Consider the following 55,806-nt stretch of genomic DNA (forward strand, 5'->3'; position numbering starts at 1 on the left):
TCCAGCTGGGCCTGGATGGCCTGCAGGGGTTGGTTGCGCCGGCTCAGGACCAGCACGGCGGTGCGTTCGCGGCTTGGGCGTGCGGCAGCATGCCGGCACTGCGCCTCGATTTCCTTGATCAGCTCCGGCAGGCGCGCCTTGAGGTCGAAGCCCGTTACCAGCCTGACGCCGTGATCGCCCGGCTGCGCGGCCTTGAACGCCTGGCTGCGCTTGGCCTGATTGAATTCCACCCCTGCCAGCACCGCCTCGCCGTCGCGGATCACCGGCTCGATGGAGCGGTAGTTGGTTTCCAGCATGAGCACGGTGCTGTGCTTCGAGCGGCCGCGGCCAGGGAAATGCCTGTCGAAGTCCATGAACAGTTCGGGCGAGCTGCCGCGCCAGCCGTAGATCGACTGCCAGTCGTCGCCGATCGCCATCAGGCTGACCGCCTGTTTCTGGCGCTGCAGGGCGCGGTGCAGGGCCTGCAGCCACTGCACGATCTGCGGCGAGATGTCCTGGAACTCATCGATCAGCAGGTGCTGGAAGGGCGCCAGGGCCTGGGCCGGGACGTCGGCCGCGCCAGCGGCGAGGCTGTCGGTGAGGCGCTGGAAGGCGCCGTTGAAGGTCATCAGGCCCTGGGCCTGCAGGCTGGCCTGGAAGCAGCGCCAGAACGGGATCAGGGCCTCGACGAAGGTGCGCTCGCCGGCCGCGCCGGACAGCTCCGCCGGCTGCAGCCGCTCGATGCGCAGGCCGATGCTTTCGATGAACCCGGCCTGGGCATGGAAGGCCTCGTACAAGGGCGCCGGGGTGAGCTCGCCAGCCAGCTTGAAGCCGTCCAGGGGCGCCTTGGCGGCCGCCTGGCGCTGGCCTGCGTCGGCGGGCGGCGGCAACCCCAGCAGGCTGTGCACCCGCTGGCGAAACTGCGGGTCCTGGTCGTAGCAATCCTGATACGCCTGCTTGAGCAGGCGCGCCTGGGCCGGGCGCAGCCGCGCACCGGTCAACGGGTTGTCCGGCTCGCCGCCCGCCTTGTCGTCCAGCTGTTCGAACCAGGCCGGCTGGTCGAGCACTTCCCGGGCCAGGGCGGCCATCGCCGAGTGGAAGGTGCGCACCGTTTGCCGGGCCATGGCGGCGTCGAAGGGGAGCTGCCAGAACGCCAGGATCCGCAGCAACTGCTCGCGCAGCTCGGCGCAGGAGGCGTTGGTGAAGGAGATCACCGTCAGCCGGCCGGGCTCGATTCCCAGGTGACAGAGCATGAACACCACGCGCAGCACCAGGGTGGTGGACTTGCCCGAGCCGGCGCCGGCGAAGATGCGCGTGGCCGGCGCGCGGCAGAGGATCATCGCCCACTGCTCCTCGGAAGGCGGGCTGATCACCCTCGCGGCCACGGCGGCGGCGACCCGCTCGCGCATCGCTTGAGCCTGCGCATCCGCGACCGGCAGCGGGGCGGGGCCGTAGATGCCGGGGCTGGCCTGCTGGGTGGCCTTGTTCGGGCCGGGCGCCTTTTTCCGGGGAGTGCTCGGCTTCCTGGCACTGGCGGCGCCGGGCCTGCTCGAGCGCCGGGCGGGAGGCGGTTCGACCAGGCCGGCCTCACGCTCGGCGCGCAGGTAGGCGGTGGTGCGTGGGAAATAGCGTGCCAGCGCCCCGGAGAGCAACAGCTTGTAGCGGGCGACGGCAGCCAGCATTCGATGAGGTTCCCTTGGTTAATAGGTATCTCATTGAATGATATGTGTTTTCTGCATGCGCCTGGCAGCTGTCGGGTTGTTTGCGCCGCGCCGGGGTAGGCGCGGCCGGTTCCGGGTGCTTAGCGGCGCCAGTTGGCGGCGAGCTAGAAGTAGCCTTCGATCTTCTTCTTCTCCATCGAGCCTTCCTGATCGTGGTCGATGATCCGCCCCTGGCGCTCCGAGGTGGTGCAGGTGAGCATTTCCTGAATGATCTGCGGCAGTTCGCGGGCGGTGGAGGCCACCGCGCCGGTCAGCGGGTAGCAGCCGAGGGTGCGGAAGCGCACCCAGCGCGGCTGGACGCTGGCGCGCTGCTGCGCCGTCAGGTGCGGCAGGATGCGCTCGTCGTCGATGCAGATCAGGGTGCCCTGGTGGTCGACCACCGGCCGCTCGGCCGCGCGGTACAGGTCGACGATCTCGATCTGCTCCAGGTGGATGTACTGCCAGATGTCCAGCTCGGTCCAGTTCGACAGGGGGAACACGCGCAGGCTCTCGCCGGGGCCGACCCTGCCGTTGTACAGGTTCCACAGCTCCGGGCGCTGCTGCTTGGGGTCCCAGCGATGCTTGGCGTCGCGGAACGAGAACACCCGCTCCTTGGCCCGCGACTTCTCCTCGTCGCGGCGGGCGCCGCCGAAGCAGGCGTCGAAGCGATAGCGATCCAGGGCCTGCTTGAGCGCCTCGGTCTTCATGATGTCGGTGTACTTGGCCGAGCCGGCGGAGAAGGGCGTGATACCCGCGCTCACTCCGTCGGGGTTGATGTGCACCAGCATCTCCAGGCCCAGCTTGGCGGCCAGGCGGTCGCGAAACGCGCCCATCTCCTGGAACTCCCAGCCGGTGTCCACATGCAGCAGCGGGAAGGGCACCGGGGCGGGGTAGAAGGCCTTGCGCGCCAGGTGCAGGAGCACCGTGGAGTCCTTGCCGATCGAGTAGAACAGGCAGGGATTCTGCCGCTCCGCCACCACCTCGCGGAGAATGTGCATGGCCTCGGCCTCGAGGGCGCGCAGGTGGGTCAGCTGTGGTGCGCCGGCGGGCACCGTTGGCGAATGAATGATGGCGTTCATGGCAGCCTCATGGGTTGCACAGCTGGCAATCGGCTGGGTCGGCCCAGCCCTGGATTTCGCGGCTTTCGCCATGGCTGCAGGCCGGGCACAGCCAGTGCTCGCGCGTCGCCCTCCGGGTCGGATAGTCGCAGGCGCGGCAGCGTTGGCCGGAGTCGATGCGGGCCAGGGCGAAGCCCGGCGCCGTGCATTGCGGGCAACGGCAGCTGAGGCGCTCGGCCAGTCGCCCCGCGGCGCTGCGGATCACCCGCTGGCGGCTCGGGTTGAGGTGCGCGCGCATGTCGCTTTCCAGCCAGAGCTCGCCTTGTGCGGCGAGTATCGCAGCGGCCTGCTGCAGGGCGCTGGCCACGCGCAGGCCCTTGCTGAACCAGGGCTCGCCGCTGCGCCCGAGGATCAGCCCGTGCTCGGGGAAGCCGATCTGGCTGGCGAACTGCTCCACCTCGTCCAGGCGGGTGACCAGGCGCTGCGCATAATTGGTGTCGCTCGAACCCTGGCTGGCGTAGACCGGGTAGCCGCGCTCGCGGTCCCACCAGCACAGCAGCTCGCTGTCCCAGGGCAGGCAGCCGAGATACGGGTCGCGGCCGAAGCTGCCCTCGCTGCCCAGGCCGAAGCGTGTGCCGGCGCGCTCGGCGGCCATGCGGGCCTTGGCCAGGGCGGTTTCCTGGGCACTGCCGGGGCGCTCGACTTCGCGGCTGAAGGTGCCGAAGCGGTCGGTGTCGTAGTCGCCGACCGTCAGCACCTGGTAGCCGCAGGCGGCCAGGGGCTCGGCCACCAGCGGCGCCTTGCCGTGGCAGGTCAGGAAGGCCAGTGTCTGCATGTTGTTCCCCTCAGCCGTGGACCGCGGCGTAACCGGGTGCGCCGTCGAAGTTGTAGAGGTTCTCGGTCTTGATCGGCTCGAAGCCGGCCATGTACAGGCGGGTTTGCAGTGACAGCAGCTCGCCGAAGTCGAGGGTATCGCCTGAGTCCGCGAGGAAGCGGCAGCGCCAGTGGTCGACGCAGGAGGTCTCGGGGAAGCCCTTGGGCCACACCTTGACCCCGCGGTTGGTGATCACCGACAGCGGCAGGCCGGGGATGCCAAGGGACTTGAGGCGCTGGCCGAGGGCATCGGGGTCCCGGCCCTTGTGGTGCAGGAAGATGTCCACGCCCACCAGCTGTTTGCGCGCGGCCGGGCGCTCGGCCAGCGGTTTCAGGGCGATGCGGCTGTCGTCGGGGTAATCCACGGCCTTGAGGCGTTCGGGGCGCTGGCCGAGGCGGGCGATGATGGCCTCGGCGAACTCGCGGGTGCCGAGTTTCTGCCGGCTGTGCTCGGCATCGAAGATGTCGTAGGTGTGCAGGCCCTCTTCCAGGGTGCGCAGCCAGGCGTTGTGGATGCGCGTGGCCACCTCGCCCTGGCCGATGTGCAGGAGCATGAGGATGGCGCCTTGCAAGAGGCCCGAGGGGTTGGCCAGGTTCTGCCCGGCGCGCCGCGGCGCCGAACCGTGGATGGCCTCGAACATCGCGCACTGCTGGCCGATATTGGCCGAGCCGGCCATGCCGACGCTGCCGGCGATCTGCGCGGCGACATCGGAGAGGATGTCGCCGTAGAGGTTGGGCATGACGATGACGTCGAACAGCTCCGGCGTGTCGGCCAGCTTGGCCGCGCCGATGTCGACGATCCAGCAGTCCTGCTCCAGCTCCGGGTAGTCGCGGCCGATCTCATCGAAGACCTGGTGGAACAGGCCGTCGGTGAGCTTCATGATGTTGTCCTTGACGAAGCAGCTGACCTTGCGCCGGCCATGCTGGCGGGCGTATTCGAAGGCGTAGCGGACGATGCGTTCACAGCCCGGGCGCGAGATCAGCTTGAGGCACTGGTAGACCTCGTCGCTCTGGCGGTGCTCGATGCCGGCGTAGAGGTCTTCCTCGTTCTCGCGGACGATCACCAGGTCCATGCTCGGGTGGCGGGTCGCGACGAAGGGCGCGTAGGCCACGCAGGGGCGCACGTTGGCGAACAGGCCGAGGGCCTTGCGGGTGGTGACGTTGAGGCTCTTGTAGCCACCGCCCTGGGGGGTGGTGATCGGCGCCTTGAGAAACACCCGGGTGCGTCGCAGCGAGTCCCAGGCCTCGGGGGCGATGCCCGCGCTCTCGCCGCGCAGGTAGACGGCCTCGCCGACCTCGATCACCTCGGGCGCTATCGCCGCGCCGGCGGCCTCGAGGATCTGCAGGGTGGCCTGCATGATTTCCGGGCCGATGCCGTCGCCGTAGGCCACGGTAATGGGCGTCTTGTACATGGGAACCTCGTCGTTTCGGGTGGGCGAGGCTATTCTCGGAAGAATTCTTCATTGTTGATAATCGATTTAACTGCAAACAAGCATCGCGGATAAGCAATGGAAAGACTGCGTTTTCACACTCGCCAGACCACCTTCCGCCAGCTGGAGATATTCCGCGAGGTGGCCGAGCGCCTGAGCGTTACCGAGGCCGCCCATGCGTTGCACCTGGCCCAGTCGTCGGTGTCCAGCCAGTTGGGCAAGCTGCAGCAGGCCCTGGGCCTGAGCCTGTTCGAGCAGATCGGCAAGCGCCTGTACCTGACCGATGCCGGACGCGAGGTGCTGCACAGTACCCGCGAGCTGTTCGATGCCCTCGACCGCCTGGAGATGCGCCTCGGTCAGTTGCATGGCCTGACCGCCGGCCAGTTGCGCCTGGGCGTGGTGACCACCGCCAAGTACCTGGTGCCGCGCCTGCTCGGCCCGTTCTGCCAGGCGCACCCGGATGTCGAGGTGCAGTTCAACGTCGCCAACCGCTCCGAGGTGATCCGGCGCCTGCAGGACAACCTTGATGACCTCTACGTGTTCAGCCAGCCGCCCGAGCACCTGGATATCCAGGCCACGCCCCTGGCGGACAACCCGTTGGTGGTGATCGCCCCGGCCCGCCACCCGCTGGCCGAGCGTCGCAACCTGCGCTGGGAGTACCTGGCCGACCAGCGTTTCATCAGCCGCGAGGCCGGCTCCGGAACCCGGCGCGCCATCGAGGAGCATTTCGCCCGCTGCGGCTGGACCCTCAAGCCGCACATGACCATCGAAAGCAACGAGGCGATCAAGGAGTCGGTGGCCGCCGGCCTGGGCATTGCGATCCTGTCACGCCATACCCTGGTGCATACGGCGCCGGGCAATCTGGTGGAGTTGGATGTGGAGCAGTTCCCGATCCCCAACCGCTGGTACCTGGTGCGCTGGCGCAGCAAGCCGCCATCGCCGGTGGCGCAGGCGTTCTCCCGCTTCGTGAGTTCGGGCGCTTCATTGCTGTAGGGCGGCGCCGGGTTCCGCCGCCGGATCGATGGATTGGCCGTCCGCGGGCGCTGACTGCGGTTAAAATCGCCGGCAACGCCCTAGTGAATGCGAGTCATGAATCCTGCCGCCCTCGACACCCTGCAGCAACACCTGCTCGACGCCTTGAATCCGCCGCCGGCCGAGGCACGCCGGTTCTTGCACGGACGCGGGCGACGCTGGCCGGGCCTGGAGCAGCTCACCGTCGACTGGTTGCAGGGGGTGCTGCTGGTGGCGCTGTTTCGCCAGCCGCAGGCGGACGAGCTGGCCGGACTGCGGCGGACGTTGCTGGCGCTGGCCGAGTCGACGGCCTGGCGTGCCAGCCAGGCCCAGGCGATTGTGCTGCAGCACCGCTACCTGCCGGACAGCCCCGGCGAGTGGTTGCTGGGCGAGCCCCGCGAGCAATGGCAGATCAGCGAAGGTGGCCTGCGTTTCCAGCTGGACCTGGGGCGAAAGCAGAACACCGGCCTGTTCCTCGACATGCGTTATGGCCGCCGCTGGGTGCGTGAGCATGCCCGGGGCAAGCGGGTGCTCAACCTGTTCGCCTACACCTGCGGCTTCTCGGTGGCGGCGCTCGCCGGTGGCGCCGAGCATGTGCTGAACCTGGACATGGCCAAGGCGGCGCTGAGCCGGGGGCGGGACAACCACCGGCTCAACCGGCACGACCTCGCCCGGGTCAGCTTCCTCGGCCATGACCTGTTCAAGTCCTGGGGCAAGGTGAGGAAGTCCGGGCCCTACGACCTGCTGATCATCGATCCGCCTTCCTTCCAGAAGGGCAGCTTCGTGCTGACCCAGGACTACCAGAAGGTGCTGCGGCGCCTGCCCGACCTGCTGGCGCCGCAGGCCATGGTGCTGGCCTGCCTCAACGATCCGGCCATCGGCGCGCAGTACCTGATCGAGGCGATGGCCAGCCAGGCGCCGGCGCTGCACTTCGTCGAGCGCCTGGACAATCCCCCCGAATTCGCCGATGTCGATCCGCAGGGCGGGCTCAAGGCGCTGGTGTTCAGCCTGGCTGCGCCGGCCAGCTGAGCGCCCCGCGGGTCTTTGCCGCTCAGTCGCTCAGCACCTGGTCCAGCGCCTGTTCCAGGGTGTCGACGGTGCGTTGGATATTGTTCAGCTTGTCCAGGCCGAACAGGCCGATGCGGAAGGTCTGGAAGTCGGCCGGCTCGTCGCATTGCAGGGGCACCCCGGCGGCGGTCTGCAGGCCATGGGCGGCGAACTTCCTGCCGCTCTTGATGCCCTCGTCGTCGGTGTAGCAGACCACCACGCCGGGCGCCTGGAAGCCCTCGGCGGCCACGCTCCTGAAGCCGCGGGCGCTCAGCAGGGTGCGCACCCGCTCGCCGAGTTGCAGCTGTTCGTCGCGCACCTTGGCGAAGCCGTAGGCCTGGGTTTCCAGCATCACCTCGCGAAAGCGCGCCAGGGCGTCGCAGGGCATGGTCGCGTGGTAGGCGTGGCCGCCCTGTTCGTAGGCCTGCATGATCTGCAGCCACTTCTTCAGGTCGCAGGCGAAGCTGCTGCTCTGGGTGGCCTCGACCCGCGCCAGGGCCCGTTCGCTGAGCATCACCAGGGCGCAGCAGGGCGAGCCGCTCCAGCCTTTCTGCGGGGCGCTGATCAGCACGTCGATGCCGCAGGCCTGCATGTCGACCCACAGGGTCCCGGAGGCGATGCAGTCGAGCACGAACAGGCCGCCGACCGCGTGCACGGCGTCGGCCACGGCGCGCAGGTAGTCATCCGGCAGGAGCATGCCGGAGGCGGTTTCCACATGGGGGGCGAACACCAGCTGCGGGCGCTCGGCGGCGATGCTCGCCAGCACTTCGTCGAGGGGCGCGGGGGCGAACGCGGCCTGGCGGCCAGGCTCGACAGGGCGGGCCTTGAGCACCGTGCAGGCGGCCGGGATGTTGCCCATCTCGAAGATCTGGCTCCAGCGGTAGCTGAACCAGCCGTTGCGGATGACCAGGCACTGCTGCCCGGTCGCCAGCTGGCGCGCCACCGCCTCCATGCCGAAGGTGCCGCTGCCCGGCACCACCGCCACGCCCTGGGCGTTGTAGACCTGCTTGAGGGTGCGCGAGATGTCGTTCATCACCTGCTGGAACGACTGCGACATGTGGTTGAGCGAGCGGTCGGTATAGACCACCGAATATTCGATCAGGCCGTCGGGATCGATACTGGGGAAGAGCTTCGACATGGGGGCTTCCTGCGGCAGAGACGTTGGTCTGGTGACCCTGCCGCAGTCCCGGGTAAATGACAAGCTTGTGCCAGTACCAGCCGCTGCGCGTTACTCGGCGCTGTCGTCCTGGCCCAGCTCGCTCAGGGCGTCGGGCTGGTTCTTGAAGGCCTTGGCGAAGATGTCACGGTTCTTCGCCATGTAGATGCCCAGTTCCTCGCCCTGTTGCTCGTTCAGCGAGGGCACGGCCTTCTGCAGCACCTCGGTGAGCAGCTCGGCCAGTTCGAGCATCTTGTCGTGACGGTCGGCTTCGGCCTTATCCATAAACAAACGCTCCAGATCTCGACTGCTGCGGTACACCACTTCGACGGCCATTCATCACCTCTACGCCTTCACGCTGATAGGGTTGCTGGAAACTGTTTATTTATACAGTGGTGGCGCAGTGTAATGCACTCGCGTCGGCCTGCAAAGCCCATGGCGCTCAAGGCGCCGACGCCGCGCCGGTGGGCGCACGGCGATTCAGTCGGTGTAGCGCTGGACGATCCGCTCGATCTCGTGCGACTTCTGCAGCTGCTGCAAGGCCGCGTTCAGCTGGCGGACGAAGTCCTGCTTGTAGGGGAAACGCCCGCCGCCGCGGGCGCTGAAGCCGACGTAGCTGTTTTCCATCGAGATGGTAGGGCCCTCGACTATCACCGTGGCGTCGCTGTCGGTCAACAGGCCTTCGCGGCGCATCTGCGTGAGTTCGGCGAGGATCGACAGGCGTTCGTTGAAGTAGCAGTCGATGCGCCGGTGCAGCAGCTTCTGCAGGTTGGCCCGGTTGCCCGGGGCGTCCTCGACCTCGATCTGCTCGAGGTCCACTGCCCGCCAGAAGGCCGGGTCCGCCGACAGGTAGCCCGGGTTGTTGCCGAAGCGCAGGCCCTGGTAGTCATCCGGCCAGCGCGGCCGCGGCGCCTCGGCGAACACCGCGTGGTGGCAGAACACCACCACCCGCTCCTGGAGGATCGGCTCCGAGTAGGGGTTGATCCACGGCCGCTCCTGGGGCCGGTAGTAGGGCGGCACCACCGCCAGCGCCCGACCGGACTCGATCTCGGTCATCGCCCGGCGCCAGGGCATGGGCTGGAACTCGAGGCGGTAGCCGCGCAGAAGCGGCGCGGCGGCGCGCAGCACATCGACATAGATGCCGGCGGCCCCACCTTCGGCTGTGCGGTAGGTGAAGGGCGGGTAGGCCTCGTCGACCAGCAGGGTCACCAGCGTATCGGCGCGCGGCGCCAGCGGCGTCAGCAGCATCAGCAGGCTCAGCAGCAGCGAGCCGGCTCGCCAGGGCTTGATGTCGTGCATCGGCGGATTCCCTCGGTGGTGGCCATGCGGCGGCGATAGGGGCGATCGGCTCGGCCGGGCATCGCCCCCGCGCGCCTCAGGCGCTCGGCCCCACCCCCTGTGGACTATGGTGATAGCTAAGGCTTGACCCCGTCCTTCTCGCGCTGCCGATTCCGGTGCCCGTTGACTACGCCTGGGATCGGCGGGGGTAGGTGATGAGAAACAGCATAGCTTTCCGCCTCAATGCCCTGTTCGTGGTGCTGGTCACTCTGCTGCTCGGCTGTTCCGGCGCGCTGGCCTACTGGAGCATGCGCAGCCAGTTGCTCGAGCAGTACCAGCGCACCCGCGACAGCGTGCAGCAGCGCCTGCAGACCAATCTGGTCAACCCATTGTGGAATTTCGACACCACCACCCTGCAGGAAAACCTGGCCGCCGAGCTGAAGCCCCCGGTGCTGGGCATCCTGGTGCAAAGCGAACACGGCGAGCAGGTGGCCGCCGTCGGTGTGCTGGAGCCGGCGCGCAGTCGTGCCGGCGACTACGAGCAGCTGAACTTTCCGGTGTACAACCGGGGGCGCAACGAGCAGCAGGTGCTCGGTCGGACGCAGGTGCTGCTGTCGCGCCAGGCCATGCACGACACCCTGAACGAACAGGTGTGGCGGCGCTTCCTGGAGATCCTCGCCCTGGACGTGCTGCTGGTCGCGGCGCTGTCGCTCAGCCTGCGCCTGCAGGTGCTCAAGCCCCTGGCCGGGCTGCGCGACGCACTCAACCAGGCGGCCGAGCACCGTGGCCCGCCCGAGTCGCTGGAGCTGCCGAGCACCCCTCTCGACGAGTTCGGCGAGGTGCTCGGCGGTTTCAAGCGCATCACCCGGCGCCTGGCCGAAGACCTGGACGCCAGGCGCCAGGCCGAGGGCGATATCCGCCGGGCCTACGAGGAATTGCAGCGCGCCCAGGCCACGCTGATCCAGGCGGAGAAGCTGGCGGCCCTGGGCGGCCTGGTCGCCGGGGTCGCCCACGAGATCAACACGCCCCTGGGCATCACCCTGACCGGCGCCAGCGTGCTGGCCGAGCAGACCCGCCGCTTCGACAGCCAGTTGCAGGCCGGACAGCTCAGGAAGTCCGATGTCGAGGGCTACCTGCGCACCGCCGCCGAGAGCGTCGAGCTGATCCTGGCCAATGCCAACCGCGCCGCCCATCTGGTGCACAGCTTCAAGCAGGTGGCGGTGGACCAGACCAGCGAGGCGCGGCGCGAGTTCAACCTCGCCCGCTACCTCGACGAGGTGGTCGAGAGCCTGCGGCCGACCTACAAGCGCCTGCCGATCGAGGTGAGCAACAGCTGCCCGGCGGACATCCAGCTGGACGGCTACCCCGGCGCCCTGGCCCAGGTGGTGACCAACCTGCTGGTCAATGCGGTGACCCATGCCTACCCCTCAGGCGCGGCCGGACGGGTCGAGCTCAGCGCCCGAACCGAGGGCGAGTGGGTGGTCCTGCGCTTCGAGGATGACGGCCAGGGCATCGCCGCCGAGCACCTGCCGCACATCTTCGAGCCCTTCTTCACCACCAAGCGGGGCGCCGGCGGCAGCGGTTTGGGCCTGCATGTGGTCTATAACATTGTGACCCAGCGCCTGGGCGGGCAGATCCAAGTGGCGAGCACGGTCGGCAGCGGCACCTGCTTCACCCTGCACATGCCACGCACAGCCCCGCACCCGGCGGAGGAGGCGACGTGAGCAACGAATATCCTGACGAGGCGGACGACTGGCTGCTCGACGACAGCGTCGAACCCGCCGCCGACAAACCGCTGGCGCCGTGGCGGCTGCTGATAGTCGACGATGAGCCGGACGTACACCGGGTCACCCAACTGGCGCTGCGCGGCATCGAATACAAGGGCCGCGGCCTGGAGTTGCTCAGTGCCCATTCCGGCGAAGAGGGCTTTGCCCTGCTGCGCGACCAGCCGGATATCGCCCTGACCCTGCTCGACGTGGTGATGGAGACCGATGACGCCGGCCTGCGCCTGGTCCGACGGGTGCGCGAGGAGCTGGACAACCAGCTGGTGCGCATCGTCCTGCGCACCGGCCAGCCGGGGCAGGCGCCGGAGCAGGAGGTGATAGTCGCCTACGACATCAACGACTACAAAGCCAAGACCGAGCTGACCCTGCAGAAGCTCTACACCACGGTGATTTCCTCCCTGCGCGCCTACGAGAGCCTGCTGGCCATCGAGCGCAGCCGCCAGGGCCTGAGCAAGATCCTCGAGGGCTCGGCCAACCTCTACCAGATGCACTCGCTGCGCGAGTTCGCCTCCGGCGTGCTGGCGCAGATCGGCGCCATCCTCGATGTCGGTACCCATGGCATCCTCTGCGTGCGCCGCGGCGCCGGCTCGGGATCGGTGGCCCTGCAGGTGCTCGGCGCCACCGGCAGCTTCTCGGACATGGCCCAGCACGACGAACTGGACGAGCAGCACCCGGCCTATCCGCTGATGCTGAAGGCGATCGAGACTCGCCAGAGCCTGTATGACTACCCCAACGAGGTGCTCTACATCCCGACCCAGACCCGCCACGAGTTCCTCCTCTACTTCACCCCGCCCTGGCCGCTGACCGCGGTCGACAAGGACCTGCTGGAGGTGTTCTGCAGCCGCATCGCCTCGGCCTTCGACAACCTGCACCATCACCTGCAGATGACCCGCGCCCAGGAGGCCACAGTGGTGGCCCTGGCCGATCTGGCCGAGTACCGCGACAGCGACACCGGCGACCACGTGCTGCGCGTCGAGCGCTGGACCGCGCGCACCGCCCAGCGCATGGCCGAGCGCGGCGACTACCTCGAGCTGCTGACGCCACGCTTCCTCGAGCTGGTCGGCATGGCCAGCATCCTGCACGACGTCGGCAAGGTCGCGACCCCTGACCTGGTGCTGTTCAAGCCCGGGGTTCATGACGATGAGCAACGCGAGGTGATGCGCCGCCACGCCAGCATCGGCGCGGCCATCCTGCAGCGTTCGGCGCGCATGGTGGAGGGCCAGAGCTACCTGTCGATCGGCGCCGAGATCGCCGGCGGCCACCACGAGCATTTCGATGGCAACGGTTATCCACAGGGGCTCCGGGGCGAGGAAATACCGCTGGCGGCGCGTATCGTCGCGGTGATCGACGTGTTCGATGCGCTGATGCATCGGCGGCCGTACAAGGAGCCCTGGTCGCTGTCCGCTTCCCTGGACTACATCCAGGAGCGCGCCGGCAAGCAGTTCGACCCCAAGGTGGTCGCGGCCTTCCTCGAGGTGGCCGCCGAAGAGTACTCCTAGGGCCGGGCCGCGCCTGCCCGGTGCATGGTGGACGCCATGGTCCAGGCGACCCGAGGCGCGGCGTAGGCGGCTCGCTGCACTAGACTTAGAGAGTGGGCGGTGACGATGGCCGCCAGGCTCGCCAGGGAGGTTGGCAGCCTCCCGCGGCGCGCCACCGGCGCGCGGCGACCACGACCGGCGGCGCAAGCACCGGTTCTCGCAGGTTTCATCGGGACGATGGGGCCGGCGTCAATCCTCAGGCCAGCGGCAGGAGGTGCATCATGACCATGGCCAATCGTTTGCAAAACTATCTGTCGGAGCATCATTCGCGCTACGACATGCTCCAGCACGACCCCTCGATGACCAGCCGCGAAGCGGCCCGGCGTGCCGGCGTGCCGCCGCACCTGATGGCCAAGTCGGTGATCCTCGACGACTTCCAGGGCCACTGGCTGATGGCGGTGGTACCGGCCACGCGTCAGGTCAACCTCAACAAGGTACGCAAGCTGACCAAGCGGCACTGGCGCCTGGCGCGGGAGAACGAATTCACCCCGCGTTTCAGCGACTGCGCCAACGGCGCAATTCCGCCGGTGGGCAGTGCCTTCGAGATGGACACAGTGATCGACGAGTCGCTCAAGGAGGTCAAGGACCTGTACTTCGAGTCCGGCGACCATGAGGGGCTGGTGCACATGAGCTCCAAGCAGTTCCTCAAGCTCATGCCGACCGCCCAGTGTGGCGCCATCAGCGAGTGACCCGGGCGGCGTCCGGCTGAGGGCGCCCCTTTCTTGAACTCTGCGGCGATGCGCCGCAGAGCCTTCCTGCTGCTTCCACGTAGTATCGACCGCGCGAGCCGGCCCGTTCGGCGGCGGGCTGGCCCCGTTGCTGCATAAGACATTGTCACCTGGGGTGTGGGCCTCGACACGGCACGGTGCAACCTGCCGACGTGCATATCCGCGCGGCACACGCCCTGTTGGGGGGCGGTTTCTTGGCCGATGCCCCAATCGGCGTTTTCGTGCAGCCTGCTGGCCGGCGAGCCCAGCTGTCACTGTTTCTGGACTGATTTGAGGTAACCGAGGATGAAGTGGGTCGTAAGCAGCCGCAAGCGTATGCATGATGGGGCAAATTCCATCGGGAATCTGCTGGTCGAGGGGTTTCACTACCTGGGCTTGTTCGCCATCGGGGCGGCCACCGCGTGGGCCTCCGTGATGGCGTTCATGGACATGCTCGACAAAGGCCACGCGAGCATCGACGACATCCTCCTGCTGTTCATCTACCTCGAGCTGGGGGCGATGGTCGGCATCTATTTCAAGACCAACCATCTGCCCATCCGCTTCTTGCTGTACATCGCGATCACCGCACTGACGCGCTACCTGATCGGTGACGTGTCTCACCACAAGGCTCCGGATATCGGCCTGCTCTACCTGTGCGGCGGGATATTCCTGCTGTCGCTCTCGGTCGTGGCGGTCCGGTTCGCGTCATACAAGTTTCCTTCCAGCAAGGCGATCGACGCGACCGGGGAAGTGGTCGGGGACAATGTTCTGGACAGATGATTCACGGGCCGCGCAGACGCTGCCACCTGGCTGGTGCTCCGACGGAAATAGGGCGACAAGAGAGGTCGCGCGCTGCGCAACTCTCGAGCTGACCGTAGCCCGGATGTAATCCGGGAAAGATTTCGACGGCACACCGCACCCGGATTGCATCCGGGCTACGGGGCTGAGGGTAGTCAGTCCAGGGGGGCGAACAGCGCCTGCAGGTCGTCCTCGCTCAGTTGCCACTGCGCCTGGCTGCCGCCCTCCAGCACGCCCTTGGCCAGGCCGGCCTTGGCCTGCTGCAGTTGCTGGATCTTCTCCTCGACGCTGCCGCGGGCGATCAGCTTGTAGACGAACACCGGCTTGTCCTGGCCGATGCGGTAGGCGCGGTCGCTGGCCTGGGCCTCGGCCGCCGGGTTCCACCAGGGGTCGAAGTGGATCACCGTGTCGGCGGCGGTGAGGTTGAGGCCGGCGCCGCCGGCCTTGAGGCTGATCAGGAACACCGGGAACTGCCCGGCCTGGAACTGCTGCACCGGGGTGCGGCGGTCCTGGGTGCTGCCGGTGAGCTTGGCGTAGGCGATGTGCCGGGCCTGCAGTTCCGCCTCGATCAGCTCGAGCATCGAGGTGAACTGGGAGAACAGCAGCACCCGCCGGCCTTCCTCGACCAGTTCCTCGAGCATCTCCAGCAGGGCGCTGAGCTTGCCCGAGTCGCCGCTGTGCAGCTGCCCCGGCTCGTCGCCGAGCAGGCGCAGGTCGCAGCAGGCCTGGCGCAGGCGCAGCAGCGCTTCGAGGATGACGATCTGGCTGCGCGCCAGGCCCTGGCGGGCGATCTCGGCGCGGACCTTCTGGTCCATGGCCAGGCGCAGGGTCTCGTAGCGATCGCGCTGGGCCTCGGTCAGTTCGACCCAGTGGGTGATCTCGGTCTTGGGCGGCAACTCGCGGGCCACCTGTTCCTTGGTGCGGCGCAGCAGGAACGGCTTGATGCGCCCGTGCAGGTGCGCCAGGCGCTGGGCGTTGGCCTGCTTCTCGATCGGTGTGCGGTAGTCGCGGGTGAAGCTCTTGCTGTCACCGAGCCAGCCGGGCATCAGGCAGTTGAACAGCGACCACAGCTCGCCCAGGTGATTCTCCAGCGGCGTGCCGGTCAGGCACAGGCGTTGCCGCGCCTGCAGCTGCCCGGCGGCGAGGGCCGCCTTGCTGCGCGGGTTCTTGATGTTCTGCGCCTCGTCGAGAATCAGCAGCTGGTAGTGCTGCGCCCCCAGCACCTTGAGGTCGCGCGGCAGCAGGGCGTAGGTGGTGAGGATCAGGTCGTGCTCGCCGATCAGCGGAAACTGCGCCCGGCGCTTGGCCCCGTGCAGCGCCAGCACCCTGAGCTGGGGGGTGAAGCGCGCGGCTTCGTCCTGCCAGTTGGGGATCAGGCTGGTGGGCATGACGATCAGCGCCGGCCGCTGCAGGCGCCCGGCCTGCTTCTCGCAGAGGATGTGTGCCAGGGTCTGCAGGGTCTTGCCCAGGCCCATGTCGTCGGCCAGCACGCCGCCGACTTCCAGCTCGGCGAGGGCCTGCATCCAGGCCAGGCCGTGCAGCTGATAGGGGCGCAGCTTGGCCTGCAAGCCGGCCGGGGCCTTGACCCGCTTGCTCGGCAGCGCCTGCAGGCGCTGGGCGAAGCCGCGCAGCTGTTCGCCGCCCTGCCAGTTGAGTGCCGGGCCCTGTTCCAGGCCGCTCAGGCGCGCGGCATCGGCGCGGCCCAGACGCAGGCGCTGGCCGAGCTCGCCGGGCTCGCGGAAGAACAGCTCGCCGAGGGTGCCGAGCAGCGGCTTGAGGCGGGCGAAGGGCAGGGCGATGCGCCGGGCGCTGTGCGGCAGGTTGACCAGCAGCACCTCCTCATCGGCGCGCTGGGCCAGGGCGTCGCCGGTCAGCAGCCAGGGCTTCTGGCGGATCGCCTGCAGCAGGATCGGCAGCAGGCTGATGCGCTGGCCCTCGACCTCGATGCCCAGCTCCAGGTCGAACCAGTCGTGCTCCGGCGCATCCTCGACCTCGGCGTACCAATCATCCACCTGCGCCAGGTTGTACTGGAAGTCCGGCTGCATGCGCACCAGCCAGCCCTCAGCGCGCAACTGCGGCAGCTGCTGCTGGACGAACGCCAGCCAGGCCGCCTCGTCGAGCAGCTCGAAGTGCTCGCCGGGGTGCTCGGCCAGCGCCTCGCTCTGGCGCAGCGCCACCTGCACGCCGCTGCCGAGCAGGCGCTGGCGCAGCGCGGCCTCGGCGCCGGCGTCGCGGATGATGCGCAGGTTGAGCCTGGCGCTCTGGCGCACCACCAGGTCCTTGGTGGCCTTGCCGTGCGCCAGGTGGCCCTGGTAGTCGAAGGCCAGGGCGGCGCGGTGCTGGGTCTGCTCGTGCATGCGCCCCTTGCGCGCATCGAAATGCACCCGCACGTGGCTGCCGAGGGTCAGCACCGGCTGCGGCGCGAGGCCCTCGAGGCGCTGCTCCTCGGCGTCCTTGCTCGGCACGATCAGCGGGCTCAGGTCGATGCCGGCGAGTTGCTGCTGCTCCAGGGTCAGCAGGGCGGCGACCACATGCTTGCAGTTGAACCCCACCGGGCAGTCGCAGTGGCCGGTCACGTCCCAGTGCTGGCCGCGCGGATGCAGGCTGATGCGTTGCCGGTAGGTATTCGCGCCGGAGCCGCGGCAGCTGGCCAACAGGGTATGGTCCTTGAGGCTGAGCAGGCGGCTGCGGCCCTGCTGGGCGTAGACGAGGCCGCGGGTGAAGTCGCCGTCGCCGACGGCCGCCCGCCAGTCATCCTGGTGCAGGTGCAGAATATCCAGGCTCATTGGCTGAGCCCCGTGGGCATGTGGTCGAGTCTTGGCATGCGGGTGCCGAACGCTGAACAGCCGATGATTTTGACACAGCCGCGCCGCCTTGCGGGCGTCAGCCGGCGAATGCGCTGCGGTACTGGCCCGGGGTGGCGGCGAACGCCTGGCGGAAGCGGTTGCTGAAATGGCTGGCGCTGGCGAAGCCGCAGGCCAGGGCGATTTCGCCGAGGGGCAGGGCGCTCTGGCGCAACAGCACCTGGGCGCGGGCCAGGCGCTGGTTGAGCAGGTAGCGGTGCGGCGGCAGGCCGAAGCTCAGCTGGAACATCCGCGCGAAGTGGTATTCGGACAGCGCGCAAAGCGCGGCCAGCTGGCCCAGGCTCAGGGGCTCGGCCAGGTGGCTGTCGATGTACTCGCGCAGCCGCCGCCGCTGCGCCGGCGCCAGGCCGCCGGTCAGGCGCAGGCCGTCGCGGCGGCGGACCTGGGACAGCAGCGCGCGATCGAGCAGTTGGTGGGCCAGGCTGCTGGTCAGCAGGCGCTCGCCGGGCTCGTCCCAGTCCAGCCGGGTCAGGCGGCGGAACAGGCTGGCCTGCAACGGATCATCGAGGAAGGTGCGCTCGCGCAACTGCAACTCGCGCGGTTCGCGGTCGAGCAGGCGCACGGCGCCGAGGGCGAACTGCTCCTGGCTGACATACAGGTGCGCCAGCTGGATCTCGCCATTGATCACCCAGGCCGACTCGTGGCCGGCCGGCAGGATGCACAGCTTGTCCGGCCCGCCCTTGCTGTGCGGCTGATCGCGGCGGAAGGTGCCGGTGCCGCCGGCCAGGTAGCAGGACAGGGTGTGGTGGCTCGGCGCCTGGTAGTCCCGGCAGTCGTGGTGGTTGCTCCACTGCGCCGCCCCCAGCCCGTCGCCCAGCGCGGCGCTGCGCAGCAGACGCGCGTGCGGCGAGCTGTTCATGCTCTGGAAGACCTGTAGCTGATCGAGTGCTGCCATCGACTGTTCCTCTGACCCGGCCATGCTACGCCGCTGCGGCGCAACCGCCAGCCCGTGGGATGAGAAAAGCGCAGCTTCTGCCAGGGGCGGGATTCTCGCCCGCACGCCATCGCCCATCTGCGCCCGTGCCCTCGGCCCGAGCGTCCTGTCCGGCCGGCGCCATAAGCGCCCATCGCTGACCAATTGCACCTCCGACAACACTGGACCCTGTTCGCCGCCCGGCGCGGTCGGGTGAGTGCGCGAATGGATCGCGGATAAACGGCCATTGACAGGACCATCGCAAGCGATGTTTATTGTGCATATCAAAAATATATTTTAAATATTGTTTGGATAGATGAGCGCAGACATGACCTACACCCGAAATCTCCCCGCCGGATTCAAGGCCGAGCTGAACTGCTTCGGTCACTTCGATGTTGTTGTGGTCGGTGGAGGCCCGGCAGGCATCGCCGCCGCCGTCACCGCCGGCGAGCGCGGACTCAGCGTGCTGCTCATCGAGCGCCTGGGGTTCTGTGGCGGCGCCGCGGTGGCTGGCCTGTCCGGCACCATCTGCGGCCTGTACATGACGGTCGAGGACCCGAGCAAGGCCACGCCCGAACAGATCATCTTTGGCTTCGCCGAGCGCTTTCGCGATGCCCTGTACCGCGAGGGCGGCCTGACCGAGCCGCAGATCTACGGCAAGACCTGGGTCGCCACCCATGACTGCGCCAAGTACAAGAAGGTCGCCACCGACATGTTGCGGACGGCCAGGGTGACCGTGCTCTACCACACCCAGATGATCGATGTGATCGCCGAGGAGGAGGAGCTCAAGGGCATGGTGCTGCACACCAAGTCGGGGTTCACCGCGGTGTATGCCAGGAAGGTCATCGACGCCAGCGGCGACGCCGATGTGGTCTACAAGATGGGCCTGAAGACCACCAAGGGCAACAACGGCGTCATCCAGAACCCCTCGATGATGTTCAAGGTCGGCAACGTCAACCTGCCGAAGTACCTCGCCTACTGGGGCCAGGACACCATCTCGCCACCCAAGGTGGTAAGCATGCTGGAAGCCCAGGACGAACTGCTGCGCAAGAAGGTCTGGCTATTCCCCACGGTCAATCCCGGTGAACTGCTGGTCAATGCCACCAAGATCACCGGCTTCGACAAGCGGGCGCTGGACGTCACCGACCCGGTCGACCACAGCGAGGCGGAGCAGTTCTCCATCTACCAGGCCAAGGCCTTCTTCGACTTCATGAAGGCCAACCTGCCGGGCTGCGAAGACAGCTACTTCATCGACTACGCCACCGAGGTCGGCGTGCGCCAGACCCGTTCCATCGACGGCGTGGCGCGCCTGACCAATGACGACGTGACCAGCAAGCGCAAGTTCAGCGACGCCATCGCCAGGACCTCCTGGCCGATCGAACTGCACTACGGCGCCAAGCCGAAGACCGAGTGGCTGGTGGACGACTACTACGAAGTGCCGTTTCACACCCTGGTGCCCAAGGTCGGCAAGAACATCATCGTCGCCGGTCGCTGCCTGAGCAGCGAGCACGAGGCGCTGGCCAGCTGCCGGGTCACCGCGCAGTGCTTCGAATACGGCCGGGCGGCGGCGCTGGCGGCGGACCTGGCGATCAAGGAAGACCTGGCGTTTCAGGTCATCGAAGGCGGACATATGGCCTTCCTGATGCAGCAGTCCGGTTGACGGGCCGGTTGTTCAAACAATTCGTGGCAACTACAACAACAAGAGGTGCTTCAGTGAACATAAAAGCAATGGATATTCCAGCCGAGGAGGCTGCGGTCGAGCGCATCGCCATGCCCATCGAAACCAACCGGCAGATGCAGATCATCAGCCTGTTGATCATCTGCGCTGTGGCGATTCCGCTGGTGGCGTTCCCGGACGAGGGCGCCAGCACCATCAATGCCGTTTTCAAATGGATGACCCACACCTTCGACTTCGTCTTTCTCGCCGTCGGCCTCGGTGCACTGCTCTTTATGCTGGCCCTGGCCTGCTCCAAATACGGTGAGATCAAGCTCAGTGCCGACAAGAACGCCGCGCCCGAGTTCACCAGGTTCGGTTGGGGCACCATGGTGTTTCTCGCCGGCATCGCCTCGGGCCTGATGCTCTGGGCCGGTACCGAGTGGGGCTACCACTTCGCCTGGACGCCGTTCGGCCTGGAGGCCAAGACCAAGGAGATGTACACCGTGGGCCAGGCCTACGGCATCTTCCACTGGGGGCCTACCGCCTGGGCCATATACTGTGTGCCGACCATCGCCATGTCGTACATCTACTACGTGCGCCAGAAACACATCTACAAGATCAGCGAGGCGTGTCGCGGGGCGCTAGGCGACCTGGTGGACGGTCCTGTAGGGACGTTCATCAACTACCTGTTCATTCTCGGCGTGCTGGGTGCGTCCGCCACCTCGCTGGGGCTGGGCACACCGATGATCGGCGGCGCCCTGGCCGAGGTGCTGGGCATTAGTGGCAGCATCTACCTGGACATGGCGATCATCCTCGTCTGCACCGCGGTCTTCACCATCAGCAGCGGCCTGGGCCTGGCCAAGGGGATCAAGCGTCTGAGCACCTTCGCCACCGTGGTTACCCTGGCGATCGTGGTCTACGTCCTACTGGTCGGGCCGACCAAGTTCATCCTGGGGCTGGGCATGGACTCGCTCGGCTATATGGTGGAGAACTACATCCGCATGAGCACCTGGACTGACAGCGTCAACCAGAGCGGCTTCCCGCAGGCCTGGACGGTGTTCTACTGGGCCTGGTGGGTGGCCTACGCGCCGTTCATGGGCATGTTCGTCACCCGCATTTCCCGTGGCCGTACCATCCGCGAGGTGATCGTCGGCATGCTCACCTATGGCACGTTCGGCTGTGCGCTGTTCTACATCGTGCTGGGCGGTTATGGCATCAACCTGCAAATGACCGAGACCCTGGCGCTGTCCGAGCTGGTGAACACCAACGGCGTCGCGCCGGCGATTCTCGAGATGTTCAAGACCCTGCCCATGAGTGGTCTGGTGCTGCTGGCGGTCGCGGTCTCCGGGATCGTGATGCTGGCCACCACCTTCGACTCCGCCGCCTACGTGATGGCTTGCGCCACCACCAAGCAGCTTGGCGAGGGGCAGGAGCCGCAACGCTCCAACCGCCTGTTCTGGTGCTTCGCCATCGCCATCCTGCCCCTGGCGCTGCTGTTTCTGGGCGGCCTGAAAACCATGCAGACTACCTCGGTGATCATCGGCTTGCCGCTGATGGTGATCATGGTGCTGATGATGTTCACCACCATTAAATTCATCAAAGAAGACAACGCCTGATATGACCCAGCCAATTGTGAAAAACATCGAGATCTTCGCGATTGGCCCGGACGGGGAGAAGATCAGCTGGTCTTCTCACCTGGGGCCCATGTACGAAGCGCTGATCGTCGCTCGCCTGACCTTCGATGATGGCTTGCAGGGCATCGCCGGCCTGACCACCTACACCGAGCACGAGTTCGACCAGACGGCCTTCCACAGCCTGGCGCTGATGGCGCCTTTCCTGCTGGGCAGGGGGCTGTACGAGGCGCCGCAGATCGCCAAGGCCTTGGCCGGCAAGTACGTGCCGCTCAAGCACCTGGCGATGTCCCTGTTCGACATCGCCTTGCACGATGCCAAGGCCAAGGCGCTGAACCTGCCCATCTACCAGATGCTCGGCGCCGCCAAGCACAAGATCCGCGCCTATGCCTCCAGCCCGGTCATGGCCGGTGTCGATGAGTACATCGAGTACTGCCACCGGATGCTGGGGCAGGGCTTCAACGCCATCAAGATCCACCCGCGCTGCGTCTTTGCTGAAGACGTCGCCCTGGTCCATGCGCTGCACGAGGAGTTCGGCGAGCGCAATATCGGCTGGAGCCTGGATATCGACGCCAACTACGGTTTCCAGGAGGCCCTGCAGATGGGCCGCCTGCTCGACCGCTACCAGTGGGAATTCTTCGAGGAACCGCTGCCGGACGCCGACCTCGATGGCTACAAGAAGCTGGCTGCGGCCCTGGACCTGGACGTGATCAGCGGCGGCAACTCGCTGCCCAACCTGCAGCTGATCAAGCATGGCCTGCAGAACCACTGCTGGGACCGCAGCCGCTTCGATGTCACCAGCATCGGCGGCTACACTGGCGCCACCCAGGTCATGGGCGTGACCCGCGCCCAGGGTCTGAAGGCGGAACTGCAGTCCTGGGGCTATACCCTGACCCAGGCGGCCAACCTGCACCTGATGCTGGCCCACGACAACTGCGAGTTCTTCGAACAGGCCGCGCCCTACGAGAAGTACGAAGTGGGTGCCCGGCAGGTATTTCGCCCGGACAGTGAGGGCTTCATCCACCCCACCGGTTTGCCCGGCCTGGGCGTCGAGCTGGATTGGGAGGTGCTGGAGCCCTTCATCTACCAGCAGCGCCAGTTCAGCTTGGGGGGCGGACAATGAGCGTGCGGATCGACAGCGTCGAGGTCATCTGCCTGCAGGACCCGCAAGCGGACTTCGTCCGCTTCGAGGGCAGCTACCAGAATGCCCTGGTCGTGGTGCGCGGCGACAACGGCCTGTACGGCATCGGCGAGACCGACTCGCCGCCGCAGGTGATCAAGGCGCTGATCGAGTCGCGGCCCTACAACTACCTGTCTTCGGGACTGGCCAGCGTGCTGGTCGGCGAAGTGCTGGATGACCCGCGGCGCCTGTGGCGCAAGATGTACCAGGGCAGCAACTGGCATGGCCGCTACGGCGTCGCCATCCATGCCATCAGCGCCCTGGATATCGCCCTGTGGGATCTGTTCGCGCGCAGCGAGCGGCGGCCCTTGCACAGCTACTTCGGCGGGCTGAAGCACAGGCAGTTGCCGGTGTACGCCACCCTCTACCCGATGCAGGCGGAGCCGGAGCTGTTCCAGCAGCAAGTCGGCGCCTGCCTGGAGCAGGGCTTCAAACGCATCAAGATCTGCGTCGAGCCCTGGTGGCAGGACTCGGCGAAGGCCATCGGCAACCTCCAGCGCCTGCGCGAGTTCGTCGGCCCCGAGATCGAGCTGATGCTGGACGTGGCCATGGAGTTCACCCGTTTCGAGCAGCTCGAGCCGTTCCTCGACACCTTGCAGGCGCTGGACTTCAAATGGATCGAAGCCCCTTTCGATGCGGACAACCTCGATGACCATCGGCGGCTGCGCACCTCGACCGCCATCCCGGTGGGGGTGGGCGACCTGGGCTTCACCACCTGCAAGGAATTTCAGCCCTACCTGGCGGCCGATGCATTCGACATCGCCCAGCCGGACCTCACCCTGTTCGGTGGCGTCAGCGAGGTGATGAAGCTTCGCGATCTGCTGGCGCCGCAGGGCAAGCGCATCGTGCCCCACGCCTACAACACCGACCTGACCATCGCGGTAAACGCCCAGTTCCTCTGCACGCAGGCGCGCATCGAGCCGCTGGAGTATTCGACCAGTCCATCGCTTCTTCGCCGGCAGCTGGTGGTCAATCCACTTCGCCCGGACGAGCAGGGTATGATCACCCTCGAAGAAGGCGCACACGGGCTCGGACTCGAGCTCAACTGGGACTTGATCGACGCATGCAGAACACCGTAGATAAACGCAGCAAGGCTGAAATCGCCCATGACGAACTGGAGGCGGCGATAGTCGATTGCCGCCTCGCCCCGGGCACGGTCATGACGGAAACCGAGATCAGCGAGTACCTCGGCCTGGGCCGTACCCCCGTGCGTGAGGCGCTGATCGAGCTGGCCAACGAGAACCTCGTGCGCCTGTCGCGCGCCGGCGTGGTGATCCCCGAACTCAACCCGCTGACCATGCTCAAGCTGCTGGAGCCACGGGCGCTGATCGAGCGCCTGTGTATCGAGAAAGCGGTCGAACGACTGGTCGAGGACGACAAGCCACCGATCCGCGAGGTGATCCAGGCGCTTGAAAGCCTGGCGAGCGATGACCGCAAGGGCTTCATGGCCCAGCTGCGGCGCATGCATCACATCCTGGCGCGTTCCTCGAAGAACGAGTTCATTCTCTCGAGCATCAGAACCACCCAGGGCCTTTCCCGGCGCTTCTGGTGCTACTACGCGACGGCTGAAGATCAGGCCTACTGCACCCGGCTGTACATCAAGCAGATGCGCGCCCTGGTCGATCAGGACAAAGACGTCGCCGTGGGGGCTTCTGCCGAGCTCATGCACTACCTGCACGAGTTCACCAGGGCGCATCTGGAACACTTCAAGTAGGCCCCGGCTAGAGGCAGGCCGACGTTTCTCGGTAGTGAACCTGGGCGGCATCAGGCGCTGCGCGAGCTCCTTGCAGCCGCAAGACCGGCCGGACCATGGCGCTGGGCAGGGTGGACAAGGTGTCCTTGTCCGCCAACTTCTGCGGCTGGCCGCAATGCATCGACCGCTGCCGGCCTTGACTGGCCTCAACCGGCCAGGCGCTGCCCCTGGGCGCCTACGAAACCCCAGGGCGGCTCACCGGGAGGAGCCCCCAAGAAACGGAAACGGCCCCTCGCGGCTGAGAACCACTTCTGGGCAGAACTGATTTCGGGGCGACAGGCCGCGCTACTTGTCCTGCATGCGAACCTGACTGGCCCGTCGGGAGGCAGACTCAAAGGTATCGTGATAGCAGTAGCTGTTGCGGATGGGCTCGATGATCTTCCAGGTTGCGCTGGCGCCCGCCTCGATCGTCAGGAAATCGCCTGGTTGCAGGTCAACCACCTCGCCGTCCGAGAAGGTCAAGTCGGCTCTTCCCTGATGCACATAGAGCGAAACCCTGCGCGCGTAAGCGTATTGGAACTCGGGATCGGCACAGTCCCATGTAGCCCAGTTGGCGATCTTGCGTTTGGTGTCTTCGCTGGCCTTGCGGCGCTTGAAGAACCGGGAATCGACGATACGTTCGTGCAGACGGGTCATAACGCTCTCCTTTTCAGATGGCACGGTGATACGCAACGAACTCTGGAGTCAGAGGCGTTTTGCCGAGGATCAGGTCGGCGGCCTTCTCGGCGATCATGTACACGCAGGCATTGATATTGGCGCTGGGCACGGCGGGGATCACCGAGGCATCGACGATGCGCAACCCTTCGATGCCGCGCAGCTTGAGGTTCAGGTCCACCACGGCGCGCTCATCGCCGCTCGCCCCCATGCGTGCCGTGCCGCAGGGGTGGAAGGCCGAGGAGGCATCCTTGCGGATGAATTCATCCAGTTCCACATCCGTTCGCACGTTCACGCCGGGCAGGTCCTCCCGTCGGTGGAAGTCCTTGAAGGTAGGCTGCGACAGCAGCTCGCGGCCCATCTTCAGGCCCTGGCGCATCTCGTACCAATCCCGCTCGGTGGCGAGGTAGTTGGGGTCGATCAGCGGCGCATCCAGCGGATTGGCCGAGGCCAGCCGGACCCTGCCGCGGCTTTCCGGGCGCATCGGGCCTGCCCCCAGGCGATAGCCGTTTTTCGCCGGGTTCGGGATCCAGTTTTCGCCGAAGAACACCGGGAAGAAGTGGAACTGGATATTCGGGTGCGTGACATCCGCATCGGTGCGCAGGAACGCCCCGACATTGCATTGGTTGATCGAGGCCACGCCGCCCTTCCAGCCGAACCACTGCAGCCCGGCCCAGAGCATCAGATGGGGCTTGAGGTATCGATTCAGGGACACCGGCTGGTCCGTCTCCACCTGGATATGCGCCTCCAGGTGGTCCTGCAGGTTCTCGCCCAGCATGGGCGCAGGGTGGACGACCTCGATGCCGTGCTCGCGCAGATGCTTCTCGGGGCCGATCCCCGAGAGCATCAGAATCTGCGGCGTGCCGAACACCCCGGCCGACATCACCACCTCGCGTGAGGCTTGCACCCTGTGGATGCGCCGGCCCTTGGCCAGTTCCACGCCCGTTGCGCGGCCGTTCTGGACGATGACCCGCAAGACCTTGACGCCGGTGACCACATGCAGATTGGCGCGCTTGGCCTGGGCATGCAGGTAGGAACGCGCGGAGCTGCTGCGCACGCCTTTTTCCACCGACATCTCGAAGCGGCTCACGCCTTCCTGCGCATAGCCGTTCACATCCTCAGTCAGCGCATGCCCGGCCTGCTGGCCCGCCTCGAGGAACGCGGCGTTCAACGGGTTGAGGTCCTGCTGGGTCTTCACCCCCACCGGGCCCGAATGACTGCGGTAGTCGTCCGCCGGACCGTCGCGCCGCTCGAGCTTCTTGAAATACGGCAGGCAATCGGCGAAGGACCAACCGCTGCAGCCTTCGATATCCGCCCAGTCGTCATAGTCGCGCGGATTGCCGCGCAAGAAGGTCATGCCGTTGATCGAGGACGATCCGCCCAGCACCTTGCCGCGTGGCTGGTCGATCGCACGATTGTTCAGCTGGCGCTGCGGCGTGGTCTTGAACCAATAGTTGTACTTGCTCGTCGGCTTGAATGCCGAACGCAAGCCGGCCGGCATCTGGATGATCCAGCTGCGGTCATCGCCGCCATGCTCCAGCAACAGCACCGAATACTCGCCGCTTTCGCTCAGCCGATGGGCCAGCACGCAGCCGGCGGTGCCCGCGCCAACGATGATGTAGTCGTAACGGCTGTTCACAGATAGTCCTCCTCGAACGGGCAGTCGCTCAGCGGCACGGGACCATCCTTGGTGATCAGCACGGGCTGTTCGAGCTTCACCCCTTCATCGCCACCGACCGCGCCGATGTAGCTCTCGACGCACACGCACATGCCCTCCTGAAAGGTGCCGGCGTACTGCCAGGTTTCGTGGTCCTCGGGGTAGTAGATCACCGGGAACTCCACGCCGAAGCCGATGCCGTGGACCATCTCGGCATAGCGGTTGGGCACATAGATGTCGGGCATCTTCCAGGACAGTTCGCCGAATTCAGCGAAGCTCATGCCCGGGCGCAGCAGCGCCATGTTGTGCTGCAACTGCTCATGGGCGTGGGCATACAGGCGCCGTTGCTCCGCCGTGGGCCGCCTGTCGCCGATCACGAAGGCGCGGGTCTGGTCGACGAAGACGCCGTCCGGGCCGATCAGGTCGCTGTCGAAGACCAGCATCTCGCCCGCCTCGATCACCTTGCTCGAGGTCTCGGTGAACCAGGGGTTGGTGTGATGCCCCGAGCTCAGCAAGCGCGTCTCCTGCGCTTCGCCGCCATGCTCCAGGTTGTACTGGTTCATCAGCGACATCAGGTAGTTCTCGGTCACCCCGGGCACGGCGTGCTGACGCATGAAGGCGATGGCATCGGTGCAGACCTGCATCGAGTTCCTGATGATCGCCACCTCATCGGCCGACTTGATCGAGCGGGCGATCTCCATTGGCGCCTTGGCGTCCATCATCTGGATACCGCGCTTCTGCAGGGCCAACAGCGGCAGCAGATCGGCCCGGTCGATGCCCAGGGTGGCGCCGCGTCCGCAGGTGGTGTGCAGCAGGTCGACGATCTCTTCGGCCCACTTGCCGGCGTGCTCTTCAGCGCGGCTGCCGGAGCCGAAGTAATCCCAGGACTTCGCCGGTCGGGCCTCGTCGATGGTTTCCAGGTCATCGGACAGGTGCAGCGCACCGCCGTAGTCGAACAGCACCACGGGTCCTGCCGCCGGGACGAAGACGTAGCGCGCCAGGTGGTGCGAGGTCCAGACCTGCATGTTGCGACAACCGGTCGCGTAACGCAGGTTCAGCGGATCGAAGAGCACCGCCGCGTCCATCTTGAAGTGGGCCAACAGTTCGCGCGTGCGCTCGAGCCGATAGGCACGGACGCGTTTCTGGTCGAGGGTGGCGGACAGATCCAGCATGACTCACTCCAAAGGAAGGCTGTTGGGCGAGTATGGAAGGCTGCTATGGTTAATAAAAACTAAATAATTTTACCTTGTAGGTAAGGGAAATTTAATCATGTTGCCGGCGCTAGACCTCGAACTCATTCGGACGTTCCAGACCGTCCTGCAGGAAGGTGGCTTCAAACCCGCGGCCGAAAGACTCAATAAAACCCCCGCCGCTGTCAGCATGCAGATCAAGCGGCTCGAAGAGCTGCTGGGGCAGCGGCTTCTGGAACGCAGCAACCAGGGGATTGCCCTGACCGCGGCCGGGGACATCCTCAAGGAGAAGGGCGAAAAGCTGCTGGGCCTGAACTACGAACTGCTCAGCGATCTGCGCCAGGGCGAGTTGTTCGGCAAATTGAGTTTCGGCACCCCCACCGACTATGCGCCGACGCTGCTGCAGAAACTTCTGCCCATCTTTGGCCGTGAGTTCCCCAAGCTCACTCCCACCATCATTCTCGAACCCAGTCGCTCGCTGCGAGCACGCATCCAGTCCGGTGCACTGGATATGGCCATCGTGGCGCAAGAGCCCGGAACCGATGAGGGGGCTCATCTCTGGTCGGAAGAAATCGCCTGGTTTGGTAGCGCAAGAACCCAGGACGGCAAAGCCAAGGTGGGGGTGCTGACGACCAACTGCATCTTGCGTGATCGCGCGCTCGAAGACCTGAAGACCGTGCCCCGTGAGCACAAGCTGGTGCTCGAGGCCGCGACAGTCGCCTCCCTGCGAGATGGCGTCGAAGAAGGGTTCTGCCAGGCCTTTTTGCCGGTATCCATGGCCGGCAGACTCGTGCGCTCCAAGGAGATCAGGCCGTCCCATTCGCTGATGCTGAACTTCGTCCTGATTGCCGGCGTCGGTGCCGACGGCAGCAAGACTCATAGTGTCGCGTCCAAGTTCAGGCGAGCGCTCCTGGGTTAATCCCAGCGTTCGCCTGGATCAGCAGACCACTACACTGGTCTTTCAGCTAAATGACCCTGTGAGACAAGGCTATGTTGGATTTGCCATATACGTCGGTGATTGAAGGGAATGCAGTGAGGTGGGGACGCTGTGGCAGTGGTGCCCCCTTGGTCGCTATCCATGGCACACCGTTCTCATCCCAGGTCTGGCGCAGAATCATTCCCCATCTGGTCGATCAGAGGACGGTTTATTACTTCGATCTGGTGGGGTACGGGCAGTCCGAAATGCGGGCGGGCCAGGATGTCTCCCTGGCAATCCAGAACAAGGTGCTCGCCGCCCTCTTCGAGGAGTGGGGCATCAGCCGACCTGACGTTCTGGCCCACGATTTTGGCGGAGCCACGGCCCTGCGTGGCTACTACCTGAACGGGCTTCGCTATTCCTCTCTCACGATCTTCGACGCTGTGGCGTTAGCCCCATGGGGCTCGCCATTCGTCCGCCATGTTCGTCAGCATGAGGCCGCATTCGCCGGCATGCCGGACTACATGCACCAGGCTTTGCTCAGGGCGTATCTGCAAACCGCCGCGTGTAATCCACTGTCCGAGGAGGCGATGCAGCTGTACTGCAATCCATGGGTGGGAGCAGTCGGCCAGGCGGCCTTCTATCGACAGATTGCGCAGATGGATGAACGGTTTACCGATGAGGTTCAGGGCCTCTATGGCGCAATGGATTGTCCTGTCAGGGTCTTGTGGGGGCAGGAGGATGCCTGGATCCCAGCGGAGAAGGGCAAAGTGCTCGCCGAGTCGATCTCGGATCGGCCGTGTTTCCTGGTTGAAAACTCCGGGCACCTCATGCAAGAGGATCGCCCGGAGGCGATCGTTGCGGCAGTGCTCAAACAGATCGGCTCCGCCTGAAGCCGAGTGTCGGCTATTGGCTGGTTTTCGCCTGATACGACAGGCGGCTTGGGGCGACTTCCGCCAGGCAGCAGACGCGAAGCCTGGCAAGGAGCAAGCATTCACTGCAAGTCGGGTAGTTCCGCCCCTCTCTCGCTCATAAGCCACTGCCGAACCGCCTGGGTCGGCTCGGGGTGGCGTTGCCGGCGGGGGGCCACGACGTAGAAGTCCTGGGTGCCGCGCATCACAGCAGTGAACGGTTGCACCAACAGACCCGAGGCCAGTTCTGCCTGCACCAGAAAACGGCTGGCCAGGGCGAATCCCTGGCCGGCAATGGCTGCATCTATGGCCAGGCTGGTCTGGTTGAACTGCATGCGCTTGCTCCCGAGGGCATTGGCCTGGCCCAGGGCCCGTTCAAGATACTCGGGCCAGAGGTTGTGGCTGTCCTCGAGCAGCACCTGGCCGCGCAGGTTCGCCGGGGTCATCGGTGCGTCCAGGGACGCAAGCAGGGCGGGGCTGCAGACTGCAATCAGTGTCTGCGCAAACAGAAAATCCACTTCCAGCCCTGGCCCGAACGGCGGACGTCCCTGGCGAATGGCCAGGTCGACGCCATCGGCGTGGAAGCTCGACAGCTGCTCGCTCGCCAGAATGCGCAGGTCGATCAGCGGATGGGCGGCGACGAATCCGGGCAGCCTGGGCAGCAGCCATTTGGCTGCAAAGGTCGGGGTCGCGCTGATCGTCAGGCGAGTGGGGGCGGTGCGCAGGTTTGCCGTGGCGTCGCCGATCAGTTCGAAGGCCCGGCGGATGTTAGGCAGGAAGGCCCGTCCCGCGTCCGTCAACGCCACCCCATGCGCCTCGCGTATGAACAGGCGGATGCCCAGATCATCCTCGAGCTTGCGAATCTGCTGTGCCACCGCCCCCTGGGTGACGTTTAGCTGTTCGGCCGCCAGGCGGAAGTTCAGCTGCTGCGCGACCACGTCGAAGACGCGCAGGGCATTGAGCGGCGGCAGCCGCGCTGAGTTAGTTGTAGTCATGTAGTTTTTCTATAGTCACAAGGCAGTCGATCTGGTTCGAACGTGGGCGCTCATATACCTATAGTTCATGCAATTCATACGGATTTCCAGCAGCGATTTCCGGCATTCATGAGGAGGCAGCATGACTATAGAAAAAGTAGCCATCATTACCGCCGGTGGCAGCGGCATGGGGGCAGCCACCGCCAAACGGCTGGCCAGCGACGGCTTCAAGGTGGCGATCCTGTCGGCGTCGGGCAAGGGCGAGGAGCTGGCCAAGCAACTGGGTGGGCTGGGCGTCACCGGCTCCAACCAGTCGAACGATGATCTGCAACGCCTGGTAGACCTGACGCTTGAACGCTGGGGGCGCATCGATGTGCTGGTCAACAGCGCCGGCCATGGGCCGCGCGCACCGGTGCTCGAGCTGAGCGACGAAGAGTGGCACAGAGGGCTGGAGGTCTACCTGCTGAACGTGATCCGCCCGACGCGCCTGGTGACGCCAACCATGGTCGCCCAGCAGTCAGGCAGCATCATCAACATCTCGACCTTCGCGGCGTTCGAGCCTGATCCGGTGTTTCCGACTTCTGGTGTCTTCCGCGCCGGCCTGGCGGCGTTCAGCAAACTGTTCGCCGATCGCCATGCGGCCGACAACGTGCGCATGAACAATGTGCTGCCAGGCTTCATCGACAGCCTGCCGGAGAAGGAGGAGTTCCGTGCGCGCATCCCCATGGGCCGTTACGGACGCGCCGAGGAGATAGCCGCGACCATCGCCTTCCTCGCCAGCGAGGGGGCGGGCTACATCACCGGGCAGAACCTGCGGGTCGATGGCGGCATCACCCGCTCGGTCTGATCAAGGGAACGACCCTAGCGGGGGCAGGGAGCCGGCAGAAGCCAGCCAAGAGCAAACTGATCCGTACCAAGCTGAACGGGGCTCACATAGAGGCGTCTAGGCATTCAGGCGCGCGGGCCGATTCAATACTCCGCACCCGGCAGCGCCTGGTCCCAGTAAGGTTCCTCACCAAAATACTCGGCGTAGAAATCGATAAAGGCCCGCACCTTGGGGGCTAGCAGGCGTGAACTGGGGTACATCGCCCAGATCGCGGTTTGTGCAAGCAGCGGGCTGTGCGGTAGCACCTGGACCAGGTCGCCATGCGCCAGGTGCTGGTAGACGCTCCAGGTCGAGCTGATGGCGATGCCCAGTCCGCTGACACAGGCGTCACGCATGGCCTCACCGTTGTCGGTACGCAGCTGGCCATGGGTTTTGATGCTGAGCGGGCCATTCGCCGTGGCGAAGACCCAGGTCTCCAGCCCCAGCAGATTGATGCATTGATGATTGAGCAGATCCTGGGGCGAGAGCGGTTCTCCGTAATGCTTCAGATATTCCGGCGCGGCGCAGAGGATGCGCCGGTCCGGCGCCAGCCGGCGGGCCACCAGGCTGGAGTCCTTGAGCTCGGCATTGCGGATCGCAATATCGAAGCCGCCCTCGACCAGGTCGACGATCGAGTCGGACAGCCGCAGATCCAGCGACAGGTGCGGATAACGGGCGAGAAACGTCTTCAGCGAAGGCAGCAGATGCATGCGCCCGAACGAAGCGGGTGCCGTGACCCGCAGCGTCCCCCTGGGCGCCGTGCTGCCCGCGCCCACCGAGGCGCGCGCCATCTCCACGCTGGCCAGCACTTCTTCGGCATAGGGCAGAAAGGCCTCGCCCTCCTGGGTGAGCGACACCTTGCGTGTGGTGCGATGCAGCAAACGCACGCCAAGCCCTTGCTCCAGCTTGCTGATATGGGCGCTGGCCACCGCCGGCGACAGGCCCAATTCCTGGCCGGCCTGGCTGATGTTGTGGGTGACCGCCAGCCTGACGAAGAGCTTGAGATGCTCGATGTTCATGGTCGATATTCAGCGAAATCTAAAAAGTTATTGCTTGAGATGGTCGATTATCAATGGTCTGTCTGTCAAATATGCTGACCCCATCAAGCACACAGCGCTCACGGCAAGCCGTCAGTTCAGGGTGCTCGAATCATGGGCTGGATGAGTCAGCCTGAAGCATCACACCGAGTGGTCCGCACACAGCCTGTATTGCTCTCAGTGCCTCGACCACTTCCCGATATAAGCAGGAGATTTCCCCATGAAAGCAATGATCCTCGAGCAGTACGGCGAAAACGCCGCCTTCCAGGTGGCCGACCTGCCGAAGCCGGTGGTCAGGGCAGGCCATGTGCTGGTGCGCATCGCCGCCACCAGCGTGAACACCGTCGACACCATGATCCGCCAGATGGGCCAGGACCTGCCGCTGTCGCCGGCCCTGCCCGCCGTGCTGGGGATGGATTTCGCCGGCACCGTCGAGGCCGTCGGTGAAGGCGTCAGCGGCTTTGCGCCAGGCGATGAGGTGTACGGCTGTGCCGGTGGCCTGGCCGACCTGCAAGGCACGCTGGCCGAGTACATGCTGGCCGACGCCCGCTTGCTGGCCCACAAGCCCAAGTCGCTGTCGATGCGTGAGGCGGCCGCCTTGCCACTGGTGGGCATCACCGCCTACGAAGGCCTGCAGCGCGCCGGCACCCACGCCGGGCAGCGCGTGCTGGTGCATGGTGGTGCCGGTGGTGTTGGCCACGTGGCCGTGCAACTGGCCAAGTACCTGGGCGCGGAGGTGTACGCCACCTGCTCGGGTGAGCAGCAGGCCAGCGTGATTCAGGGCTATGGCGCCACGCCGATCAACTACAGGAACGAGTCGGTCGCCGACTATGTGGCGAAGCACACCGACGGGAAGGGGTTCGAGGTCGTCTTCGACAGCGTTGGCGGCGCCAACATGGCCAATTCCTTCGAGGCCGCGGCGCTGAATGCTCAGGTGGTGACCACCGTTTCCATGCTGGAGCTTGACCTGACGCCCGCGCACTTCAAGGGCCTGTCGGTGCACGTGGTGTTCATGCTGATCCCCATGCTGCACAACCACAAGCGTGAAGAGCATGGCGCCATTCTCACCAAGCTCGCCGAGATCGCCGATGCCGGGGCCCTCAAGCCGCTGCTGGACGACCCGCGGTTTGCCCTCGAAGACATCGGCCAGGCCCATGCACGCCTGGGCAGCGGCCAGGCGATCGGCAAGGTAGTGGTCGAGGCCTGACCACGCACGGTGGGGCGGGCCCAGGGTTGGAGCCCGCCGCACTCATGGCAAGAGGTGTCGCAATGCTGTCCGAACAACGGGGGTTCGCCCCCATCAATCAGGGCTACGAGGCAGTCTTTCGCCTGAACAGGCTAAGCCTCGGCCTCGTGGTGCCCATCGAGCGCTATGCGGACAGTCCTGTCCCCTCGATGCGCGCTCACCTCGAGCGGGTCAGGCTGGCCGAGCAGCTGGGGTTCGCCGCGGTCTGGCTGCGCGATGTGCCGTTCAACGTGCCGTCATTCGGCGATGCCGGCCAGCTCTACGATCCCTTTGTCTACCTGGGCCTGCTGGCCGGGCAGACCGAACGCATCGCTCTGGGCGTCGCCAGTCTCGTGCTGCCCTTGCGTCATCCGGCCCATGTGGCCAAGGCCGCTGCCAGCGCCGACGCCCTGTCGGGCGGTCGCCTGCTTCTGGGCGTCGCCTCGGGCGACCGGCCGGACGAATACCCCGCCCTCAAACTGAACTACGAGGATCGTGGCACGCGCTTTCGCGACAGCCTCGACTACATCCAGCGGATCTGGCAGCACGCGCCTGCGTTCGACAACCGCTATGGCAGCCCTGGCGGGGGCATGGACATGCTGCCAAAACCCGTCGCAGAAAAAGTGCCGTTGCTGATCACCGGCGCCAGCCAGCAGAACCCGGACTGGCTGGCCAGTCATGGCGACGGCTGGATTACCTACCCGCGGCCCGTGGCGGTTCAGCAGCAGATCATCGGCGACTGGCGAGCACGGGCAGCTGCCGCCGGCCATGGGATCAAGCCCGCCATGCAGTCGCTCTACATCGACCTGCTCGAGAAGGATGATGCACCGCCCCAGGCGATCCACCTCGGCTTTCGCGCGGGCATCCACTACCTGCGGGCCTACCTGAGATCGCTCGAATCCATCGGCATCAACCATGTGGCGCTGAACCTGCGCTTCAACCAGGCCGATATCGAAACCACGCTGCAGCGCATCGCCGACGCGCTGTTGCCGGACTTTACTGCGTGAGGAGGTGACCCATGCAAAAGACCATTCTGATTACCGGCGCCACGGACGGCATCGGCCTGGAAACGGCCAAGCTCCTGTGTTCCCAGGGGCATCGGGTGCTGTTGCATGGCCGCAATCCGGCAAAGCTGGAGGCGGCCCGGCAGGCGCTGTCGGGCGGCTACACGGAGACATACCTGGCCGACCTGTCCGACCCGAGCGAAGTCGTGGCGCTCGCCCAGGCCATCATCGAGCAGCACGACAGGCTCGACGTGCTGATCAACAACGCGGGCATCTTCCGCTCCGAGCAAAGCCGCACGGCCGAGGGTTTCGATGTGCGCTTCGCGGTCAACACCCTCGCCCCCTACCTGTTGACCCAGCGGCTGCTGCCCGTGCTGGGCCCGGACGCCCGGGTGGTCAACCTGTCGTCTGCCGCGCAGGCGCCCGTTGACCTGGATGCGCTGGCTGGGCGGACGCCGATTGCCGACCAGTTCGAAAGCTATGCCCAGAGCAAGCTGGCCCTGACCATGTGGACCCATGGCATGGCGCATGCGCTGAAGGGCAGGGGGCCGTTGCTGGTGGCGGTGAATCCCGGCTCCCTGCTGGCCACCAAGATGGTCAAGGAAGGCTTCGGCATGGCCGGCAAGGACCTGCGTACGGGGGCGGACATATTGGTCAGGGCGGCACTCTCGGATGAGTTCGCCACAGCCTCCGGCCGATACTTCGACAATGACGCCGGGTGCTTCGCCGCGCCGCACCCTGACGCGCTGGATCTGCAGAAGTGCCAAGAGGTCGTTCAGGTTATCGAGGCGGTGCTGGCGAAATATGGCTAGCGCCACTCTTGTCTGTCCTGACATCAGCAAGCCGGATTTAGATGCATGGCTGCATTGTCTACTTCGGGTCGACGCCGGCCTTGGGCAGATGCCCGCTTTCGGCCAAAAGCAGACGATCCAGATTTAGATAAGCTGCCCACAGCTGTGACTTGGAGGTGTCGAGAAAAGTAGGGGCGATTCATTAGAAAGCCTGAGCAATCTTAATAGCGAGTGCTGATGTAAGGATTAGTACTGCCTCATATTTAGAATTTCTAGCGCTGTAAATTATCTAGAGGTCGAACGCCATCATCGAAAACGACGTGCCGCTTTCGGAACGTCGTTCCTTCGATACAGTGCGGTTCTCTGATCCGGTCCATGCGGAAATGCCGAAAGTCTTCACGTGCAGGATCCCAGGCCACCAGATACCAAAGTGGCGGCAGAATCAGCATTGCCTGCGGCTCAACCACACGTATGCTGCTTTCACCTTTCGCATCGCGATAATTGAACCGTAGATGCTGGCGCTGAAGAAAGGCCACCTCGAATTCCGGAAGCAAAGCAGGGTCCATTGTTCCTATATTGGACCTGTCCACCTGCGGGGCAAGTTCTCCGATATACAGGCTGTCCAGAAAATGCCGTAAATCCCGAATTTTATCTGGCGGCAATGCCTTTTCAATCTTTGCAAGCCCGGTGTCCGCAAAGTTTGAAAATGGTAGGTTTCCCGCTGCACGCATCGATGCCACGCTGATCAAAAGGGCAAAAACCTCGGTCACTGAAAGACGTGGCGCGGTCTGAACCGAACGAGGGTCAAGTTGCAGCCCCCCGCCGCGACCAGGTTCAGAACAAATGACAAAACCCTGTTCTCGCAACGGGCTAATGTCACGTAGCAGTGTGCTACGGGATGCCCCCACCTGCCCTGCGAGCTCGGCAATGGTCGCTGATCCATTGCGGCGCAGGCTGCGTATGATGGCTTCTTGTCGAAGGCGAACATTCATCTTCTTTGGATCAATAATCAAAGGTGTCATATTTTGACACCTTTACCTCGTAGATTACGAGTGTCGACGCCAGTTGACGTCCGGCGCTGCCCCCTGACCTACCGGTCATCAAGTGTAGCGCCGCTGCCTGATCACCCATCCAAACACAAAAGGAAGATAAATGTTTAACCCCGATGACTTTCCCAAACCCACTTTGATCTCAGTTAACGGTGTGGAATTGGAAGTCTTTGAAGCCGGAAGTGAAAACTCTAGAAACCCGATCGTGCTGTGTCACGGCTGGCCACAGCATGCTTTTTCCTGGCGATATCAAATCCCCGCACTTGCGGCTGCTGGCTATCACGTCATCGTGCCAAACCAGCGTGGGTATGGAAATTCTGCGCGACCGAATGACGTGACAGCATATGACCTCGCACACCTGACCGGTGACCTTGTCGCCTTGCTCGATCACTTCGGATACGACGACGCCGTCTTTATTGGTCATGACTGGGGCGCAAATGTTGTCTGGGGCATGGCTCTACTGCATCCAAACCGCGTGAGTAAGCTCATCGCGCTCGCACTTCCCTATCAGGAACGGGGTGATATCCCGTGGGTGGAGTTGATCGAAGGCTTCATGGGGCCAGACAATTACATGGTGCATTTCAATAAGCACCCCGGTGTGGCGGATGCGATCCTGGATCAAAACAGGCTACGGTTCCTTCGAAATCTGTATCGCAAGAACCAACAACCACATACACCCGAACCAGGAATGGCAATGATCAATCTGGCGAAGGCTGAGGTTGCTACTGGAGAGGCGCTCATGACAGATGCCGAGCTGTCTGTCCTCGACGCCGCGTTTGAGGTCTCTGGCTTCACGGGCAGTATCAACTGGTATAGAAATCTCGATCGCAACTGGCATCTCTTGGCGGGCGTGGATCCGATTGTTCCCCATCCCGCCCTAATGATCTATGGAGAGCGCGACCTGATACCCAAGTCCCCAAATCTGAGTGACTTTGTGCCAAACGTCGAAATTGTCAGCCTGGACACAGGCCACTGGATTCAGGAGGAAAAGCCCAAAGAGACAACCAAGACAATTCTGGACTGGTTAAAGTAGGTTTCTGCAAGCTGCCCTCAAGAGCAATACCTCGCTTGCGCCCCGCCATGATTGGAGGACGCAAACGGACGCTGAAGGAAAGACAATGGAAGAGCCTACCCTTTTCGTCACTCCTTCGCGTCGATGTTCTGAGTTGTCCCCGTTTTGGTAGACGTATTTGAACGTCAGCTTTTGGCCGAAAGCGGCCGCTCTGCGACAGCTGCCCTAGCCATCCGCTGAGACTGTTAAGGCCCGTGGCCAATAACAACTGGGGGCAGATCGCCATTTCCTGAATCGTGGTCTGCCCCTGATGACGTGAACAACCCTGTCCGCTTTTAAGCTTGGGCCCCTGGGGCGCCGCGAGCGTATTTCTTCTGCAGGATTATCGATGCTTCGCTGTAGGCATTCTGGAAAGCCTCGCCGCTGATCCAGTCCACTGCCGTGTCTTCGTCTTCATCGTGGAAGATCCCCCGGTAGGTGATCAGCAGGCCCATCATGAAGTCGATCGCCGGGTCTTCCTCTTCCTCGGCGACCACCAGCTCCAGCACCGGGTACTGCAGGAACACCAGGCACATCGCCAGCAGGCTGGTGTTTTCGGCGACTTTCATCGCCTGGAACAGGTCGTCGAAGTGCGCCGGGTCGAAGCCGTTCTCTTCGATGTCCTTGAAGTCGAAGGTGCTCAGGTCGATTTCGACATCATCGAAGGGCTCGTCGATCAGCGGATTGGCCAGCAGCGGATGAACCGCATGGGCTTTGGACTTGCCCGAACGGTTCTGCTTGGCCTTGGCTTTGGCCCGCTGGGCGCGTTTCTTCTGTTTGTCTGGGGAGGCCATTGAGGCGAGTTCCTTGTTCGGTGCAGCCATATGCATGGCCCAGGATAATCGGGCGCATAGTGTATTCGGTCGGCCAAAGGGGGCAGATCTATTTTTCCTGCGCTGAGCGTCCGCCTTGGGCCGGCTACTCCTCGAAGCGCCCCGTGGCCTCGCGGTCGTGGGCGTATCGCCGGCTAAGGGGAAACGCCGGCAGCCAGGACTCGCGGCGGACGGTCCAGCTCTCGTAGGTGGGCGTCAGTTGGTCGGGGGCATCCAGGGCGCCCAGGTTCACTTCGATCTCGTCTGCGCTGCGGGCGAAAACCGATGAGCCGCAGCGGGGGCAGAAATACCGCCCGGCGTAGTCGCGGGTTTCTCCCTCGATCGTTACCGCATCCTGGGGGAAGATCGCGGATGCGTGGAACAGCGCGCCATGGTGCTTGCGGCAGTCGAGACAGTGGCAAAGGCCGACCCGGTAGGGGCGTCCCGAGGCCTCGATGCGCACGTTGCCGCACAGGCAACCGCCGGTGAATCGCTCCATGCCGCGTCTCCTCTGCAATCAAACGGTCGAATCTTTCCAGCTCGGGCGTCGATAGACGTTGCGCCAGCGTGCCAGCCTGGGCGAACTCGCGCGCTGTACCGGGTGGACGACCTCGCTCAATTATCCCCGGCGGCCAGCTGTTCCAGGATGCGCGTGTAGTTCTCCACCCCTTGCGCACCGCTGACGAGGTGGCGACGGTTGAAGATCACCGCCGGCACACCGCGAATGCCTTGGTTCAGCCATGCGCTCTCGGCCGCACGCACCGCTGAGGCAAAGCGCTGATCCTGAAGCACCGCCAGGGCTTCGGCTCGCGCCAAGCCGACTTCGGCGGCTACGTCCGCCAGCACGCCGAGGTCGGACAGGTCGCGGCGGTGGGTGAAGTGGGCGGTAAACAGCGCCTGTTCCAGGTCGTGCATGCGCCCCTGCTGATCGGCCCAGTGCAGCAGTTGATGCACGTTGAAGGTGTTGTGCATGCGCATGTCGTCGGCAAAGCGGAACGCGAAGCCGAGCTCTGCGCCGATCGCGGTCAACCTAGCCCGGCTGTCCTCCGATTGCTCCCGGGTGGTGCCGTATTTCTCGGCCACATGGTCGCGCAGGTTCTGCCCCTCGGGCGGCATGTCGGGGTTCAGCTCGAACGGGTGCCAATGGACCTCGTGCGGCGTGCCGGTCGCCTGCAGCGCGGTGGCCAGCTGTCGGTAGCCGATGATGCACCAGGGGCAGACCACATCGGAGACGATGTCGATCCGCAGCGCTTGCGGTGGGGTGGTCATGGAGCCTCCTTGGATCGAGTTCGAGGTGTTGCCCGGCGCTCAGTGTGCAGCCGGTACCGACGCTGTGGCGACCTGTTCGATGCCCGGCGGGCCCGCTGAATATAGTCGAGCGGTTGGCGCTCAGGGCCGGGTGCGCCCCGGCACCAGACTCAACTCGCTGACCGTGCCGCGCCGCTGGCTGAGAAAGCGTGTGCAGCTGACCCGCAGGAAGGAGGCGAAGTTGACCACCTCGCCACGGTAGTCGATGACCTCCTCGTACAGCTTGGTGATCAACTGATTGGTGGTCATGCCATCGACTTCGGCGATCTCGCGCAGGATGTCCCAGAACTGGTTCTCCAGGCGCAGGGTGGTGACCACGCCGCGAATCCGCAGCGATCGGGAGCGCGACTCGTAGAGAATCGGGTCGGCTTTGACGTAGAGCTCGCACATATTCCAAGGTCTCTCGAGCGGGATGCCGTGGCGGCGACCGCAGTCGCTGGCAGGGGACCCGATTGTCGCTTACCGGGCCGTCCTGCGGCCGCTGCCACAGTTGAACGTTACCCTTACAGGCTGATCCTGGTGCCCAGCAGCGTGAGGAAGCCGGCCAGCCAGGCCGGGTGCGCCGGCCAGGCCGGTGCGGTGACCAGGTTGCCCTGGATATGCGCTTGATCCACGGCGATGTCCATATACTCGCCACCGGCCTGCCGCACTTCCGGGGCACAGGCCGGGTATGCGCTGCAGGCACGGCCTTGGAGCACGCCCGCCGCCGTCAGCAGCTGGGCACCGTGACAGACCGCGGCAATCGGCTTGTCGGCCCTGGCGAAGGCCCGGACCAGCTCCAGCACCTGCTCGTTCAGGCGCAGGTATTCCGGGGCACGCCCGCCGGGAATCAACAGCCCCTGGTAATGCTCGGCCTCGACCTTGGCGAAGTCGTAGTTCAGGACGAAGTTGTGCCCGGGCTTTTCGCTGTAGGTCTGATCGCCCTCGAAGTCATGGATGGCGGTGCGCACGCTCTGCCCGGCGACTTTGTCCGGACAGACCGCATGCACGACGTGACCGACCATCTGCAGGGCCTGGAACGGCACCATCACTTCGTAATCTTCGACGTAGTCGCCGACCAGCATCAAAATATTCTTCGCAGCCATGCTGTCCTCCTGACAGGTTGATGACCCGACGAGTTTCCGCCTTCGAGTGCGCAGGCGGGTAATAGCCTGGAACTACGTCGGGGAAAACGGCAGCCGGCACCCAGACGGAGCGCGCGAGGCCCGTCGTCACTTCGTCAGCGTCAGCAGGATATCCGCGTACCAGGTGCAGTTCAGGCCGAGCGCCTCGTCCAGCTCCAGGTCGCGGGTGCCCAGGTCGAGGCGCGCCGAGTGCACACCCAGCAGGCGCCAGGGCAGCTCGTCCGCTTTGCCCTGGCGGTCGGGCAGGCGCAGCACCACCGGGGCGCCGCTGGTGCCGCGGTGGGTGCGGCCGTCGGTGAGGAAGTAGCCCTGGCCCTGGAAACGCAGGCCGAAGGAGGAGGCGAGCACCGCGTGGCGCACCACTGGCATGTGGTGCAGGGTGTCGTGGAAGCCGAGGGGGAAGCCCACCACCAGCAGCGACGAGCCGACCTCGACCGGCTCCTCCGGCCCCGGCAGGTGCTCGGGGGTGAAGGCGCTGTAGACCATGTCCTCGGGCAGGGCGGCGCGGTCCAGCTCGATGGCCGCCACGTCGATCTCGCCGGCGCTGTCCAGGCCCTGGCGCCAGAGGCTCTTGCCGTCGCGGTACAGCGGAATGGAGAAGCCGGTGGAGCTGGCCATGTTGGCCTCGGCGGTGTGCACCTCGATGACGATGCGATCGGGAAAATGCTTGCTCGGCTCGTCGATCATCACGTGGCGGCTGGTCACCACGAACAGGCGTTCGCCGCGGGCGAAGAAGAAGCCGCTGGCGTTGGTCAGCTGGCGCTGGCCGTCGTAGGTGCAGATGCGCGCCGCGGTGAGCAGCAGGGACTCGATCTTCGGCATGGCGGTGCATACTCTGGGTGGTGCGAAGCGGTTATCGACTGGCACCTTAGCACGCCGCTGGCGAACGGCCGGCGCGCGGTGCCCGCCTTCAGCGTGCTGGCGCGAGTTGGCGCGGCTGCACCCGCACGCCATCGCTCAGCTCGGCGCCGGGGTAGAGGATCACCTGCGCGCCGGCGTCCAGGCCGCCGAGTAGCTGCGCCTGGCGGCCGTTGTTGGCACCGACCTCGACCTGGACCAGGCGTGCCCGGCCGTTTTCGACGACGAACAGGGCCCAGTCGCCGTCCTCGCGGAACAGGGCGCTGGACGGCACGCTGAGGGTCTCGGCGGACTGCCAGACGACGATCCGTGCCAGCACCCGGTAGCCGTGGCCGAGGCCGGCGCGGCGCGCGGGCGGGTCGCTCAGGCGGATCAGGGTGTTGACCCGCTGTTCCTCGACGCCGAGGGCGGAGAACTTGGTGAAGCCCGCCGGTTCGACCCGCTCGACTTCGCCGTGCAGCGGGTCGGGGCCACCCCAGTTGTCGATGATCACCGGGTTGCCCGGGGCGACCCGCACCGCATCGCTGGACAGCAGTTCGACGAGCACCTCCAGGTCATTGTCCACGTCGCCGATCTCGAGGATGGGCGCGCCGTCGGCCAGGCTGGTGGCGCTCTCCTGGAGCAGGCGCAGGATCTGTCCGGAAACCGGCGCGAGCAAGGGCACCGCGTCCCCGTTGGCCGCCGTCGCGCCAGCCTCCTCGGCGTCCGGGGCGACCTGGCCCAGGCGCGCCCGGGCACTGGCCTGCTCGGCCTCGGCCCGGGCGACGGCGGCTTCGGCACGCTGTCTTGTCGCGGCAGCCGTGCGGGCGCTGCGCTGGGAGCGCTCCAGTTCGGCCTGGGCGAGGGCATCGCGGGCGTGCAGGCGGCGGGCGCGCTGCAGTTCGCGGTCGGCCAGGCGCCGCTCGGCGTCGGCGCCGGCCAGTTCGGCCGCGGCTGCGCGCTGGGCCGCGGTGCTGGCATCGAGCTGGGCGCGGGCCTGCTCGCGGTCGCGGCGGTCCAGCGGCGGCGGATGGCTCGGCAGCATGCGGGCGACCACGCTCCGGCCGCCCTCGACCCGGTCGCCGGGCTCCACCTCGACCCGCAGCAGGCGCCCGGCGAACGGCGCCGACAGCACATAGCGCTCGCGCACGCGGGTGCGGCCTTCTTCATCGATGCTCAGCTGCATGGGCGCGCGCTGCGCCGTGCCCAGGTCGACCGGCAGCGCGAGCGGCCAGAAGGCATAGGCCAGGGCAGCGGCGAGCAGGGCGCCGAGACCGAGGCTGATCCAGATGCGTGAACCGTTGTGCGCCACCGTTCGGGTCACTCCTGTGTCTTCAGCGCCGCGACCAGCTCGAGGCGGTCGATGTCGCGCTTGACCAGCCAGCCGGACACCACCGCCGCCGCCAGCACCGCCAGGGCCGCGCTGCCATAGCTCTGCGGCACCAGCAGCAGCGGGATGCGGTACAGGTCGGTGCTGAAACCGGCCGATATCGCCTGGGTTAAGTAGTAGCCGAGGAGCGCGCCGAGCGGCAGGGCCAGCAGGGTGATCAGCGCCAGTTCGCCGAGCAGGACGAAGGCCGTCTCGCCGCGGGTGAAGCCCAGCACCCGCAGGCTGGCGAGGTCACGGGCGCGTTCGGCGAAGGCGATGCGCGCGCTGTTGTAGACGATGCCGAAGGTGATGACCGCGGCGATGGCCGCCATCACGTAGCGGATCGCCCCGGCGCCGCTGTCCAGCAGCCGCTTGAAGGCGGCCCGGGCGTCGCTGCGCAGGCTGACGCCGGCCACCGCCGGCATGTCCTTGAGAGCGCGGTAGAGCGCCTCGCCCTGCAGGCTGTCGACCCGCAGGTAGGCACCGGACACCCGCCCGGGCTCGCCCAGCGCCCGGTTCAGCGCGCCCAGCTCGAGGTAGGCCGGGGCGCCGAGCAGGGTCTGGGCGATCCCCGCCACCGGCAGTTGCAGCCGTGGCCGGCGGCCCTCGCGCACCTCGACGGTCAGGTGCTGGCCGGGGCGGATGTGGAGGATCTGCGCCAGGGATTCGGCGAGGATCAGGCCGTCGGCGCGGATGAAGATGCCCTGCATGTCGGCGTCGACCGCGCGGTTCAGGCGCGGCTCGGCGACCAGGCCGCTGATCGCCCCGCGGTAGCTGTGGCGGCCGTGGCGCAGCAGCACCGGCACGCTGCGCAAGGGCTCGACTTCGATCACCCCGGCCATGCGCCCCAGCTCCAGGAGGGTCTTGTCGGACAGCGGCTCGATGAAGCTGACCGTGGCGTCGCTGCGGTCGATGACGCTGAAGCTCAGCTCCAGGCTGCGCTCGAAGGCGCTCATCAGGCTGAGCATCGCCACCGACAGGGCCATGCCGGCGCCGATCCCGCAGGCGGCGGTGAGGGTGCGCGCCGGCTGGCGCAGCAGGCGGCGCAGGACCATGCGACTGGGCTGGTCGAGCAGGCGCAGCAGGGCCTTGTCCAGGCGCGCGGAGCGGCTGTAATCGGCCGGCGCCGGCGGCCGCATGGCGGTGGCCGGGGTCAGCGCAAAGACCTGGCGGAGCACCAGCAGGCCGCCGGCCGAGGCCACCAGCACGCTGATCGCCACCCCGGCGAGGAACACCCCGGGATCGACCCGGAACAGCAGGAAGGGAAACTTGTAGTAGGCCAGGTAGACGTCCACCAGGCTGCGCCCGGCCAGCACCCCGAGCAGGCAGCCGAGCAGGGCGCCGGCCACGGCGATGGCCAGGACGAACTTGGCGTAGTGCAGGCCTACCGCCCGACTGCTGTAGCCGAAGGCCTTGAGCAGGCCGATCTGCTCGCGCTCGGCCTGGATCATCCGCGCGATGACGATGTACAGGAGAAAGGCGGCGACGCCGAGGAAGATCGGCGGCACCACCCGCCGGGAAGCCTTGAGGCCCTCGATCTCCTCGCTGATGAAACGGTTGGACAGCTGGTCGGCCAGGCCGAAGGCGCCGCTGCTGCCATAGGGCGCGAGCAGGCGCTCCAGGCCCTCGAGCACTTCGGCCAGGCGGGCGTCGCGGCTCAGCGCCAGCAGAGCCTGGTTGAACGCGCCGTCCAGGTCGAAGGCCGCGGCCAGGGCCTCCTCGTTCATCCACAGCACGGCGAAGCGCGCGTCGTCCGGGGCCAGCTCGCCCGGCGCCACGGCGTAGAGAAACTCGGGGGCCTGGGCCAGGCCGACGATGCGCAGGGTGCGCCGCGCGCCGTTGAGATTGACCCGCAGCGGGTCGCCGGGCGCCAGGCCCCGGGCCACGGCGAAACCGTGCAGCAGCAGGACCTCGTCGCGGCGCGCGGGGTCGAGCCGGCGCCCCTCCACCAGGTGCACCGCGTTCAGTCGTGGCGGGCGCAAGGCCGGCAGCGACACGGCCTGGGCGCGGATCGGCACCGCCACCCCCGGCAGGTCGATCAGCGCGCCGCCGCTGATGCGTCCCTCGACGGCGGCGACGCCCGGCAGCCCGGCGACCTGCCCGAGCACCTGGCGCGGCGCCCGCTTGACCGGGGCGAACACCTCGGCCAGGCGATAGCGCTGGTAGTAGGCGCGCTGGCTGTCCTCCAGGGAGTTGACCAGGCCGTCCATCATCACCAGCAACAGTACGCCGAGGGCGATGACCACGGCGATGGCCAGGGCCTGGCCGCGCACCCGGTACAGGTCGCGCAGCAGCTTGCGGTCGAGGGGGCTCATGGCTGACGCCGTCCGGCCTTCACCAGACGATCTCCTCGGCCGGGCGCTTGTGGGCGTTGAGTTCGACCTGGCGGATGCGCCCGTCGGCGAAGTGCAGGACGCGGTCGGCCATGGCCGCGGTGGCGGCGGCGTGGGTGATGATCAGCACGCTGGTGCCGAGCTCCTGGTTGATGTCCTGCAGCACCCGCAGCACGGCGCGTCCGGTCTCGCTGTCGAGGGCGCCGGTGGGTTCGTCGCAGAACAGCACGGTCGGGCGCTTGGCGATCGCCCGGGCGATGGCCACGCGCTGCTGCTCGCCGCCGGACAGTTGCGCCGGGAAGTGCTGCAGGCGCTGCTGCAGGCCGACCAGGGCCAGGGCTTCGGCCGGCGCCAGCGGGTCGTCGGCGATCTCGGTGACCAGCTCGACGTTCTCCTCGGCGGTGAGGCTGGGCATCAGGTTGTAGGACTGGAACACGAAGCCGACATGCCGCCGCCGGTACTGGGTGAGCTGGCCATCGCTCATGGCCGTCAGCTCCTGCTCGAAGAAGTGCACGCTGCCGGCGCTCGGCCGGTCCAGGCCGCCGAGGATGTTCAGCAGCGTCGACTTGCCGCTGCCGGAGGCGCCGAGCAGCACCACCAGCTCGCCGCCGGGCAGCTCCAGGTCGACCCCGCGCAGCGCGCGCACGGCCGAGGGGCCCTCGCCATAGACCTTGGTGACCCCCCGGGTGCGGAACACCGCCGCTGCGCTGTTGCTGGAACTGGCCATATACCCCTCAGTATGGGCGCTGGCGCCCCGGGGTCGAGAAAGCCGCAACTTTGTGCAAGCGCCGACCAGCCAAGGCGGCGCAGACTGACGGCCATTCACCGGGAGTCGTGCGATGAGCCTGTCGTTGTATCTGTTGACCGTCCTGATCTGGGGCACCACCTGGATCGCCATCAAGCTGCAGATGGGCGAGGTGGCGATCGCCGCGTCCATCGCCTACCGCTTCGCCCTGGCCGCGGCGGTGCTGTTCGCCGTGCTGCTGCTCAGCGGCCGGCTGCAGAAGCTCGACCGCCGCGGCCAGCTGATCTGCCTGGTGCAGGGGCTGTGCCTGTTCTGCATCAACTTCCTGTGTTTCTACACCGCCAGCCAGTGGATCCCCAGCGGCCTGGTGGCGGTGATCTTCTCCACCGCGACGCTGTGGAATGCGCTGAATGCCCGGTTGTTCTTCAAGCAGCGGATCGCCGCCAACGTGCTGGCCGGCGGCGCCCTGGGCCTGGCCGGCCTGGCCCTGCTGTTCTGGCCGGAGCTGGCCGACCATCCGGCCAGCGGCGAATCGCTGCTGGGCATCGGCCTGGCGCTGCTCGGCACCCTGTGCTTCTCCGCCGGCAACCTGCTCTCCAGCCAGCAGCAGAAGGCCGGCCTCAAGCCGCTGACCACCAATGCCTGGGGCATGCTCTACGGCGCGCTGATGCTGGTGGCGATCTGCCTGGTCAGCGGCACGCCGTTCGGCTTCGAGTGGAGTACACGCTATGTCGGCTCGCTGCTGTACCTGGCCATCCCCGGCTCGGTGATCGGCTTCACCGCCTACCTGACCCTGGTCGGCCGTCTCGGCCCGGAGCGCGCGGCCTATTGCACCGTGCTGTTCCCGGTGGTGGCGTTGAATATCTCGGTATTCGCCGAGGGCTATCAGTGGAGCGCGCCGGCGCTGGTCGGCCTGCTGCTGGTGATGCTCGGCAACGTGCTGGTGTTCAGGAAGCCCAGGCCGGCCGCACCGTTGGCGCAGGGCCTGGCGCAGAGCCGCTAGGCGAAGCACGCGGGTAGGGTGCGCCGTGCGCACCCAGCACCCCGCGGCCCGTTCACCCGCACTCAGTGCCAGCTGGAGCGGGCTTCCCAGGCGCGGAACTTGTCGGCGGGCAGCGGCTGGCTGATGGAGAAGCCCTGGGCGATGTCGCAGCCGAAGTTGCCCAGGCGGGTCAGGGTCTCGTGGTTTTCCACGCCCTCGGCGACCACCTCCAGGTCGAGGTTGTGCGCCAGCTCGACGATGGAACGGACGATCTTCGCCGAATCGTCGTCGTCGCTGAGCATGCCGGTGACGAAGGACTGGTCGATCTTCAGCGAGTCCACCGGCAGCCGTTGCAGGTAGGCCAGGGAGGAGTAGCCGGTGCCGAAGTCGTCGATGGTCAGGCGGCTTTCCAGGTTCCTCAGCTGCACCAGGGTTTCCAGCGCCGTCACCGGGTCGTCCATCAGCGCGCTCTCGGTCAGCTCGAATTCGATCCAGTCCGGCTCGGCCCCCCAGGTGGCGAAGGCGCCGCGCACCCGTTCCACCAGCTTGGGATCGCGCAGGTCGCGGGCCGACAGGTTGACCGAGATCGGCCGGCTGTCGCCTTCCTCGCGCCAGGCGTAGCCCTGGCCCAGCGCGCTGTCCAGCACCCAGTAGGTCAGCGGGGTGATCAGCCCCGAGCTTTCCGCCAGCTTGATGAAGTCGTTGGGCGGCAGCAGCCCGTGCTGCGGGTGCTGCCAGCGCACCAGGGCCTCGGTACCGCAGACCAGGCGGCTGGCGATCTGCAGCTTGGGCTGGTAGTACAGCAGCAACTGGTTGCCGTCGATGGCCCGGCGCAGGTCGCTCATCAGGGTCAGGTGCTGCGCGCATTCGCGGTCCAGGCCGCCGTGGAACAGGGCGTAGCCGTTGCTCGAGCGCTTGGCCTGGTCGAGGGCACTGCCGGCCCGCCGCAGCAGGGTGTCGGCGTCGGTGCCGTGCCCGGGGTAGAGGGCGATGCCGATGCTGGCGCGGGCATCGAGGCACAGCCCGGAGAGGTCGACCGGCTCGTACAGAGCCACCAGGATCTGTTGCGCCAGCTGGGCCGCCTGCTCGGCGCCGCCGCTGGGCATGAGCACGGCATATTCCTTCTCGCCGATGCGCGCCACCGGGCAGCAGGCGCCGACGGCCTGTTGCAGACGGGCGGCGATGGCCTGCTGCAGGCGGTCGCCTTCGCGATAGCCGAGGGTGTCGTTGATCTCCTGGTTGCTGCCGACCTCCAGGCGCAGCAGGCCGAGCGGGTGGTGCTCCTGCCTGGCGCGGGCGATCGCCTCTTCCAGCAGTTCGCCCAGGCGCAGGCGGTTCGGCAGGCCGGTGAGGCAGTCGGTAAAGGCCATGCGCCTGATGGTGGCCTCGGCCTGCAGCGCCCTGGCGCGGGTGCGCAGGGTGGCGATGCCGAAGCCCAGGTCGTTGGCCGTGGCGAACAGCAGGTCGACTTCCCGGGCGTCGAAGGCGTCGGCCTCCGAGGCCATGATCACCAGCCTGCCCAGCGGCGCGCCGTCGAGGCGCAGCGGCAGCACGATCGAGGCGGCGAAGCCGCGCCGGCTGGCTTCCTCGCGCAGCGGCAGGGGCGGACCCTCGGGACGGTCGCGGATCACCAACGGCCGGCCGTCCGCCAGCTCCTGGTCCAGCTTGCGGATATAGGCCTGGCCATCGGCGCTTGCCGCCCAGGCCTGGCCGATGGCGAGAAAACCCTTGTCGACGCCGGCATAGGCGACATGCCGGGACGGTTGCGTGGGGTCTTCGCCCGGGTAGCTGACCCAGGCCAGGCGGTAGCCGCAGTCGTCCACCAGGACCCGGCAGATTTCCCGCAACAGCGCCGGTTCGTCGCTGGCATGAATGACCGCATGATTGACCGCCACCCGCGTCGCCAGGGCGCGGTTGAGGCGCTGCACCTCCTGCTCCGCCTGGGCCCGGCGGGCCTCGAGGCGCAGGGTCTGGAGGCCGAAGGCCAGGTCCTCGGCGGCCTCGCCGAGCAGGTCCAGTTCCTGCTCACCGAAGGCATCCGGCTCCGGCGCGCCGATGCCGAGGGCACCGAAGATCTCGCCCTCGACCCGCAGCGGCAGCGACAGCACCGAGGCGATCCTGTGCTGGATGGCGCCCTCGCGCCAACGCACGGTGTTCGGGTCGGTCAACAGGTTGCGCGACAGGGTCAGGCGACCGGTGCGGATCGCCGTGGCGGTGGGCGCCCGGCCCCGTTCATTGTCGCCCCAGGAAATGTTCAGCGAGTCGATATAGGCCTTTTCGACCCCGGCGAAGGCCACCGGGGTGATCGATTTCGCCGCATCCGCCTCGGCGCGGCCGACCCAGGCCAGGCTGTAGCCGCATTTCTCGACGATGATCCGGCAGATGTCCTGCAGCAGGCAGGCTTCGTTCTTGGCGCGCAGCAGGGCGCGATTACAGCCGCTGAGGGTGCGCAGCGCGCGGGTGAGTTGCTGGTGCTCCTGGTTGGTGGCGCTTGGCTCTGGCATGGCTGGCCTCCAACCCATGCACGACCTGGCTTGAGTATAGAGCCACCCTGCTGGTGCCGGGTTCCGCGCGCCGAGCGGGTCGCGCCCGCCTCTGCGGGCGCTGGCCTCTGCTACTGGTTGCGTGGGTCATCCGCTGGATCGTGATAGCTGATGCCCCAGGGGCCGGTGCCATGCAGCTGCAGGACGGCTTCCTCGGCGCGGGTGCCGGCGGACATGGCCATGCCCGCAGGAATGACCAGGCTGTCGCCGGCCTGGTAGGTCGTGGCCTTGGCCGGGTCGAGGTTGTCGCCGGTGCCGAGGTAGAAACTGCCCGAGAGCACGGTGACCCGTTCGGTGGTGGGGTGGGTATGCACGCCTACGCTCGAGTTGGCGGGCAGCTTCAGGCGGAAGGTGAAGGGGCCGGCGGCCTTGGGGTCGCCCTCGATGACCGCCATCATCGCGCCCGGACCCACCGAAGGCGCCGCGGACCATTGCAGTTCGGACGCTTTGGCGGCGATCAAGGCGCCTTCTTCGGCCGCGGTCGCAGGCGTCAGCCAGGTGGCGCCCAGCACGCTCAGGGCAACGGCGAGGGTGTTCAAGTGGCTCATGATGGTTTCCTCTTGCAGGGTTGAGCCGGGTGGGCTCATCGCCATGCAGGCAACCCGGGAATCACTGCACCCGAGGGCGCGCTGAGCGATCGAGTCCTATCGAATTCTAGTGCCGACGATAGCCGGGGGGCAGGGCCGGCTTATGCCAGTTTGGAACAGCCCCAGAACGCCGCGCTATGGCCTGCCAGGCCAGGGGGCGGGGCGGCAGGCCGGGCCCGTTGCCGGCATGGCCCGCAGGCGGCTGAGCAGCTGGCCGCTGGTCACGACTGTGGCCGGCTGCAGCGGGCAACCACTGGCGCCAAGGGCCTCGGCCAGCCAGGTGTTGCAGGTGCGCAGCAGCGAGTAGCGGCCTTCGGCCCGATAGAAGCGGCTGTCGCGGTACAGCCCCGGCCCGAGGTCGTCCAGCCGGTCTGGCGCCGGACGACTGAAGCTTGCACCGATGAACGCGAGCAGCCGCCGGTAGCCTGGTGCGTCCAGGTGCACGGCGACGGGATCGCGCTCACCCAGGCGCCGCGGATCGACGCTGATGGCGCGTACATGCAGTACCGCCGGCGTTGGCCCGAGCAGCGCCTTGAGGGCCAGGCCGAGGCCGGCCTGCGGGGTCCGGTAGAAGTCTTCGTCGCCCCAGCCGAGTTCGACCCACTCGCCGCCGCCGAGCGTTTCGCCCAGCGCCGGAAGCGCCTGCAGCAGATCGTTGCGGGCGATCAGCAGGCCGGCATGGACGCCGTGATCCAGCAGCAGAACCAGCCGCCCTTCGTCGGTCATCGCCGGGCCAGATGCTGGCGCCGGCGCGACGGCGCAGCCGCACAGGATCAGGCTCAGAAGCAGCACCGCCAGGTTCGGCTTCACGGGGCTCGCGCGCCTTTGCCGAGATTCAGGCTGCGCTGGTCAGTTGCTGGTAGAGCTCCCAGGCGCTGCGCTCGACCCAGCATTCGGCCAGGCGGCCATCACGCACCGTCCAGATGGCGACACCGCTGAAGCAGATATCGCGACCGTCGGCCGGCGTGCCGAGCATGCCGTTGTTGCGCCCCGAGCACAGCCAGCGTGATACCACGCGGTCACCGCCGGGGCTGGCGAACACGTCCTGGCTGTCGGTGCGCGCATCCAGCAGCAGGGTCTGAAAGGCCTTGACCCAGGCCTTGAAGGCATCGCGCCCGCGGATGGTCTGGCCACCGGAGGTGATGACGTAGTCCTCGGTCATCAGCTCGTCGATGGCGTCCAGGTCATGGGGCGGCTGCCATACCCGGTCGAGAAAGGTCAGGGCCAGTTGCTCGGCCTGGCGGCTGGCGGCGGCGTCGAATGGCTGGGTCATCTTGGGGGCTCCCGTGCGGTGGCAGGTCGAAAGCCGCTGGCGCGGCGAGCGGCGCCAGCGGCGAAGTAGCGCCATTGTTATACACCCGGTTTTTCCGACCTGGCCAGGCTCTGGGGGCGGCCTGGCTCAGAGCTGAAGGTTCAAACCGAAGCGCCTTTTCAGCAGCAGGGCCAGCAGGCTTCTGGGCAGCAGCGCGGCCAACAGCGGCATGCTGCGGCTGCCGTTGCCCAGGCGCAGCAGCGCCGGGCGCCTGCGCCGTTGCACGGCGGCCAGCAGGTCGCCGGCGAACCGCCCGGCAGGGGTCGGGTTGTTCTGGGAGGCCTTGGCCCGCGCGCGAATGCCCGCGCGGACCGGCCACCAGGGCGAGCCTTCGGCGATCAGCTGTTCCGCCTCGCGGCTGGCGTTGGCGCCGAAGCTGGAGGCGATGGCGCCGGGCTGCACTTCCATCAGCTCGATGGAGAAGGGCGCCAGCTCCAGCCGCAGGGCGTCGGACAGGGCATGCACGGCCGCCTTGGAGGCGCAGTAGGCACCAGCGAAGGGGGTCGCCAGGACGCCGGAGACGCTGCCGATGTTGATCACCAGGCCGCTGCTCTGGCGCAGCAGCGGAAACAGCGCGCGGGTGACCCCGACCAGGGCGAACACGTTGGTCTCGAACTGCCGGCGCAGGGCCTCGACGCCGCCGTCGAGCAACGGGCCCATGGCGCCGTAGCCGGCATTGTTGATCAGCACATCGAGGCCGCCGGCTTCCTGCTGCAGGCGCGCGGCCAGTTGCTCGAGCGCCGCCCCATCGTTGACATCCAGCTGCACCGCGGTGAAACCCGCGGCCTCCAGCGTGGCGAGGTCTGCGGCCTTGCGTGCGCTGGCCCAGACCCGATAGCCGGCGCCATGGAAGGCATCGGCCAGGGCGCGGCCGATGCCGCTGGAGCATCCGGTGATCAGGACGACGGGCTGGCTCATGGGGGCTTCCTTTCAGGGGGGGATAAATGGCGGACGCGGCTCGCTGCGGCGGCCCGTTCAGTCGACGAAATGGCCCTGCAGACGCTCGGCGCGGAACTCCAGGGTGCTGGCGCGGTAACCGCTGCGCAGGGTCGGCAAGGGCAGGCAGTCCTGCCAGGTGGCGCCGGGAAGCAGGTCGCCGGGACCGCTGTAGCGTGGCGACTCATACAGCTGGCGGGCCAGGTTGACGGTCTCCCCGGGGCGGTAGGCGGCGACCTGCCAGTGCAGCTCCTGCAGGGTGGCGTCGCTGCCATTGGTCAGCTCCAGGGCCAGCGGGCGATTGCCCGGGCAGCGCTCGGGGGCGTACTCCAGGCGCAGCTGCAGTTGGCCCAGACGCTGCGATTCGCGGCTTTCCTGCCAGACCACCCAGCTGGCGACCAGGCCCAGGCCGAGCAGGGCGGCCATGGAGATCGGCAGGGCCTTGCTCGGGTAGCGGAGCAGCAGGATCAGCCAGGTCAACAGCAGAAACACGCCGATTAGCATGGGGGCGGCCTTGATGGACGGACACCGATCCATCCTACACAAGGCCGGGCCGGCGGGCATGCCTGGCGGCGGGAAAAACCTCGCCGAGACTCAGTCCTGCGGCTGGTCGCGCAGGAACACCAGCTTGTCCGCCTTGGACTGCTCCGCGGCGAAGCGGTAGCCCTGGCAGTTGAAGTCCTTGAGGCCTTCCGGGTCGCTCAGGCGCTCCTTGATCACATAGCGGGCCATCAACCCACGGGCCTTCTTGGCGTAGAAGCTGATGATCTTGTACTGGCCGTTCTTCAGGTCCTTGAACTCGGTGTCGATGATCCGCGCGTCGAGCACCTTGCGCTTGACCGCGCCGAAGTACTCGGTGGAGGCCAGGTTGAGCAGCACCTGGTCGCCCTGGGCGGCCAGGGCTTCGTTGAGCCAGCCGCTGATGCGCTCGCCCCAGAAGGCGTAGAGGTCCTTGCCGCGTGGATTGGCCAGCTTGGTGCCCATCTCCAGGCGGTAGGGTTGCATCAGGTCCAGCGGGCGCAGTACGCCGTACAGGCCGGAGAGCATGCGCAGATGCCGCTGGGCGAAGTCGAAGTCCTCCTCGTTGAAGGATTCGGCATCGAGCCCGGTGTAGACGTCGCCCTTGAAGGCCAGCAGCGCCTGCTTGGCGTTCTCGGGGGTGAAGGACGGGGTCCAGCTGCCGAAGCGCGCGGCGTTCAGCCCGGCGAGCTTGTCCGACAGGTGCATCAGCTCGGCGATCTGCGCGGGGCTGAGGTCGCGCAGCTGGGCGATCAGGTCCTGGGCGTGGTCGAGGTGTTCGGGTTGGGTGTAGCGTGGGGTCGCCGGCGGCGTCTCGTAGTCGAGGGTCTTGGCCGGGGAAATCACCATCAGCATCGGGCGGCTCCTTGAAGTCTTGGCGGCGATTCTAGGCCGAGTGGGGGCTATGGCTCTACCTATCGCTGCGATGCACTGCCCGATGGTCGCCCCGCCGATCCGCCGGCATGGGTTGACCTGGGGGCCGCCCCGGCCTTTTAGTGTGGGCAGGAACCCATGGCCAACAAGGAGTCCTGATGAGCGCTTGCAACCATTCCCGCTGGGAACCATCCCACGACTACCGTCCGCTGGAGAGTCGCGCCGAGCGCCAGGCCTGGCAGGTAGCGGCACTGACCGGGGCGACCATGCTGGTGGAGATCGCCGCCGGTTACGCCTTCAACTCCATGGCCCTGCTGGCGGACGGCTGGCACATGGCCTCGCACATGCTCGCCATCGGCCTGACCGCCCTGGCCTATCTGCTGGCGCGGCGTTACGCCAACGACCCGCGCTTCGCCTTCGGCACCTGGAAGGTGGAGGTGCTGTCCGGATTCGCCAGCTCGCTGCTGTTGCTGGTGGTGGTGGCCATGCTGGCCTTCGAGTCCTTGTGGCGGCTGTGGCAACCGCAGGTGATCGCCTTCGACCTGGCCCTGCTGGTGGCGGTGATCGGCCTGCTGGTCAACCTGGCGTCGGCCTGGCTGCTGCGCGATCAGCACGAGCACAGCCACGTCCATGCTCACGGCGACCACGACCACGACCACGACCACGACCATTCCCATGGCCGCGACCTCAATCGCCACGCCGCCTTTCTCCACGTGCTGGCCGATGCCCTGACGTCGGTGGCGGCCATCGTCGCGCTGCTCGGCGGCTGGCTGTTCGGCTGGAACTGGCTGGACCCGCTGATGGGGGTGATAGGCGCGGTGATCATCGCGATCTGGGCCAAGGGCCTGCTGCTGGACACGGCCAAGGTGCTGCTCGATCGGGAGATGGACAGCCCGGTGGTGGCGCGGGTGCGGCAGACCCTGGAACAGGAACCGGATACCGAACTGGCGGACCTGCACCTGTGGCGGGTGGGGCGCGCGCAGTTCGCCTGCATCGTCAGCGTGGTGACCCATGGCAACGGTTCGGCCGATCGTTACAAGGCGCGCCTGGCGAATATTCGCGAGTTGGTACACGTCACGGTCGAGGTCAACCGCTGTGTCGAAGTCGAGGGCTGAGCGGACTGGAAGTGAGTTTTTTGGCGTCATTTACGCCGATAGGACTTCCGACTTTAACGAGGCGCAGGGTACTCGCCAAGCATTATTCGTCCACAGGCAAAATAAACTTCAAAAAACTGAAAAGTCGTTTTCCTGTCATCTTTTTTGGAGTAATTAAAAAGCAAGACCGCCGAACCCTGCAGACAGGTGGCGGCCACCGGCCCCCATCCTGCTTGCACCTCCTCAGCCCCAAACTGAGACGTCGGCGGCCTCCCGCGGCGGAGCGCTGCACTGGCATTCCGTCGCATGGCTTCTTGAAGAAGGTGACCGAGTATGGATGACCATGGACGCTCCACGCGCACCGCTCCGACCCTCTACGCTCTCGACACCAATGTCCTGATCCACGACCCCAATGCGTTGCTGAATTTTCAGGAACACCACGTCGCCATCCCGATGACCGTGCTGGAGGAACTGGACAAACTGAAGACCGGTAAAGCCGGCGTCGCCGCCGAATGTCGCCAGGCCATTCGTCTGATCGACAAGATTCTCGGCAGCGCCGCGCCCGACGAAGTCGAACTTGGCGTACCCATCCAGCGGGAGAAGAGCGGGCCCTGCGGGTTCCTGTCGATTCTCATGAGCAAGAGCGCCTCGCCGATCACCTGGCTGCCGGAAGACCTCAACGACAACAAGATCATCAACCAGTTGGTCGAGCTCAAGTCGCGGCGTCCGGGCGTGGCCGTGGTGCTGGTGA

The 55,806-nt window shown here is 66.3% G+C and carries 52 protein-coding genes (2 of these 52 only partly in view); 21 read left to right on the top strand and 31 right to left on the bottom strand.

All coding sequences use genetic code 11. The annotated features are described in order from the left end of the window. From LPB260_RS24830 to LPB260_RS24845, 4 genes are all read right to left on the bottom strand, one after another. A protein-coding gene (locus tag LPB260_RS24830; protein WP_208708550.1) for a DEAD/DEAH box helicase crosses the window boundary here: on the bottom strand, positions 1–1,661 show its 5' portion. It extends 283 nt beyond the left edge of the window; the window shows 1,661 of its 1,944 coding nt (coding positions 1–1,661); it begins with the start codon at positions 1,659–1,661; its stop codon lies off the left edge, out of view. A 143-nt stretch (positions 1,662–1,804) separates the two neighbouring features. Beyond that, positions 1,805–2,758 carry a sulfate adenylyltransferase subunit CysD gene (gene cysD, locus LPB260_RS24835; protein ID WP_208708551.1) on the bottom strand — a complete coding sequence of 318 codons (954 nt, stop codon included), beginning with the start codon at positions 2,756–2,758 and terminating at the stop codon, positions 1,805–1,807. Positions 2,759–2,765: 7 nt separating this feature from the next. Continuing rightward, positions 2,766–3,572, bottom strand: a complete 807-nt coding sequence (locus LPB260_RS24840; RefSeq protein WP_208708552.1) for a DUF6671 family protein — start codon at positions 3,570–3,572, stop codon at positions 2,766–2,768. 10 nt (positions 3,573–3,582) lie between these two features. After that, the gene (locus tag LPB260_RS24845) at positions 3,583–5,022 is read right to left on the bottom strand and encodes an NADP-dependent isocitrate dehydrogenase (RefSeq protein ID WP_208708553.1); all 1,440 of its coding nucleotides are present in this window, start codon (positions 5,020–5,022) and stop codon (positions 3,583–3,585) included. Positions 5,023–5,118: 96 nt separating this feature from the next. Between LPB260_RS24845 and LPB260_RS24850 the strand changes: the two genes are divergently transcribed. Both LPB260_RS24850 and LPB260_RS24855 read left to right on the top strand, forming a co-directional pair. Then, complete coding sequence (locus tag LPB260_RS24850; RefSeq protein WP_208708554.1) at positions 5,119–6,033, top strand: LysR family transcriptional regulator; 915 nt, start codon at positions 5,119–5,121, stop codon at positions 6,031–6,033. Between the two features lie 96 nt (positions 6,034–6,129). Continuing rightward, complete coding sequence (locus LPB260_RS24855; RefSeq protein WP_208708555.1) at positions 6,130–7,080, top strand: class I SAM-dependent methyltransferase; 951 nt, start codon at positions 6,130–6,132, stop codon at positions 7,078–7,080. A gap of 22 nt (positions 7,081–7,102) precedes the next feature. On the opposite strand, the gene LPB260_RS24860 is transcribed toward LPB260_RS24855, so the two are convergent. The 3 genes from LPB260_RS24860 to LPB260_RS24870 form a co-directional block, all read right to left on the bottom strand. Beyond that, positions 7,103–8,236: an aminotransferase class V-fold PLP-dependent enzyme gene (locus LPB260_RS24860; RefSeq protein WP_208708556.1), complete on the bottom strand. Its 1,134-nt coding sequence runs from the start codon at positions 8,234–8,236 to the stop codon at positions 7,103–7,105. Between the two features lie 90 nt (positions 8,237–8,326). Next, entirely contained in the window at positions 8,327–8,590 is a 264-nt protein-coding gene (locus tag LPB260_RS24865) for a YebG family protein (protein WP_208708557.1), read from the bottom strand. 144 nt (positions 8,591–8,734) lie between these two features. Then, positions 8,735–9,553, bottom strand: coding sequence for an ABC transporter substrate-binding protein (locus LPB260_RS24870; protein WP_208708558.1), 819 nt, complete (start codon positions 9,551–9,553; stop codon positions 8,735–8,737). A gap of 194 nt (positions 9,554–9,747) precedes the next feature. Here LPB260_RS24870 and LPB260_RS24875 point away from each other — a divergent pair, with 194 nt between their 5' ends. From LPB260_RS24875 to LPB260_RS24890, 4 genes are all read left to right on the top strand, one after another. Beyond that, on the top strand, positions 9,748–11,256 hold the full coding sequence (locus LPB260_RS24875; protein ID WP_208708559.1) for a sensor histidine kinase: 1,509 nt from the start codon (positions 9,748–9,750) through the stop codon (positions 11,254–11,256). Then, complete coding sequence (locus LPB260_RS24880) at positions 11,253–12,815, top strand: response regulator (protein ID WP_208708560.1); 1,563 nt, start codon at positions 11,253–11,255, stop codon at positions 12,813–12,815. The genes LPB260_RS24875 and LPB260_RS24880 overlap by 4 nt, the downstream gene beginning before the upstream one ends. 260 nt (positions 12,816–13,075) lie before the next feature. Further along, the gene (locus LPB260_RS24885) at positions 13,076–13,543 is read left to right on the top strand and encodes an aminoacyl-tRNA deacylase (protein ID WP_208708561.1); all 468 of its coding nucleotides are present in this window, start codon (positions 13,076–13,078) and stop codon (positions 13,541–13,543) included. A 324-nt stretch (positions 13,544–13,867) separates the two neighbouring features. Further along, positions 13,868–14,341: a phosphate-starvation-inducible protein PsiE gene (locus LPB260_RS24890; protein WP_208708562.1), complete on the top strand. Its 474-nt coding sequence runs from the start codon at positions 13,868–13,870 to the stop codon at positions 14,339–14,341. Positions 14,342–14,514: 173 nt separating this feature from the next. On the opposite strand, the gene LPB260_RS24895 is transcribed toward LPB260_RS24890, so the two are convergent. Both LPB260_RS24895 and LPB260_RS24900 read right to left on the bottom strand, forming a co-directional pair. Further along, the gene (locus tag LPB260_RS24895; RefSeq protein ID WP_208708563.1) at positions 14,515–17,145 is read right to left on the bottom strand and encodes a DEAD/DEAH box helicase; all 2,631 of its coding nucleotides are present in this window, start codon (positions 17,143–17,145) and stop codon (positions 14,515–14,517) included. A 97-nt stretch (positions 17,146–17,242) separates the two neighbouring features. Further along, on the bottom strand, positions 17,243–18,118 hold the full coding sequence (locus tag LPB260_RS24900) for a helix-turn-helix domain-containing protein (RefSeq protein ID WP_208708564.1): 876 nt from the start codon (positions 18,116–18,118) through the stop codon (positions 17,243–17,245). 346 nt (positions 18,119–18,464) lie between these two features. On the opposite strand from LPB260_RS24900, the gene LPB260_RS24905 reads away from it, so the two are divergent. From LPB260_RS24905 to LPB260_RS24925, 5 genes are all read left to right on the top strand, one after another. After that, positions 18,465–19,796, top strand: coding sequence for an FAD-dependent oxidoreductase (locus LPB260_RS24905; protein WP_208708565.1), 1,332 nt, complete (start codon positions 18,465–18,467; stop codon positions 19,794–19,796). Positions 19,797–19,864: 68 nt separating this feature from the next. Further along, entirely contained in the window at positions 19,865–21,409 is a 1,545-nt protein-coding gene (locus LPB260_RS24910; protein ID WP_208708566.1) for a BCCT family transporter, read from the top strand. A 1-nt stretch (position 21,410) separates the two neighbouring features. Further along, entirely contained in the window at positions 21,411–22,547 is a 1,137-nt protein-coding gene (locus LPB260_RS24915; protein WP_208708567.1) for a mandelate racemase/muconate lactonizing enzyme family protein, read from the top strand. After that, the gene (locus LPB260_RS24920) at positions 22,544–23,683 is read left to right on the top strand and encodes a mandelate racemase/muconate lactonizing enzyme family protein (protein WP_208708568.1); all 1,140 of its coding nucleotides are present in this window, start codon (positions 22,544–22,546) and stop codon (positions 23,681–23,683) included. Before LPB260_RS24915 ends, LPB260_RS24920 begins: the two co-directional genes overlap by 4 nt. Continuing rightward, entirely contained in the window at positions 23,668–24,318 is a 651-nt protein-coding gene (locus LPB260_RS24925; protein WP_208708569.1) for a GntR family transcriptional regulator, read from the top strand. The genes LPB260_RS24920 and LPB260_RS24925 overlap by 16 nt, the downstream gene beginning before the upstream one ends. A 324-nt stretch (positions 24,319–24,642) precedes the next feature. Here the strand turns inward: LPB260_RS24925 and LPB260_RS24930 are convergent, their stop codons facing one another. From LPB260_RS24930 to LPB260_RS24940, 3 genes are read right to left on the bottom strand one after another with little or no spacing between them, the layout of a single operon-like run. Further along, positions 24,643–24,993, bottom strand: coding sequence for a cupin domain-containing protein (locus tag LPB260_RS24930; RefSeq protein WP_208708570.1), 351 nt, complete (start codon positions 24,991–24,993; stop codon positions 24,643–24,645). Positions 24,994–25,006: 13 nt separating this feature from the next. Beyond that, the gene (locus LPB260_RS24935; RefSeq protein ID WP_208708571.1) at positions 25,007–26,650 is read right to left on the bottom strand and encodes a choline dehydrogenase; all 1,644 of its coding nucleotides are present in this window, start codon (positions 26,648–26,650) and stop codon (positions 25,007–25,009) included. Then, complete coding sequence (locus LPB260_RS24940) at positions 26,647–27,840, bottom strand: Xaa-Pro peptidase family protein (protein WP_208708572.1); 1,194 nt, start codon at positions 27,838–27,840, stop codon at positions 26,647–26,649. Before LPB260_RS24940 ends, LPB260_RS24935 begins: the two co-directional genes overlap by 4 nt. Positions 27,841–27,937: 97 nt before the next feature. Between LPB260_RS24940 and LPB260_RS24945 the strand changes: the two genes are divergently transcribed. Both LPB260_RS24945 and LPB260_RS24950 read left to right on the top strand, forming a co-directional pair. Beyond that, positions 27,938–28,777: a LysR family transcriptional regulator gene (locus LPB260_RS24945; protein WP_208708573.1), complete on the top strand. Its 840-nt coding sequence runs from the start codon at positions 27,938–27,940 to the stop codon at positions 28,775–28,777. A 146-nt stretch (positions 28,778–28,923) separates the two neighbouring features. After that, the gene (locus tag LPB260_RS24950) at positions 28,924–29,667 is read left to right on the top strand and encodes an alpha/beta fold hydrolase (protein ID WP_371926132.1); all 744 of its coding nucleotides are present in this window, start codon (positions 28,924–28,926) and stop codon (positions 29,665–29,667) included. A gap of 101 nt (positions 29,668–29,768) precedes the next feature. Here LPB260_RS24950 and LPB260_RS24955 read toward each other — a convergent pair whose 3' ends face one another. Continuing rightward, a complete protein-coding gene (locus LPB260_RS24955; RefSeq protein WP_208708575.1) occupies positions 29,769–30,680 on the bottom strand; it encodes a LysR substrate-binding domain-containing protein in 912 nt (303 codons plus the stop codon). Between the two features lie 121 nt (positions 30,681–30,801). Here LPB260_RS24955 and LPB260_RS24960 point away from each other — a divergent pair, with 121 nt between their 5' ends. Further along, positions 30,802–31,506, top strand: coding sequence for an SDR family oxidoreductase (locus tag LPB260_RS24960; RefSeq protein WP_208708576.1), 705 nt, complete (start codon positions 30,802–30,804; stop codon positions 31,504–31,506). A gap of 122 nt (positions 31,507–31,628) precedes the next feature. Here LPB260_RS24960 and LPB260_RS24965 read toward each other — a convergent pair whose 3' ends face one another. Then, complete coding sequence (locus tag LPB260_RS24965) at positions 31,629–32,543, bottom strand: LysR family transcriptional regulator (RefSeq protein ID WP_208708577.1); 915 nt, start codon at positions 32,541–32,543, stop codon at positions 31,629–31,631. A 238-nt stretch (positions 32,544–32,781) separates the two neighbouring features. Here LPB260_RS24965 and LPB260_RS24970 point away from each other — a divergent pair, with 238 nt between their 5' ends. The 3 genes from LPB260_RS24970 to LPB260_RS24980 all read left to right on the top strand — a co-directional run bounded on the left by LPB260_RS24970 (position 32,782) and on the right by LPB260_RS24980 (position 35,602). After that, positions 32,782–33,768 carry a zinc-dependent alcohol dehydrogenase family protein gene (locus LPB260_RS24970; protein ID WP_208708578.1) on the top strand — a complete coding sequence of 329 codons (987 nt, stop codon included), beginning with the start codon at positions 32,782–32,784 and terminating at the stop codon, positions 33,766–33,768. Positions 33,769–33,830: 62 nt separating this feature from the next. Continuing rightward, positions 33,831–34,793 (top strand): TIGR03571 family LLM class oxidoreductase, encoded by a 963-nt coding sequence (locus tag LPB260_RS24975; protein WP_208708579.1) that lies wholly within the window; start codon positions 33,831–33,833, stop codon positions 34,791–34,793. A gap of 11 nt (positions 34,794–34,804) precedes the next feature. Beyond that, positions 34,805–35,602: an SDR family NAD(P)-dependent oxidoreductase gene (locus tag LPB260_RS24980; RefSeq protein WP_208708580.1), complete on the top strand. Its 798-nt coding sequence runs from the start codon at positions 34,805–34,807 to the stop codon at positions 35,600–35,602. A gap of 251 nt (positions 35,603–35,853) precedes the next feature. On the opposite strand, the gene LPB260_RS24985 is transcribed toward LPB260_RS24980, so the two are convergent. Then, on the bottom strand, positions 35,854–36,603 hold the full coding sequence (locus tag LPB260_RS24985) for a YafY family protein (RefSeq protein WP_218281512.1): 750 nt from the start codon (positions 36,601–36,603) through the stop codon (positions 35,854–35,856). 130 nt (positions 36,604–36,733) lie between these two features. Here LPB260_RS24985 and LPB260_RS24990 point away from each other — a divergent pair, with 130 nt between their 5' ends. Next, entirely contained in the window at positions 36,734–37,663 is a 930-nt protein-coding gene (locus LPB260_RS24990) for an alpha/beta fold hydrolase (protein ID WP_208708581.1), read from the top strand. A gap of 314 nt (positions 37,664–37,977) precedes the next feature. On the opposite strand, the gene LPB260_RS24995 is transcribed toward LPB260_RS24990, so the two are convergent. The 9 genes from LPB260_RS24995 to LPB260_RS25035 all read right to left on the bottom strand — a co-directional run bounded on the left by LPB260_RS24995 (position 37,978) and on the right by LPB260_RS25035 (position 46,191). Then, positions 37,978–38,475 (bottom strand): hypothetical protein, encoded by a 498-nt coding sequence (locus LPB260_RS24995; RefSeq protein WP_208708582.1) that lies wholly within the window; start codon positions 38,473–38,475, stop codon positions 37,978–37,980. A 124-nt stretch (positions 38,476–38,599) separates the two neighbouring features. Further along, entirely contained in the window at positions 38,600–38,992 is a 393-nt protein-coding gene (locus tag LPB260_RS25000) for a GFA family protein (RefSeq protein WP_208708583.1), read from the bottom strand. Positions 38,993–39,108: 116 nt separating this feature from the next. Next, positions 39,109–39,762: a DsbA family protein gene (locus LPB260_RS25005; RefSeq protein WP_208708584.1), complete on the bottom strand. Its 654-nt coding sequence runs from the start codon at positions 39,760–39,762 to the stop codon at positions 39,109–39,111. A gap of 120 nt (positions 39,763–39,882) precedes the next feature. Then, positions 39,883–40,191 (bottom strand): ribbon-helix-helix domain-containing protein, encoded by a 309-nt coding sequence (locus tag LPB260_RS25010; protein WP_208708585.1) that lies wholly within the window; start codon positions 40,189–40,191, stop codon positions 39,883–39,885. A gap of 113 nt (positions 40,192–40,304) precedes the next feature. Then, positions 40,305–40,886 carry a DJ-1/PfpI family protein gene (locus LPB260_RS25015; protein ID WP_208708586.1) on the bottom strand — a complete coding sequence of 194 codons (582 nt, stop codon included), beginning with the start codon at positions 40,884–40,886 and terminating at the stop codon, positions 40,305–40,307. A gap of 126 nt (positions 40,887–41,012) precedes the next feature. Beyond that, entirely contained in the window at positions 41,013–41,747 is a 735-nt protein-coding gene (locus LPB260_RS25020; protein ID WP_208708587.1) for a serine protease, read from the bottom strand. An 88-nt stretch (positions 41,748–41,835) separates the two neighbouring features. Continuing rightward, positions 41,836–43,086 carry an efflux RND transporter periplasmic adaptor subunit gene (locus tag LPB260_RS25025; protein WP_218281513.1) on the bottom strand — a complete coding sequence of 417 codons (1,251 nt, stop codon included), beginning with the start codon at positions 43,084–43,086 and terminating at the stop codon, positions 41,836–41,838. Beyond that, positions 43,083–45,446, bottom strand: a complete 2,364-nt coding sequence (locus tag LPB260_RS25030; RefSeq protein ID WP_208708588.1) for an ABC transporter permease — start codon at positions 45,444–45,446, stop codon at positions 43,083–43,085. Before LPB260_RS25030 ends, LPB260_RS25025 begins: the two co-directional genes overlap by 4 nt. A 19-nt stretch (positions 45,447–45,465) precedes the next feature. Further along, on the bottom strand, positions 45,466–46,191 hold the full coding sequence (locus LPB260_RS25035; RefSeq protein WP_208708589.1) for an ABC transporter ATP-binding protein: 726 nt from the start codon (positions 46,189–46,191) through the stop codon (positions 45,466–45,468). A gap of 112 nt (positions 46,192–46,303) precedes the next feature. Here LPB260_RS25035 and LPB260_RS25040 point away from each other — a divergent pair, with 112 nt between their 5' ends. Beyond that, positions 46,304–47,212, top strand: a complete 909-nt coding sequence (locus LPB260_RS25040; RefSeq protein WP_208708590.1) for a DMT family transporter — start codon at positions 46,304–46,306, stop codon at positions 47,210–47,212. A 62-nt stretch (positions 47,213–47,274) separates the two neighbouring features. Here the strand turns inward: LPB260_RS25040 and LPB260_RS25045 are convergent, their stop codons facing one another. The 7 genes from LPB260_RS25045 to yaaA all read right to left on the bottom strand — a co-directional run bounded on the left by LPB260_RS25045 (position 47,275) and on the right by yaaA (position 53,943). Beyond that, on the bottom strand, positions 47,275–49,695 hold the full coding sequence (locus LPB260_RS25045) for an EAL domain-containing protein (protein WP_208708591.1): 2,421 nt from the start codon (positions 49,693–49,695) through the stop codon (positions 47,275–47,277). Positions 49,696–49,805: 110 nt separating this feature from the next. After that, the gene (locus LPB260_RS25050) at positions 49,806–50,282 is read right to left on the bottom strand and encodes a cupin domain-containing protein (RefSeq protein WP_208708592.1); all 477 of its coding nucleotides are present in this window, start codon (positions 50,280–50,282) and stop codon (positions 49,806–49,808) included. A gap of 174 nt (positions 50,283–50,456) precedes the next feature. Then, a complete protein-coding gene (locus tag LPB260_RS25055) occupies positions 50,457–51,131 on the bottom strand; it encodes a DUF2459 domain-containing protein (protein WP_208708593.1) in 675 nt (224 codons plus the stop codon). A 25-nt stretch (positions 51,132–51,156) separates the two neighbouring features. Further along, a complete protein-coding gene (locus tag LPB260_RS25060) occupies positions 51,157–51,594 on the bottom strand; it encodes an ester cyclase (protein WP_208708594.1) in 438 nt (145 codons plus the stop codon). A gap of 126 nt (positions 51,595–51,720) precedes the next feature. After that, positions 51,721–52,551, bottom strand: coding sequence for an SDR family oxidoreductase (locus LPB260_RS25065; protein ID WP_208708595.1), 831 nt, complete (start codon positions 52,549–52,551; stop codon positions 51,721–51,723). A gap of 57 nt (positions 52,552–52,608) precedes the next feature. Further along, complete coding sequence (locus tag LPB260_RS25070; RefSeq protein WP_208708596.1) at positions 52,609–53,073, bottom strand: multidrug transporter; 465 nt, start codon at positions 53,071–53,073, stop codon at positions 52,609–52,611. Between the two features lie 90 nt (positions 53,074–53,163). Next, positions 53,164–53,943, bottom strand: a complete 780-nt coding sequence (gene yaaA, locus LPB260_RS25075; RefSeq protein ID WP_208708597.1) for a peroxide stress protein YaaA — start codon at positions 53,941–53,943, stop codon at positions 53,164–53,166. Between the two features lie 176 nt (positions 53,944–54,119). Here yaaA and dmeF point away from each other — a divergent pair, with 176 nt between their 5' ends. Both dmeF and LPB260_RS25085 read left to right on the top strand, forming a co-directional pair. Beyond that, complete coding sequence (gene dmeF / locus LPB260_RS25080) at positions 54,120–55,076, top strand: CDF family Co(II)/Ni(II) efflux transporter DmeF (RefSeq protein WP_208708598.1); 957 nt, start codon at positions 54,120–54,122, stop codon at positions 55,074–55,076. Between the two features lie 312 nt (positions 55,077–55,388). Further along, on the top strand, positions 55,389–55,806 hold the beginning of the coding sequence (locus tag LPB260_RS25085; protein WP_208708599.1) for a PhoH family protein. The gene runs 974 nt beyond the window's last position; the window shows 418 of its 1,392 coding nt (coding positions 1–418); the start codon lies at positions 55,389–55,391; its stop codon lies beyond the right edge, outside the window.

The sequence above is a fragment of the Pseudomonas sp. LPB0260 genome (assembly GCF_013388395.1).

Bases quoted from the DNA above. Each gene is read 5' to 3' on its own strand.
- cysD (WP_208708551.1), bottom strand. From the start codon at position 2,758: ATGAACGCCATCATTCATTCGCCAACGGTGCCCGCCGGCGCACCACAG.
- LPB260_RS24840 (WP_208708552.1), bottom strand. From the start codon at position 3,572: ATGCAGACACTGGCCTTCCTGACCTGCCACGGCAAGGCGCCGCTGGTG.
- LPB260_RS24845 (WP_208708553.1), bottom strand. From the start codon at position 5,022: ATGTACAAGACGCCCATTACCGTGGCCTACGGCGACGGCATCGGCCCG.
- LPB260_RS24850 (WP_208708554.1), top strand. From the start codon at position 5,119: ATGGAAAGACTGCGTTTTCACACTCGCCAGACCACCTTCCGCCAGCTG.
- LPB260_RS24855 (WP_208708555.1), top strand. From the start codon at position 6,130: ATGAATCCTGCCGCCCTCGACACCCTGCAGCAACACCTGCTCGACGCC.
- LPB260_RS24860 (WP_208708556.1), bottom strand. From the start codon at position 8,236: ATGTCGAAGCTCTTCCCCAGTATCGATCCCGACGGCCTGATCGAATAT.
- LPB260_RS24865 (WP_208708557.1), bottom strand. From the start codon at position 8,590: ATGGCCGTCGAAGTGGTGTACCGCAGCAGTCGAGATCTGGAGCGTTTG.
- LPB260_RS24870 (WP_208708558.1), bottom strand. From the start codon at position 9,553: ATGCACGACATCAAGCCCTGGCGAGCCGGCTCGCTGCTGCTGAGCCTG.
- LPB260_RS24875 (WP_208708559.1), top strand. From the start codon at position 9,748: ATGAGAAACAGCATAGCTTTCCGCCTCAATGCCCTGTTCGTGGTGCTG.
- LPB260_RS24885 (WP_208708561.1), top strand. From the start codon at position 13,076: ATGACCATGGCCAATCGTTTGCAAAACTATCTGTCGGAGCATCATTCG.
- LPB260_RS24890 (WP_208708562.1), top strand. From the start codon at position 13,868: ATGAAGTGGGTCGTAAGCAGCCGCAAGCGTATGCATGATGGGGCAAAT.
- LPB260_RS24895 (WP_208708563.1), bottom strand. From the start codon at position 17,145: ATGAGCCTGGATATTCTGCACCTGCACCAGGATGACTGGCGGGCGGCC.
- LPB260_RS24900 (WP_208708564.1), bottom strand. From the start codon at position 18,118: ATGGCAGCACTCGATCAGCTACAGGTCTTCCAGAGCATGAACAGCTCG.
- LPB260_RS24905 (WP_208708565.1), top strand. From the start codon at position 18,465: ATGACCTACACCCGAAATCTCCCCGCCGGATTCAAGGCCGAGCTGAAC.
- LPB260_RS24910 (WP_208708566.1), top strand. From the start codon at position 19,865: ATGGATATTCCAGCCGAGGAGGCTGCGGTCGAGCGCATCGCCATGCCC.
- LPB260_RS24915 (WP_208708567.1), top strand. From the start codon at position 21,411: ATGACCCAGCCAATTGTGAAAAACATCGAGATCTTCGCGATTGGCCCG.
- LPB260_RS24920 (WP_208708568.1), top strand. From the start codon at position 22,544: ATGAGCGTGCGGATCGACAGCGTCGAGGTCATCTGCCTGCAGGACCCG.
- LPB260_RS24925 (WP_208708569.1), top strand. From the start codon at position 23,668: ATGCAGAACACCGTAGATAAACGCAGCAAGGCTGAAATCGCCCATGAC.
- LPB260_RS24930 (WP_208708570.1), bottom strand. From the start codon at position 24,993: ATGACCCGTCTGCACGAACGTATCGTCGATTCCCGGTTCTTCAAGCGC.
- LPB260_RS24940 (WP_208708572.1), bottom strand. From the start codon at position 27,840: ATGCTGGATCTGTCCGCCACCCTCGACCAGAAACGCGTCCGTGCCTAT.
- LPB260_RS24945 (WP_208708573.1), top strand. From the start codon at position 27,938: ATGTTGCCGGCGCTAGACCTCGAACTCATTCGGACGTTCCAGACCGTC.
- LPB260_RS24955 (WP_208708575.1), bottom strand. From the start codon at position 30,680: ATGACTACAACTAACTCAGCGCGGCTGCCGCCGCTCAATGCCCTGCGC.
- LPB260_RS24960 (WP_208708576.1), top strand. From the start codon at position 30,802: ATGACTATAGAAAAAGTAGCCATCATTACCGCCGGTGGCAGCGGCATG.
- LPB260_RS24965 (WP_208708577.1), bottom strand. From the start codon at position 32,543: ATGAACATCGAGCATCTCAAGCTCTTCGTCAGGCTGGCGGTCACCCAC.
- LPB260_RS24970 (WP_208708578.1), top strand. From the start codon at position 32,782: ATGAAAGCAATGATCCTCGAGCAGTACGGCGAAAACGCCGCCTTCCAG.
- LPB260_RS24975 (WP_208708579.1), top strand. From the start codon at position 33,831: ATGCTGTCCGAACAACGGGGGTTCGCCCCCATCAATCAGGGCTACGAG.
- LPB260_RS24980 (WP_208708580.1), top strand. From the start codon at position 34,805: ATGCAAAAGACCATTCTGATTACCGGCGCCACGGACGGCATCGGCCTG.
- LPB260_RS24985 (WP_218281512.1), bottom strand. From the start codon at position 36,603: ATGACACCTTTGATTATTGATCCAAAGAAGATGAATGTTCGCCTTCGA.
- LPB260_RS24990 (WP_208708581.1), top strand. From the start codon at position 36,734: ATGTTTAACCCCGATGACTTTCCCAAACCCACTTTGATCTCAGTTAAC.
- LPB260_RS24995 (WP_208708582.1), bottom strand. From the start codon at position 38,475: ATGGCCTCCCCAGACAAACAGAAGAAACGCGCCCAGCGGGCCAAAGCC.
- LPB260_RS25000 (WP_208708583.1), bottom strand. From the start codon at position 38,992: ATGGAGCGATTCACCGGCGGTTGCCTGTGCGGCAACGTGCGCATCGAG.
- LPB260_RS25005 (WP_208708584.1), bottom strand. From the start codon at position 39,762: ATGACCACCCCACCGCAAGCGCTGCGGATCGACATCGTCTCCGATGTG.
- LPB260_RS25010 (WP_208708585.1), bottom strand. From the start codon at position 40,191: ATGTGCGAGCTCTACGTCAAAGCCGACCCGATTCTCTACGAGTCGCGC.
- LPB260_RS25015 (WP_208708586.1), bottom strand. From the start codon at position 40,886: ATGGCTGCGAAGAATATTTTGATGCTGGTCGGCGACTACGTCGAAGAT.
- LPB260_RS25020 (WP_208708587.1), bottom strand. From the start codon at position 41,747: ATGCCGAAGATCGAGTCCCTGCTGCTCACCGCGGCGCGCATCTGCACC.
- LPB260_RS25030 (WP_208708588.1), bottom strand. From the start codon at position 45,446: ATGAGCCCCCTCGACCGCAAGCTGCTGCGCGACCTGTACCGGGTGCGC.
- LPB260_RS25035 (WP_208708589.1), bottom strand. From the start codon at position 46,191: ATGGCCAGTTCCAGCAACAGCGCAGCGGCGGTGTTCCGCACCCGGGGG.
- LPB260_RS25040 (WP_208708590.1), top strand. From the start codon at position 46,304: ATGAGCCTGTCGTTGTATCTGTTGACCGTCCTGATCTGGGGCACCACC.
- LPB260_RS25045 (WP_208708591.1), bottom strand. From the start codon at position 49,695: ATGCCAGAGCCAAGCGCCACCAACCAGGAGCACCAGCAACTCACCCGC.
- LPB260_RS25050 (WP_208708592.1), bottom strand. From the start codon at position 50,282: ATGAGCCACTTGAACACCCTCGCCGTTGCCCTGAGCGTGCTGGGCGCC.
- LPB260_RS25060 (WP_208708594.1), bottom strand. From the start codon at position 51,594: ATGACCCAGCCATTCGACGCCGCCGCCAGCCGCCAGGCCGAGCAACTG.
- LPB260_RS25065 (WP_208708595.1), bottom strand. From the start codon at position 52,551: ATGAGCCAGCCCGTCGTCCTGATCACCGGATGCTCCAGCGGCATCGGC.
- LPB260_RS25070 (WP_208708596.1), bottom strand. From the start codon at position 53,073: ATGCTAATCGGCGTGTTTCTGCTGTTGACCTGGCTGATCCTGCTGCTC.
- yaaA (WP_208708597.1), bottom strand. From the start codon at position 53,943: ATGCTGATGGTGATTTCCCCGGCCAAGACCCTCGACTACGAGACGCCG.
- dmeF (WP_208708598.1), top strand. From the start codon at position 54,120: ATGAGCGCTTGCAACCATTCCCGCTGGGAACCATCCCACGACTACCGT.